Genomic DNA, 55,815 nt, shown 5'->3' with positions numbered 1-55,815 from the left:
CAAAGAGCAGGCGATAACGCTCATCCTCCGGCTCCAGGTATGCGGCTCCGAAATCCTTGCCGTAGCGGGAGAACAAAAGCAGATAGTCGTCGGCGTCAGGGTTTTGCATGACGTTCGTGATAGCTGGCTTCACAGGTACGGAGGTTAATCCAGCAAGTAGCGCGGTCAACAGTATGCCTCGGCCGTGCGCCGATGACAGCCATGTGTGATTGATACAGCATTGCATCGATTATGGCCGATTATCGGCCCAGGCGGCCGTAGGATTTGGCGCAAGTTCCCATGAGGAAATATTTTCCTATCCATCTAGGTAGTCGCCTGAATTCTTGACTTAACATTCAATAATGACTATCCTCTTCCCTCATTCGATACAGGACAAGAATTGTGGCGAGACCTCGCGAATTCGATTATGAACAGGTTATGGACAAGGCGGTGGAGACATTCTGGCGCAAGGGTTACGAAGCCACATCCATTCAAGACCTGGTGGACGCCACCGGCCTCCACCGCGGCAGTCTGTATGCCGCGTTTGGCAGCAAACAGGAGTTGTTCCTGACCGTCCTGGACCGTTACAACCACGTCGTGGTCACGCGCCTCCTGGAACTGCTTGAAAATGAGCCGACGGGAAAAAATGGTATACGGCTGTTTTTCGCTACGGTGATCGAGCATGTCCTGACAGCAGGGCCGTTACGTGGCTGCCTGGTTACCAACTCCGCGGTCGAGCGCGGGCTTTCCTGTCAGGAAACCGCGGCCAAGGTCGGCGCTTGCCTGGAACGCCTGGAAGCCGGCTTCCTGCGTTCCCTGGACAGGATGTCCGCAGCAGGTGAACTCAGAAATACCTCGGACCGCCGCGCACTCTCCCGGCATTTGACGAGTTTGCTGCAAGGGCTGTTGGTTGTGGGAAAAATACGGCCCGAAGCAGAGGTTCTCAACGACATCGTTTCAGTCGGGCTGTCCGTGCTCGATTGATTTTTTTGCCCATTTATTGACCGATCATTCATTAACCAAGAAGGAGGCTGTCGAACACCGACCCAGAATCCGGAATCGATCAACAATACCCAACTCCCAGCAACCCGAAGTGAGGCTTGTAATGTCCGAAGTCAAATTTACAGTGATCTACCCGACCCCGACCGATATCGAAACTTTCGAGAAACTCTACCAGGAGGAACATGTGCCCATGGCCATCGAAAAACTGGCAGGCAAATCCCGGTTCGTGGCAAGCAAAGTGGTGGGTTCACCGCAAGGCAAAGCACCCTTCTATCGCATCGCCGAAATTTACTTTCCATCCATGGCGGCACTGGAGGCCTGTGCCGCATCCGAGGGCGGACGGGAAACCGTGGCGCATGCCGTTAAAATTTCCAGCGGGGGCGCCCCTCTTTTCCTGATCTCAGAAAGCGAAACCTTTCAATTCAACCCCGCCTGACCCCTGGTCCGGGCGCCGCACGCCGGCGCCCTCCCCGGGTTCAAACAGGTTACACCCCATCCTCACCTTCGACGGCCCCCTTCCGGCACATTACCCGTGTCCGAAACAAGGCTGCGAGAGCGATGCCCACCGCCGCGGACACGACGTCCATGGTCAGGCCCATGGCAAAACTATGTGATCCCGCACTTACCTTGAGCAGCGGCCTTAACACGAGATACATGCTGGCCGCAAAGCCAGCATAGTAGACCAGCATCCCTCCCAGCACCCACTGAAAGATGGGAAGTTTCAGTCGATCTGCGGTCTTGAAATACCAGAAGGCAATGATGGAACTGGCGATGACTCCGATCATGGCAAAACCTCAAGAGGAAGTACGAAAGGAAAAACAGGCACATCATCGCAGGTGGCCCCATACTGGCCAAGACGAAAAAAGGGCCGCACATGCAGCCCTTCATCGCACCCGCCCACCGGACTCAGTTCAAGTCACTGATGCGGGATTAATTACAAATGGTGCCCTTGGCTCACTCTTCGCTCGCCAATCCCATGCACCGCGGACACCGTTGGTCTTGTACCTGGAAGCCCATGCCTCTAGTGAACAACGGCGCGCTCACCCGGAGAACGGGAGGCGAGGCCCTGATTCCCATGCTCCAGCCGCGCCGCATCGCTCAGTATCTGCGCCGCTTCGCGCAGCAAGGGGTCATCAGCCTTCTTGTCTGCCTTCCCGGCGCCTTGCACCAATTTAGTCTGTTCATCCGTATCGTCTTCGGACTTGCCTGATTCCTTGCCTCGTGACTTCAGCTTGGCGTCCTGCGCGTCGCGCTCGGCGCGCCGTTTGACTTCATTCAAGGAAATCAGGTTCTGTTTGCGGCGCTGGTCATACTCGGCAATGTCTTCCATCAATTCCTGGTATTCCTTCTCTTTGACGACCCGCTGACTGTGGCGGAGCTTCAACTCGGGAAGAATATCGTGCCAGTTTTTGGCAATTTCCCGATAATCGGCGGGCTTGACCCGCATCCAGGGGAGACCGTTGCCATAACTGGCTTCGCCGCTTTCTTCGGCATCTGCGGTAGACGGTAGCTGGATGTCCGGCGTCACGCCTTTCAACTGGGTCGTACCACCGTTGATACGGAAAAATTGCGCGATAGTCAGCTTCAGGTCACCCAGTTGCGCCCCCTGGCCCGGAGCAAACTGGTCGAGGTCGACCATGGTCTGAACCGTACCCTTGCCAAAGCTGGTTTCGCCAATCACCAAACCGCGGCCATAGTCCTGAATGGCCGCCGCAAAGATCTCCGACGCGGAGGCGGATGCACGGTTGATCATCACCGCCATGGGACCACTCCAGACCGGACCCGGCGCAGCGCCCCTGGCCACGGATACATCACCGCGCGCATCACGCTGCTGAACCACCGGCCCGGAACCGGTGAAAAGACCGGTCAACTCGATTGCTTCGCTCAGCGACCCGCCCCCGTTGTTACGCAGATCGATGAGCACCGCGTCAACCTTCTCGGCCTTCAACTCACCCAACAAGCGGGAAACATCGCGCGTCGCGCTGCGATAATCCTTCTCTCCTGACTGCCGGGCCTGAAAGTCCTCGTAAAAGGTCGGCAACGCAATCACGCCAATCCGCCGCACGGTGCCGTTGTCATTCAGCGACAGGACCGATTTCTTGGCCGCCTGGTCTTCCAGGCTGATCTTCTTGCGCACCAGCGGCACCACCTTGTGTTCCGAATCCGGTCCGCCTTCGGCCGGAATGACATCGAGCAGTACCACCGAATCGGGTGCGCCGCGGATCAGAGCCACGGTATCGTCCAGACGCCAGCCGACGACATCGGTCATCGCGCCCTTGTTACCTTGTGCGACACCGACGATCCTGTCGCCCGGCTTGAGCTTTTCCGACAAAGCGGCGGGGCTGCCGGGCACCAGTTCCTTTATCGTCGCATAATCATCCTTCTCCTCGAGCACGGCACCGATACCCACCAGGGATAGCTTCATCGCAATGCCGAAATCTTCGGTAGCGCGGGGACCGAGGTAATTCGTATGCGGATCCACGGACATCGTGTAGGCATTCATGAAGATCTGGAAGGCGTCTTCACTTTTCAGCCGCGCCATGCGCTTGAGGAAATTTTCGTAGCGTTTGTCCAGCAGAGCGACAATGGCCTTGTCGTCCTTGCCCGCCAACTTGAGTTGCAGCCAGTCGTTCTTCACCCGCTTGCGCCACAGATCGTTCGCTTCCGCCTGGGATTTGGGCCAGGGCTCCTTCTCGCGGTTGAACTGGTAGTCTTCCTCCACGCTGAAATCGAAGCCGGACTTGAGCAAGGATCGGGCATAGCCGAATCGTTCCACGGCGCGCTTGACGTAGAGGTTGAACATATCGAAGGGTACGCTCAAGTCGTTCCTGAGCACCGCGTCATCCAAGCGTGTACGGGCTGCTTGTAGCTGCTCGATGTCGGCCTGGGTGAACAGCATGCGGTCGGGATCCAGCGACTTGAGGTAACCGTCGAAGATTTTTCCCGACAGGCTGTCATCCAGCGTCAAGGGTCGGTAATGGTGTTCGCCGATGATCCTTGCCGTCAACTGGGCGGCCATCGCTTGTTGCTGCAGCGGCCGCAATGTCGGGTAGCGCTGCGCAGCAACCTCAGGCGTGTTCGCCTGGACGCCGAACGCAACCGCAAGCAACAGGCAAATCAGTATCCGGTACATTGAAACTCCCATGTTAAAAGGGTTGCGGACGTGAACGAGCGGGCGGGTTATCGAGAGAATTCCAGACACTTGGTCTCCATCATGGCCAGTGTTTATCATGTCGGGGTAGCGGCAACGAGGCGGAAAAGTGAGGCATGCCATTATGGCAAGATTGTGGGAACGTCTGTCGATTCTTTATCATGCAGCCTGCATAAGCCATCTTCAAGCCATAGGGAAGAGTGACATAACGTGAATACCCATTCCAATACCCAGCCCGCAGAAGGCAAGACGCTAAAAACACTGCGCGAGCTGATCGAGTCGGGTCGCCCCCTCATCTACATCCACTCCCCGGAGGAGCGGCGCGTATCCGAGCTGCTCGGCGAGGCCGCGCAAACATTTTTTGCAAGTCCCGTGCCTGTTTGGGCCTGGAGCCTTACCGAAGGCATGCGCAGCGGTACCGAGCGCGCCGGTGACGATGCGCTCGATGCACGCGAAGCGCTGGATTTCATCGCCGCACATCAAGGCCCGGCACTCTTCCACCTCAAAGACTTTCACGAGCCCCTGAGCGAGTCCCCAGAAGTGCGGCGGCGCCTCAGGGACCTCTACGAGCTCTGCTTCGACCGCGGCAAGTTCATTTTCATCTCTTCCCCGTTGCGCGTCATTCCGGAAGAGCTCAGCCGCAGCCTGATCTACCTGGAGCTCGGCCTGCCCGACCAGAACGAGCTAAGCCAATTCGTACGCGACGAAAGCCGCGCCTTGGCGGAGAACGGGGTCAAGGTGGATACCAGCGATGCCACATTCACTCAGATTTGCCACGCCCTCCGCGGCCTCACACTGGATGAGGCACGCCATGCGATTCGCAGGGCCATCGCCGCAAACAAAACGCTGGACAGCAATTCCCTACCAGCCCTGTTCGAGGAAAAGCGGTTGCTGGTGAACCGCACCGGCATGATCGAATACGTAGCCGATGGCACACGCATCGACCGGGTAGGCGGTCTGGAAGTCCTCAAGCAATGGCTGGACGAGCGGCGAGAACTCTTCCAAATGCGAGACAGCGTCAGCGCTGAAATAGTTCCCAAAGGCGTACTTATCATGGGTATCTCCGGATGCGGCAAAAGCCTCTCGGTGAAAGCCATCGCCTCGGCTTTCGAATTACCCCTTTACCGCATCGACATGACGGAAATCTTTTCGGGCCGCCACGGCAGTGCCGAAGGCGCCTTCGTCAAAGCCTGCCACATGCTCGAAGAAATCGCGCCGGCGGTGGTCTGGTTCGATGAAATCGAAATGGGCATCACCTCTTCCGCCACATCGGGGGAACAGGGCCGCATTTTCGCCTTCTTTCTGACCTGGATGCAGGAAAAGGCCAGTGGCCTGTTCGTGGCCGCCACCGCCAACCGCATTGATCTCTTGCCTGCCGAGATGATCCGCAAGGGCCGCTTCGACGAGGTCTTCTTCGTCGACCTGCCGATCGACGAGGAGCGCGTGGACATCTTCCGCATCCACCTAAAACGCCGCGGCATCGATCCCGATGCCCTTGGCGTGGAGCGACTGGTCCGCCTTACCAAAGGCTGGACCGGCGCCGAGGTGGAGCAGTGTGTGGTCGCGGCGGTCACCGCGGCACACCTGGAGAACCGTAACGTGACCCTGGACGATCTGCTCCACGCCGGCGGCAAGATCGTTCCCTTGTCCAAGACCATGCGCGAGCAGTGCGACCACATCCGCAGTTGGGCGCGCGACCGCGCGGTGCGCGCCTCGCCGAGCGAATACGCCTACTGACGAATAAGCGGCTCGACCGCCCGGTCAACTCTCATCCGGTGACTCGGGTAGTCGCTGCAGCCCTGCCGTTGCCGCGCGCTTCAGGCCTGCTCCAGACTATCCAGGTAACGCTCAGCGTCCAATGCGGCCATGCAGCCGGAGCCGGCCGACGTCACCGCCTGACGATACACCGAATCGGCCACGTCACCCGCCGCAAACACGCCCTCCACGCTGGTGGCCGTGGCATTGCCTTCGATGCCGCTCTTGACCACGATGTAGCCGCCGCGCATGTCCAACTGGCCATTGAATATCTCGGTGTTGGGCGAGTGACCGATGGCCACGAACACACCGTCCAGGGCAATATCCTTGGTGCTTCCGTCCTGCACATGTTTAATGCGCATGCCGGTGACGCCCATGTTGTCACCCAGCACCTCGTCAAGGACATGGTTCCACTCGATTTCCACATTGCCGGTCTTCGAGCGCTCGATGAGCTTGTCGGACAGGATCTTCTCCGAACGGAACTTGTCTCGGCGATGCACGACCGTCACCTTCGAAGCGATATTTGCCAGGTACAGCGCTTCCTCGACAGCGGTATTGCCACCGCCGATAACCGCCACCGGTTTACCACGGTAGAAGAAACCGTCGCAGGTGGCGCAGGCAGACACGCCGCGCCCCTTGAATGCCTCCTCGGAATCCAGCCCCAGGTAGCGTGCCGACGCGCCAGTGGCGATGATCAGGGCGTCGCAGGTGTAGGTGCCGGAATCACCGACGAGGCGGAAAGGCCGCACTGAAAGGTCCGCCGTGTGGATGTGGTCGAAGATCACCTCGGTGTCGAAGCGCTGCGCGTGCTTGAGCATCCTTTCCATCAGTTCCGGGCCTTGTACGCCCTCGGCATCACCCGGCCAGTTATCCACATCCGTCGTGGTGGTGAGCTGCCCCCCCTGCTGAATGCCGGTAATCATCACCGGTTTCAGGTTGGCCCTGGCCGCATAGACTGCCGCCGTGTAACCGGCAGGGCCTGAGCCCAGAATCAGAAGGCGGCAATGTTTGGTATCGCTCATGTACTCCCTCGTCGAAGTGGTGAGTTTGAAAAATGGGCATGTAAGGCTGTCCGTTCCCAGGTGGCGGAATCGCTTTCATCGCGGCACGCTTCCCGCGACACAGCTTTTGTCCATGGCTACCTGGCTCAAGGCACGTTCGGTGCCAGAGGATGTAAACTGAAGGCCGCCACCGGGCAGATGCTGGCCAGTCTCCTGAAATCTAAAGGCTAGTATGACGACGGGGTTTTCGTCCGTAAAGTGCGGCCATGCTAAAATGGCGTTACTCTGAAAAAACACTGTGTAAGCATATTTCCTTGATTTGGGGCGAATTTTGTCGCACGTAGAGAAGAAGATCGTAGCTGCCACGGATATTGGTGCCACGCTAAGCCGGGGACTTCGCGAAACAGGTTTCATGGCGTATGTGGCGGTCGCCTTGTTTTTCCTGATTTCCCTCATCACCTTCGCACCGTCGGATGCCGGCTGGTCTCACTCCGGCACGGGCAAGGCCATTGTCAATGGCGGCGGCGCCGTGGGTGCCTGGATTTCAGACCTTTCGCTATCCCTGCTGGGCATTACCGCCTTCTTGATACCGCTGCTCCTGGCGGGTTATGGGCATTCGATCTACAAGGGCCGACATACGGCGACGCCGGCTACGTTTCTAACCCAAGTCCTGCGCTGGTTCGGACTGGTCCTGGCCCTGATTGCAGGGGCCGGCCTGGCTGATTTGCACATTCTGCGTGTCCCGCTTCCCTTGCCGGGCACCACCGGTGGCATTCTGGGTCAGGAAATGGCCGACCTGCTGATGGACGACTTTGGCAGGACGGGTGCGTCGGTGCTGATGGCCGCGGCCTTCCTGGCCGGGGTTTCCTTGTACACCGGCTGGTCCTGGCTCGTACTGGTAGACGCCGTGGGCAAGTATGCTCTGCTGGTGGTGGGGGGCTTCCTTTCGGTCTTCACCGGCATCCGCCACAGCCATCCGGAACCAGCGGCGCCAGAAGCCACAGAGCCAGTTTCAACCCGCGAAAAGGTTCGCGCGCCCCGTCCGGAACCCGCGGCACGGCGGCAAGCCGCTGCCGCGCCTGAACGGCCGGAAGCGGCCAGACCCGCTCCCAGCATCAGCCAGAAGGCGAACTTCACCGGTGCGCCCCCGATCCGCTATGTGTCCGGAGAACTGCCTCCCCTCGATCTGCTGAATCAGAAGGCCGCCAAGGTTCGCGCTTACAGCGAGGAAATGCTGGAAGAGATGTCGCGGCTGGTCGAGTCCATCCTGGATGATTTCGGCGTGACCGTGGACGTGGTGGACGTGCATCCCGGCCCCGTCATCACCCGCTTCGAACTGCAGCCCGCCGCGGGGGTCAAGGTCAGCCGGATTACCGGCCTGTCCAAAGACCTGGCCCGCGCCCTGTCGGTCACCAGCGTCCGCGTGGTGGAAGTGATTCCGGGCAAGTCGGTCATCGGCCTGGAGATCCCCAACGAGGAGCGGGAAATTGTCCTGCTGCACTCGGTCCTGTGCTCCGAACCTTACCAGCACGCACAATCGCCCTTGACCCTGATCCTGGGCAAGGACATCGGCGGCGCGCCGGTGGTCGCCAACCTGGCAAAGATGCCGCACCTGCTGGTCGCCGGCACCACCGGGTCCGGCAAATCGGTGGCCGTCAACGTCATGATCCTGAGCATGCTGTTCAAGGCACGGCCCGACGAAGTGCGCATGATCATGATCGACCCCAAGATGCTAGAGTTGTCCATCTACGAAGGCATTCCCCATTTGCTGACGCCGGTCGTCACCGACATGAAAGAGGCCGCCAACGCCCTGCGCTGGAGTGTGGCGGAGATGGAACGGCGCTACAAGCTGATGTCCATGCTCGGCGTGCGAAACCTGGCTGGCTACAACCAGAAGGTCAATGAAGCCATCGCCGCCGGAGAACCCCTGCTCGATCCGACCTGGTCGCCCAATCTCACGGTGTCCGACGACGACGGCCCGCCGACCCTGGCCCACCTGCCCTTCATCGTGATCGTCATCGACGAGTTGGCGGACATGATGATGATCGTCGGCAAGAAGGTCGAGGAACTCATCGCGCGTCTGGCGCAGAAAGCCCGCGCCGCCGGCATCCACCTGATCCTGGCCACGCAGCGGCCTTCGGTTGACGTGCTCACCGGCCTGATCAAGGCCAATATCCCCACTCGCATCGCCTTCCAGGTGTCCTCGCGCATCGACTCCCGCACCATCATCGACCAGGGCGGCGCGGAAGCCCTGCTGGGCAACGGCGACATGCTGTTCCTGCCGCCGGGCACCGGCATACCCATGCGCGCGCACGGCGCCTTCGTCTCCGATCAGGAAGTCCACGACGTGGTCGAATTCCTCAAGCAGACCGGACCCGCCAACTACCTGGAGGAGATCACCCGGTTCTCCGAGGACGGAGGTGACTTCTCGGTCTACAAGGGTACCGTGGAGAGCAGCGAAGAGTCCGATCCACTCTACGACGAGGCGGTGCGCTTCGTCACCGAGAGCCGCAAAGCCTCCATCTCCAGCGTGCAGCGCCGCTTCAAGGTGGGTTACAACAGGGCCGCGCGCATGATCGAGGACATGGAAAGCGCCGGCATCGTCGGCGCCGCCGAGACCAACGGCTCCCGTGAAGTGCTGGCGCCGCCGCCGGACGTCTGACCCGGTCAGCTTCCCGCTTTGCTGCTCAACCGGTTATGGGTCGGATTTCTGCTGACGGCGATCGTGTTTGGCACCGGCAAGTCGCTGCTCAGCGGCGACGCCGCGCCGCTCGCGGCGATGACCGACGCCCTTTTCTCCAGCAGCCGGCAGGCCTTCGAAATCGCCCTGGGCTTGACCGGCACCTTGGCCTTCTGGCTCGGAATGCTGCGCATTGGCGAGCAGAGCGGGATGATTGGCGCCCTGACCCGGGCGCTCCGCCCCTTGTTGCGGCGGCTGATGCCGGCCGTGCCCGACGGCCATCCGGCCCTGAATGCCGTGGTGATGAACCTCTCGGCCAATATGCTGGGTTTGGACAATGCAGCGACGCCCCTGGGCATCAAGGCCATGCAGGAACTGCAGTCGCTGAATCCGCAACCGGACACCGCCAGCGACGCGCAGATCCTGTTCTACGTGCTGAACGCCTCCTCGGTGACCCTGTTCCCCCTGACCATCCTGACCTTCCGCGCCCAGATGGGAGCCCCCTACCCGGCCGACGTGTTGGTGCCCATCCTGCTGGCGACCTTCTGTTCCACCTTCGCCGGACTGCTCAGCGTCGCGCGGATGCAAGGCTTGCGGCTGGCGGACCCGGTCGCGCTGGGCTATCTGTTGGGCATCGTGCTGTTGCTCGCGGGCCTTGTGGTCTTGCTGTTCCAGCAAGGACAATCCGGCCTGCAGGCACGCTCGGCGCTGGTCAGCCAGGTAGCGCTGCTGGGGCTGGTGGCCGTGTTCCTGACAGGTGCCCTGCGCACGGGCGTCAACGCTTACGAGTCATTTCTGGAGGGAGCGAAGGAAGGATTCACGACCGCCATCAGCATCGTGCCCTATCTGGTCGCCATGTTGGTCGCCCTGGCGTTGCTGCGCGCCAGCGGCCTACTGGAGACTTTAAGCGCCGGCCTGCGCCAAGCGGCGGCCTATGTGGCGCTGGATGGCCGCTTCGTCGATGCATTGCCGACGGCGCTGATCAAGCCATTCAGCGGCAGCGGGGCCCGGGCCATGATGCTCGACACCATGCGCAGCTTTGGCGTGGATTCCTTTGCCGCCCGCCTGGCTGCCGTCATCCAGGGCAGCACCGAGACCACCTTTTATGTGCTGGCCGTGTATTTCGGCGCGGTGGGCATCAGGAATGTCCGCCACGCCGTGGGCTGCGCACTGTTGGCGGATGGGGCCGGGGTGCTGGCCGCCATCTTCATTACCTACCGCTTTTTTGGCTGAGAGAGTCATGCGCGTCAATCTGAAGACCCTGGGCTGCCGCCTCAACGAGGCGGAACTGGAAACCTGGGCGCAGCAGTTGCTGGCCGAGGGTCATAGCCTCGTTGCCGACGCCCGGGACGCTGACCTGGTGGTCCTGAATTCCTGCGCCGTCACCCAGGACGCCGTGCGTAAATCGCGGCAACTGGTCCGTCGCAGCCACCGTGAGAACCCCAGTGCCAAACTGGTGGTCAGTGGTTGCTATGCCACGCTGAACCGGGACGAAGCGGCGCAATCCCTGGGCGTCGATCTGGTGGTGGACAATCGTGACAAAGCGCGGCTGCTGGAAATCGTCAAGGAAAACCTGGACATCCACGCCATGCCCGCGTTCTCCTCCGAGCCGGGCGAGTCCGCCCTGTTCATGCGAGGGCGGCAGCGGGCCTTCGTCAAGGTCCAGGATGGCTGCCGCTACCGCTGCACCTTTTGCATCGTCACCGTAGCCCGTGGCGAAGAGCGCAGCCGCGCGGTGCCGGACGTGGTTGAGGAAGTCCGGCGCCTGCATGAGCAGGGAATACAGGAAGTTATCCTGACCGGGGTACACTTGGGCGGTTGGGGCAGCGACCTGGGCATGCGTCTGGACCAACTGATCGCCGCGGTGCTGGAACAGACCGAGATCCCCAGGCTGCGCCTGGGCTCGCTGGAACCCTGGGAGTTGTCGGAGGACTTCTTTGCCCTGTTGGGCAATCCCCGCTTCATGCCGCACCTGCATCTGCCGCTGCAAAGCGGCGCCGATTCGGTGCTGCGGCGCATGGCGCGGCGCTGCAAGACCGCCGAGTTTGAAGCACTGGTTCGGATGGCGCGGCAGGCCGCGCCGGATTTGAACATCACCACCGACATCATTGTCGGCTTCCCCGGCGAAAGCGAATCCGAATGGCAGGAGAGTCTGAGCTTCATCGAGCGCATGGGGTTTGGACACATCCACGTATTCAGCTATTCACCCCGGGAGGGCACCAAGGCAGCGACCTTACCCGACCCGATCGCCAGCCAAGTGAAAAAAGCCCGAAGCCAAGCGCTCCATGCGCTCGCGCAACGACAGAAGCAGGAGACGCTGTCGCGTCATTTGGGCCGCCGCATGGCGGTGCTGTGGGAGGAAAGCCGGGGGAGCGACAGCGAAGGCAGGCACCGGTACTTCGGTTACACGCCCAACTACCTGCGGGTGGAAACCACGGTGCCCGAAGGCAGCGAACTGAGCAACACCATTGCCGAGGCGCGCCTTATCGCCCTGGCGCCGGGCGGCGAGCATGTATGCGCGGTAGCACTGCCAGAATCAGCCTGACGCCGGCTTACAACGCCTCGCCTCGACGCTCCGCCTCCAGGATGTAGAGCGTGGCACCGATCACCGCGGCGGGCGGAATGAAGATGTTCAGCAATGGTATGGCCAGGCCCAGCATGACCGCGCCGCCGAACGCCAGCATATCCAGGCGTCGCTTTCTGACGACATCACGCTGCTCTTTGAACAGCAGCCCCCGTGCTTCCAAGGGATAGGCCATGTAGTCCAGGGAGAGACTCCAGGCACCGAACAGCATCCAAAGGAAGGGTGCAATGACGTTGATCAGTGGAATCAGGAACAGCGCCAACAAAGGCAGCGCGCGCAACGCAAAATAACCCAGCCGCCGCGACTCGGAAAACAGACTGGCGAGCGCACTATGCTCGGAGCCCGGAGCCGCTATCTGGCCGCTGGCCTGTAGTCGGCGCACCTGCTCGGTCAAGCGTCCATAAAGGGGCGAACCGAGGAGATTGGTCATCAACGTGAACGTAAAGAAGGCAGTGGCCAGGAGCAGAAGCGCGAACAACGGCCACAGCAACCACCGCAGCCAGTCCAGCCAGGCTGGAACCAACCAGTGCATGGCCGCCGTGAAATAACGGGAGGCGAGCCAGAAACCCGCCGAGTACAACACGACGTTGATCAGGATCGGAAACCACACGTAGCGCCGCAATCCCGGCGCATTCAAGAGCTTCAGGCCCTGAACCAGGAAAAGAAATGCGGCGGCGGGACCCACCGACCGGATAGGAATCTGCATGGAAGCGCGCAATGGGAAGAGAATAAGGGGCGGCAAGCACAAGTCTGGTTTTGGTCAGTAGAGGACCAGCCGCCGTGTAAGCGAGATTGAAGTTCGGCTCAGGTCACCTTGGGCGGCGGTTCACCCGCCCCTTTGAACAGGGAAGGGTTCATGCCGTGGCGGCTGAGCAACCGGTAAAATTCCGTTCGATTGCGTTTGGCGAGCTTGGCTGCCTGGGTAACGTTGCCATTGGTCATCTGTAGCAAGCGAACCAGGTAATTGCGCTCGAACTGGTCGCGCGCATCCTGAAGGGATTGAAACGAAGTGGGCTCCTCCTTCAGGGCACGCTGCACCAGTGTCACCGGAATCAGAGGGGTGGTCGCCAGGGCGATGCACTGTTCGACCACATTGCGTAACTGCCTGACATTGCCCGGCCAATCCGAGTTCACCAGGCATTCAATGGCTTCCGGCGAAAAGCCCTTGACCCGGTCACCGTAGGTCTCGGACAGATCCCTGAGAAAGTGCATCGCGAGCAGGGAGATGTCTTCACGGCGGCCCGCCAGGGAAGGCAGTTCGAATGTCACCACATTGAGGCGGTAATAGAGATCCTCGCGGAAATTGCCGTCCGCCATCGCCTGCTCCAGGTCGATATGGGTGGCGGAGATAATCCGTACATCCACCGGCTCGTCGCGCGTGCCGCCCACCGGGCGCACGACCATTTCCTGCAGGGCCCTCAGCAGCTTGACCTGTATGGCCTTGGGCATGTCGCCGATTTCGTCCAGAAACAGGGTACCGCCGTCCGCCGCTCGAAACAGGCCCAGGTGATCCCGGGTGGCGCCGGTGAACGCTCCCTTCTTGTGACCGAACAATTCCGATTCGAACAGGTTCTCCGGTATCGCGCTGCAATTGACCGCGACGAAGGGTCCCTCGGCACGCAGGCTGGCATCATGGATGGCACGCGCCAGCATTTCCTTGCCGCAGCCGCTCTCGCCGCGGATGAGAATACTCGCCTTGTTCTGCGCGACCCGGTGCGCCTGGCTGAGCAGTTCTTCCATGACCGCACTCTGGGTCACGATGCCGCACCGCCATTCGTCCGATACCGAGGACGCGGTATTGGTCAGGCCGATACGCATGGCTGCGTTCACCTGATTTACCAGTTCGTTCTTCTCGACTGGCTTGGAAATGAAGCCGAACACGCCACGCCGGGTCGCATCCACCGCGTCGCTGATGGTACCGTGGGCAGTCATGATGATAATCGGCAAGGTGGGATACTGCTCATGCAAGGCATCAAACAGGGCCAGTCCGTCCATGCCCTCCATGCGCAGGTCGGTCACCACCACATGGGGCCGGAAAATGGCGACACGTGACAGCGCCGCTGTCCCGCTAGGCACGGTTTCCAGTTCGAAGCCCGCGGACGTCAGGCGCAGGGCCAGAAGCCGCAGAAGGTCCGGGTCGTCATCGACCAACAAGACCCGTTTTCTATTTTCATTCATAGGCTTAGTTTCCATCTTGGGAACCGCCCAGGTTTTGTTCAATGGACTTGAGAGCATCGATCTTATCCTGTAATGACTTGATCTCGCTTTCGCGAGTCTTCATCTGCCGGCTCGTCGACTGCACCCGTTGATTCGTGACCCGTAGCTGCCGTTCCAGACTCTTACGTTGATCCATCTCGCGATCAAGGCGGCTCAGGATCTGCTCGATAAAGTCGAACAGACCGCGCGCGCGCTCATCGCTGATCTCCGTGCGCCTGGCCTTGATGCCCTCCATGGTCTTGGAGATGTCTCCACAATTCTTTAGCAATACCTGGGCCAAAAATAAATGGAGCTGTATGCCGATCCCTGGCTTGGACTTCTGCATTTCCAGCAAGCGCTCACACTCTTCCAGGCGCCGGGTTGGCGTCACCCGGGCCAGGGAAGCCGTGAAGTCCAACAAGGTCTCGCCATCGGCGCGCTCGTATAGATCAACCGGCGAGGGCGGCGGAGGCGGCGGCGGGGCGGGCTTCTTGACCAGGGTGCAAGCCGGGGCGGTGAACAGGAAAAGCACAAAAATCCAGGCAAACTGTCTCATCTAGGTGTCAAACTGAAGCGGAATTAATATTCGGATCCGGGCGCCGGTCTTTCTGCCCCGGGGTTCTAAGGCTTCCACCCTGCCTCGGTGGCTGGCGACACATTCGCTAACGATGGCCAGCCCGAACCCCGTGCCCTTGACGCCAACTTCCCTGGCCGCGCGGCCCTGGAAAAAGGGCTCGAACACATGGGCCCGCTCGTCCGGGTCGATTCCCGGACCGTCATCCTCGACCTCCAGCATCATGCTCTTGCCGTTCTTACCATTGCGGCTGAGGGTGATGGCAATTTCCCCTTCGGGAGGCGAGTATTTAACGGCATTGGACAGGAGATTGTCGACGATGGTCCGCAGTTGCTCCGCCTTACCCTGCACTTTCATCGATTCCAGTCGCTCTTTCACGACAATGTTTTTCGCGCGAAACTGGATCTGGTACTCGTTGAGCTGGTCCCGGATCAGTTCGGTCATGTCGACTTCCGCATATCCGGTCTGGTTGATACGCGCATTGAGCTGGCTGTAATTGAGCAGTTTGGCCAAAAGACCGTCGAGCCGCTGCGTGTTGCTGACCATGATCTGGGCAATTTCCCGCTGTTCGGGATTAAGTTCCCCCACCACCTCGTCGGCCAGCAACTCCGTCCCTTCGTGAATGGTGGCCAGAGGCGTCTTGATCTCGTGGGAGACATTGCGCATGAAGAGTTGCTTGGCTTCCTCCAGACTGCTCAAGCGGTTGCGCAACCACTCCAGCCGTTCACCCAGATATTCCAGGTCGCGGGGCCCCACAACGCGGATAGGATGGGAGAAATCGCCGCTCCCAAGGCTGCGGATGGCCTGGTCCATGCGCCGGATTGGCCGCACGATGAGGTAGACAAAGAACGAGATGAGGCCGAAAGATACCGGCAGCAAGAGCGAGGATTGCATGAACAGGCGCCGCTGGACTTCCCGCGAGCGATTGTCCAGATCGTGCGCTTCCTGGTCGACAAACTCCTGATAGCCGCTGGAAATCTGTCGCGCCTGCGCTGCCAGGGCGAGGAAGCTGTCGCCCACGGCCTTGCTGAGCGCATCCTGCTTGCCCTTGCGTTTCTCCTCCTTGACCCCGGCGGTGGGCCCGACCGCCGTAATCCGTTGAAAAACCGCGTGCTCCTGTTCACTCAACGCCCCCACCGCCGCGACCAGGGCATCGGTGGAGGGCAACTTGAGCAGGCTTGCGATAACCTCCTGGAAGCCCTGGTGGCTGTCCTCGTAGCCCTCGCGTGAGGTGTCGTCCTGCAGCACCAGGTATTGCTTGCCCTTGCGCTCGGTTTCGGTGAGACGTTCGATCAACATCCGGCTCTTCTGCGTCTGCTGAGCCACCTGGTAAACGGACTTCTGGGACATGACAGCCAGTTCCTCGACCGCGGAGGCAGCCGAGACGATCGCCATGATCAAGGGCAGCACCGCCAGCGCAAACCCGAGCAACACCAGGCGGCGCAGGGACAGGGAACGTAGAAATATGACCAGAAAAGACATAGGTGGAAACATTGCCATTGCATGGCGGGCGCCGCTGGAGCCGGACGGCGAACTGGCGCGACCGGCACCCCGTTCAGGCCATCCGCCCTGTCGCTCTGTCACGACAACGTTCAGCTCGCGCGACACCTGAGGGCAACAAAGGTGGAGCACGCGGGCTTCAACGCCTTAAAATAGCACGGCGGGGTGAAATAGTCGCCACCGCATACACCGACGGCGCAGCCGCACACATGACCTGAGCCATGGCCAACAATCTGATGCTACGCAGCCTCTCTATTCTCCTCTTCGTGGGAATTTGGGAGATTGCGGCCAGAGCGGCGCACTCGCCCGCTCTTCCGACACCCTTTGACGTGTTGACGGTGTTCGGCCAGGAAGTGCGGAGCGGTGAATTGCCCTACCACCTGGGCATGACCTTGGGCCGGCTAGCAGCCAGCTTCCTCCTGGCCATGTCGCTGGGCAGCGGCATTGGCCTGCTGCTCGGCCGTCACGAGGCCTACAACCGGTTCTTCGACAGCTGGTTGCTGATCTTCCTCAATATACCGGCGTTGGTCAGCATCATTCTGTGCTATGTCTGGTTCGGACTGTCTGAAGCGGCCGCCATCACCGCCGTGGTGATCAACAAGTTGCCCACCGTGGTGGTCACCCTGCGGGAAGGAGCCCGGAGCCTGGACCGTGATCTCATGGAAATGGCGCAGGCTTATCGCTTCGGCCGTCTCAAGACCTTACGCCACGTGACCTTGCCGCAGTTGTTCCCTTTTTTCCTGGCCGCTGGGCGCAATGGCCTCGCCCTGATCTGGAAGATCATCCTGGTGGTTGAACTGCTCGGCCTGAGCAACGGCATGGGCTATCAGCTCCACCTGTTCTTCCAGATGTTCAATGTATCGGCCATTCTGGCCTACACCCTGGCCTTCATCATCGTCATGCAGGTGATCGAGACCGCGATGATGAAGCCCCTGGAACGGCGCGCGGCGCAGTGGAAGCGATGAAGTCCATCCAGATACGCATCGATCGCAAAACCTACAGCAACGGAGCGCACTCGGTCGACCCAGTGATCATCCGCGATCTGCGGATCAGCCTGTCGGACGGGGAGTTTGTCTGCCTGGTCGGACCATCCGGATGCGGTAAAACTACTCTGCTGAATATTCTCGCCGGCCTCGACCCTGATTTCGAAGGCACGATCCGATCCACGCCCGATAACCATCGTCCGCGGATGGCCTACGTGTTCCAGAACCCGCGCCTGCTGCCGTGGCGCACGGTCCGCCAGAATGTCGAACTGGCGCTTTCCGAACCGGTTGACCCTGACCTAATCGAGCATCTCCTGCAAGCCATGGACGTGGCCCAGGTGCAGCATCAGTACCCGCAGCGCCTCTCCGTGGGTATGAGCCGCCGCGTGGCTCTGGTGCGCGCCTTCGCCACCCAGCCCGAACTGCTGCTCATGGACGAGCCTTTCGTCTCCCTGGACGCCCCCACGGCCCGTCGGGTGCGGCAATTGCTGGTGCGGGTCTGGCGCGAAAGACCGCACACCGTGTTGTTCGTCACCCATGACCTGCGGGAGGCGATCTCACTGGCCGACCGCCTGATCTTCCTCAGCAGCCACCCCATGATGACGGCGGCGGAGGTGCCGGTCACTCTGGAACCTGAGGCACGCCAGGATCTCGTCCGCATCGATGGCTTTCATCAGGAACTGCTCGCCGCACATCCGGCCCTCGCGCACCTGTTATGATTCTGCCCGATACCACGTCGCACAGCATCGGCCCGGTCATCCCCGCGGCTGCACACCGACGCAGGCCGGCTTCTGCCGATGCAAGCCTTACGGACTGGGTTGAAATCGTCCCGGGTCGGCGGCATATTAGAGTTTGATTAAATTGAAGCGGGAGCCTCCCATGACCACCCATCGCATCGTTCGCATCGTCGCTGGATTTTTCGTCCTGCTGTCCCTGAGCCTCGGCGTGGAGGCCAGCCCTGTCTATGTCAGTTCCTACTGGCTGTGGTTCACCGCCTTCGTCGGCGCCAACCTGTTCCAGAGCGGATTCACCCAGTTCTGTCCCCTCGACATGATCCTGAAGAAACTCGGCGTCCCGGAAACCTGCGGGCAAGCACCGGCCAAGTCCTGAGACCACCCATGAACAAAGTCGTGATGTACAGCACGGCCATCTGCCCCTTCTGCCTGATGGCCGAGCGCCTTCTGCGCAGCAAGGGTGTAGAGGACATCGAGAAAATCCGCGTGGACCTCGATCCCCAATTACGCGTGGAAATGATGGAGAAAACCCGCCGGCGCACGGTGCCTCAGATTTATATCGGCGACACCCATGTGGGCGGATTCGATGATCTGGCGGCCCTGGACCGTGCCGGAAAACTGGACGCCCTGCTGCATCCTGCCGACTGATCTTCGGAGTGCGACATGATCCTTGTCTGCCCGCGTTGTGGAGTGACCAATCGGCTTCCCGAGGCCCGTCTCAGTGACCAGCCCGTGTGCGGCAAGTGTCGCACGCGCCTGCTTCCGGGCGCGCCGATCGAGTTGACCGAAACCCGCTTTGCAAACTACGTGGGCAAGAGCGAACTGCCTGTCATAGTGGACTTCTGGGCGGCCTGGTGCGGCCCGTGCAAGATGATGGCCCCGATATTCACTGCGACCGCCGCGGAGTTCGCTGCTCAGGTCCTGTTCGCCAAAGTGGATACCGAAGCCGAACCGGGCCTGGCCCAGCAGTTTGGCATACGCAGCATACCGACGCTGGTGCTGTTCCGCGGGGGACGGGAAGCCAAGCGCGTCAGCGGCGCGATGAATGGCAGTCAGCTTCGCGCCTGGCTTGCCGGTGAAGCCAAGGCGTGAACACAGGCCTCAGCCGTTTTTAAAGAGGGCGCGAAAGTTGCGGTTGCTGACTTCCGCAACGGCCTCTTCCGAGCTTTCCCGCAACTCAGCCACAAAGCGCGCCACGTGCCGCACATACTGGGGATAGTTGGGCTTTCCGCGGTGCGGAATGGGTGCCAGGTAAGGCGAGTCCGTTTCGATGAGGAAGCGCTCCTCCGGCACCTTGCGCGCAACCTCCTGGATTTGAGCGGCGTTGCGGAAGGTGACGATGCCGGAGAAGGAAATATGGAAGTTCAGGTCCAAAGCCTGCCGGGCAGTCTCCCAATCCTCGGTGAAGCAATGGAACACGCCACCCACCTCGGCGGCATTCTCCTCCCTCAATATCCTCAAGGTGTCCGCCCGCGCCTCGCGGGTATGCACGATCAGGGGCTTTCCACAGGCCCGGGCGGCCCGGACATGGGTGCGCAAACGCTCATGCTGCCACCCTAGGTCGCCCTCGCTGCGAAAGTAATCCAGGCCGGTCTCGCCGATCGCCACCACTTTGGCATGGGCGGCCAGCTTCACCAACTCTTCCGCGTCAGGCTCGCGGCAGTCCTGCTCGTTGGGATGCACGCCGACGGATACGGAAATGCAGTCATACGCTTCCACCTGGCTCAGCATGGCCGGATAGACCTCCAGGCTGATGGATACGCAGAGCATGTGCTCGATGCCCTGTTCTTTGGCGTCTTCAACGAAGGCGGCGAAATCGTTCTTGAAGGGACCCAGATCGAGGCGGTCCAGGTGGCAGTGGGAGTCGATCAGCATGCTGGAGAGTGTGCGCTTGGTTGGCCCGCAGGTGCGCGCCGCGCAGGCCATTCGGGCGGATGTCTACATGGTGTGGGTCGGACGGTCGCTTTCCACGGCGCCGGCCAGATAGTTCTCGATGCGGCTGCGGGTGGTGCCCCCATCCTGTTCGCTGAATTGTACCCCGATGCCGGTGGAGCGGTAACCCTCGGAACCCTTGGGCGTGATCCAGATGATCTTGCCGGCCACCGGAATACGGTCGGTTTCCTCCATCAGGTTGAGCAGCATGAACACTTCATCCCCCAACTGATAGGGCTTGTTGGTGGGTATGAACAAGCCCCCATTTTTGACGAAGGGCATATAAGCCGCATAGAGCGCATTCTTGTCGCGGATGGTCAGAGACAGGATGCCTTGGCGCGCCGGTGTCTGGGCTTCACTCATGATGTCGTGTCCGTTGTCAGCCCTTGGTCGCCAGTCGCGACCAGTGGATCAGTATTTCTTCCAGAACCATTTGTCGGTTAGCCTGGCCCGCCAGCCGCCTGCGGCCCTGGCCAATGATATCCCGCAAGCGGAATAGCTGCCTTAATTCTAGCCGCGACGCCAGGCCCTGCAAGCCCTCGCGCAGATCGGAATTGTCAAGGTAGCCGCAGTCCGGCGCGGCGCGCAGCCGGACCAGATCGCAGGTCCAGCTGTTCAGCCAGTCAACCAGTTGTTCGCCGGGATGCTTCTGCCAGGCCTCCGCGGCGAGCACCGGATCCGACTGACCGGCCGCGACCTCGCTCCAGAGGCGAAAGAAACCTGCACGTGACCGGATCAAATCGTCCGCCTTGAACGCCAGCGCCTTGAACGGCCCGCCTTGGGCCAGGGACAAGAGGACCTGGGCATCCTCGCCGCAGCCGTTGACCGTGAGCCATCGCAATGCCTCCGCGCGTCCCGGCGTGGCGATATCCAGACGCTGACAGCGGCTGCGAATGGTTGCCGGCAGTTGGTCCTGCACCTCGCTGATCAAAAGCAGACTTGTGTGCTCATCGGGCTCTTCCAGAGTCTTCAGCAGACTGTTGGCCGCCGCCACTGTCATCTGCTCCGCCGGGCTCAGGATCACCACTCGCCGTCCGCTATACTGCGGCGTCAGGGCCAGCAGCCCGATCAGTCCGCGAATACCGTCCACCGTAATGGGTTTACCGGGCTCAGCCGGTTCAATCCGCAGGTAGTCGGGATGATTGCCCGCCTCGACCAACTGGCAGGCCGGACAGTGCCCGCAGGCGTATGCGCCCACGGGGTCGCGGCACAACAGCCGGCGCGCATAGGCATCCGCCATACGGCCTTTGCCCAGGCCTTCCTTACCTGAAAGCAGCAGCGCCTGCGGCACGCGTCCTGCATCGACGTAGGACGCGAGCAGAGACCATGGCGTAGCCAGCCAGGGACAGTTCTCGAAGCGCAACCCGTTCACAAGGCCTCGATGCAGCGCAGGATCTGATCCTGCACGGCTGGTAGGGCCTGGCTGGCGTCGATCAGTCGGATACGCTGCGGTACGCTGCGCGCGCGCGCCAGATACGCCTCGCGGATGCGACGGAAGAAGTCCAGGTCTTCCGATTCAAAACGGTCCGCAGCGCCGCGGCGCTTTGCCCGGGCCAGCCCGACTTCGACCGGCGCATCGAACAACAGGGTCAGATCCGGCTCCAGTTCCTGTTGCACATAGCGCTCCAGGCTGGCGATGACGGCCGCGTCGATGCCACGCCCGCCACCCTGGTAGGCATAACTGGCATCGGTGAAGCGGTCGCTCACCACCCAGTCGCCGTTTTCAAGCGCTGGCCGAATCACGTCCTGCACATGCTGGGCGCGGGCCGCAAAAACCAGCAGCAGTTCCGTCGGCGGAGACACCTGTCCGTCTCCCAGCAGGATGGCCCGCACCTGCTCTCCCAGCGGCGTGCCGCCCGGCTCCCGCGTCACGATGACCCGCCTGCCACGCCGTTCCAGGCATTCCTTGACGAAGGCCAGGTTGGTACTCTTGCCCAGGCCCTCGCCGCCCTCCAGGGTGATGAACTTTCCTTTACTCATGCTTGCGCGCCTTCTGGAACTGCTCCACGAAGTGCCGGTGCTCGTCCAGGGACCTGGAGAACACATGGGTGCCATCGCCGCGAGAAACAAAATACAGGCTGTCACCCGGCTCGGGGTGCAGCGCGGCATGGATGGCCTGGGCGCCGGGACAGGCGATGGGCGTGGGCGGCAGCCCCGGACGCACATAGGTGTTATAGGGCGTGTCCTGAACCAGGTCTGCGCGCCGGATGTCGCCCATGAAACTGTCCCCCATCCCGTAGATGACGGTTGGGTCGGTCTGCAAGAGCATGCCCTGAGCCAGCCTGCGCGTGAACACCCCTGCAATGCGCGCCCGTTCCTCGGGACGTCCTGTCTCCTTCTCGACGATGGATGCCATGATCAAGGCCTGGTAAGGCGTCAGCCAGGGCAAACCCTCGGCTCGGCCCCGCCATTCCTCGTCCAACACCGTTTGCATTCTGCGATAGGCGCGCCCCAGGATGGCCAGGTCCGACATGCCCTTGGTATAGAAATAGGTGTCGGGGTAGAACAGACCCTCCGGGTGCTGGCCGGGCGCCCCCAGCAGGGTCATGACCTCAGCGTCCGATTTGCCGGCTAATTGCTGTTCGAGACCCGGCTCCTGCTGCAGCCGTTCGCGCATCTGCCGGAAACGCCAGCCTTCGACGAAGGTCACCGCATGCTGGCGGACCTTGCCGGCAACCAGCATGGACACCAGATCTCGGACAGTGATCGCGGGCGGGACCTCATACTCACCGTACTTGATCCGTGCCGCCGCACCGGAAGACACCAGGTAATAGCGGAACCAGCGCGGTTTGCGCACCAGGCCCAGGCCTGCCAACTGATCGGCGACCGCACTGTACCCCTGCCCTTTGCCGACCTCGAACACCACCGGGGAAGCGTTTCCCAACAGCGTGTCCGGGTAATCACGGTAGTCCATCCACAACCAGCCAATTAGGAAGCTGGCCGAGATAAAGACAAGACCGATCAGGCGGGACACGTCGCTTCCTCCAGCAGGGTATCCGCGATTCGGGCAGCCATCCAGCGCGTGAGCCGGCCCACGGCAAATGCACGACCGTCCAGTTCGCGGATCGGCCAAAGGCCGATGACGCTGTTGGTGAGGAACAGTTCATCCGCCGCCAAAATCGACTCAGGCCTGAATCGCCCCTCGTCCACGATCAGCCCCTCCGCCGCAGCCAGCCGCAACACATGGGTGCGCATCACGCCACGCACGCCGCAACGGTCGAGCTTGGGCGTCAACAGCCTTCCGCCCATGCGCAGAAACAGGTTGCTCATGACGCCCTCGACCACGAAGCCTTCGCTGTCGCATAGCAGGCCTTCACGGATATCCTCCTCGTCCCATTCCATCCTGGCAAGCACCTGCTCCAAACGGTTGAGGTGCTTGATGCCTGCCAGCGCGGGATTGATGCCGAGGGTGGCGCTGCAGAATCGCGCCCGGATGCCAAGCACGGCGGCGTCTTCCGGATAGTCGGGTAAGGCGTGCCAGCGCAGGACGCGGGTAGCATGCGCCTCGGCCGGGATACGGTAACCGCGGCCGCCGCTGCCACGCGTCAGCATGATCTTGAGCACCCCATCGCCGTTGGCCTCGGCCAACAGCTTACTTTCGGCCGCAAGAACCGTGTTTCCGGGAAAGGGAATTCTGAGGCGCTCGGCATCGGACGCCAAACGGTCCAGATGCAGCGGTAGCAGCAGGGGACGCCGGCCGGCGATGCGCAAAGTCGTGAACACCCCGTCGCCGTACTGGAATCCGCGGTCAGTCAGATCGACTGAAACAGCTTCCGAGCCATTGATCAGGGCTGTCTCGCTAGAGCGCATCGCTTGCCGCCGCAGGATGGTTCACACAACTTCGCTTGAACGCTGAGCGCTCGCGGGAGGCGCGGGCGCACGATAAGCTTTCCATGCCTTGAGGCATGAAGGCCCGGAGCCTCGAACGGCTCCGGGTGGAACTCCGCCGGATCAGGCGAAACGGCGGAAGATCAGGGTACCGTTGGTGCCGCCAAAGCCGAACGAATTGGACATCACCACGTCCAGTTTGGCCTGGCGGGCCGTATGCGGCACATAATCCAGATCACACTCCGGATCCTGGTCGTCCAGGTTGATAGTCGCGGGAATCACCTGGTCGCGCAGGGCCAGCACGGAAAATATGGCTTCCACGCCGCCAGCGGCGCCCAGCATGTGACCCGTCATGGACTTGGTGGAACTCACCGGCGTGTGGTATGCCGCTTCGCCCAAAACCGCCTTGATCGCCTTGGTTTCCGCCAAATCACCAGCGGGTGTGGACGTGCCGTGCGCGTTGATGTAATCCAGCTGATCGCCGTTCAGACCCGCATCCCGCAGGGCGTGGCGCATGCAGCGCGCGGCACCCTCGCCACTCTCCGGGGGCTGCGTCATGTGGTAGGCATCACCGCTCAGTCCGTAACCGATGAGCTCGGCATAGATGCGGGCACCGCGCCGGGTAGCGTGTTCCAGTTCTTCCAGCACCAGCACGCCCGCGCCGTCGCTGAGCACGAAACCGTCACGGTTCCGATCCCAGGGCCGGCTGGCTTTCTGGGGATCATCATTGCGGCGCGAGAGGGCGCGCGCCGAGGCGAATCCGCCAAGGGCCGTCGGAGACGTGGCCATCTCCGCGCCACCCGCCACCATAACGTCGGCATCACCGTAGCTGATGAGGCGAAAAGCGTCGCCGATGGAATGGGTCGCTGTGGCGCAGGCCGTGACAATAGCGAAGTTCGGCCCCTTCAGCCCATACTTGATGGACAAATTCCCCGAGATCATGTTGATGATGTTGCTGGGAACGAAGAACGGCGAGATCTTGCGCGGCCCGCCCTTGAGGAAGGCACTGTGCCCGTTCTCGATGCCGGTGATACCACCGATGCCCGAGCCGATCACCACGCCGATGCGATCCGCATTGGCTTCTGTCACCTCAAGGCCGGCGTCATCGAAGGCCTGACTACCGGCTGCCATTCCGTAATGGATGAAGGTATCCATCTTCTTGGCGTCCTTGTCCGGGATATAGGCCATCACGTCAAAGTTTCTCACCGAACCGCCGAAGCGGGTGGAAAAATCGCTGACATCAAAATGTTCGATGGGTCCTATACCGCTCTTGCCATTGAGCACATTCTCCCAGGACTCCGCCACGTTCAACCCGACCGGGCATACCATCCCCATACCGGTCACTACAACACGTCTCTTGTTCAACGAAATTCCTCAGGAAGGAAAAACCACGGCTGCAAAAAACAACGCCCCACGGGGACCTGCGTCCCCATGGGGCGTCAGCCGCGAAATCAAAGGTGGGATTCGATGTAATCGATCGCCTGCTGGACGGTGGTGATCTTCTCGGCATCCTCGTCCGGGATTTCGCATTCGAATTCTTCCTCCAGAGCCATCACGAGTTCAACCGTGTCCAAGGAATCGGCTCCGAGATCGTCGACGAAAGAAGCCTCGTTGGAGACTTCCTCTTTCACGCCCAACTGCTCGGCTACGATCTTTTTAACACGCTCTGCAACGTCACTCATTGTCTTATATCCTCGATGTTTCTCTTGAATTTAGCGTTTGGGAAATTGTAATTTGAAATCCGGTCAAAACAAACTTTGCGCGAAACCGGCCATTTAATTCTTGTATTTCCGCCCATCGGGTCCGGGCTCCCCAAAAGCGGCGTAACAATAGCACGATCGAGGATGATAGTGAACGTTTTGCACAAATTGCCACTCATCCCCGACACTTGACCGTCTAGGCCATATACATGCCGCCGTTGACGTGCAGGGTCTCCCCGGTGATGTAGCCCGCCTGATCGGAGCACAGAAAAGCGACAGCCGCGGCAATTTCCTCCGACTCACCCAGGCGCGCCAGCGGAATGGACGAAAGCAGGGCCTTCTTGTGCTCCTCCGGCAACGAACGGGTCATGTCGGTATCGATGAACCCCGGCGCCACGGCGTTGACCGTGACATTGCGGGAGCCCAATTCACGCGCCAGCGACTTGGTAAAACCGATGACGCCAGCCTTGGCCGCCGCATAGTTGGCCTGACCCGCGTTGCCCATGGCGCCGACCACCGAGGTGATACTGACGATGCGCCCATGGCGGGCCTTGACCATGCCACGCAGACAGGCCTTGCTCATGCGGTAGACCGAGGTGAGATTGGTCTGGATGATGGCATCCCACTCCTCGTCCTTCATCCGCATCATCAGGTTGTCCCGGGTAATGCCGGCGTTGTTGACCAGGATGGTGGGAGCCCCGAATTCCTCTGACACCGCCTTGACGAAGGCCTCCACGGCCTCGCTGTCGGCCACGTCCAGCACCATGCCCTTGCCTTTCAGGCCGGCATTGGCCAACGCCTCCGAGATGCTATCGGCGCCACCCTGCGTGGTCGCCGTGCCCACCACCGTATGTCCATCGGCCGCCAGGCGCATGGCGATGGCCCGACCGATACCCCGGCTGGCGCCGGTCACTATTGCTACTTGAGCACTCATTTCACAAGCTCCACGGATTTAGCCAGGGAATCGGGGCTGAACAGCGCCTCGAAGCGCGGCCCCTCCACGATGCGCTTGCCCAGTCCCATCAGCACTTTGCCAGGCCCGCATTCCACGAAACGGTGAGCGCCCTGCTCATGCATGAATCGAACCGAATCGGACCAACGCACGGAGCCACACAACTGTTTCGCCAGCACTGCTCGGATCACCTCCGGGGCGGCATGGCTGACCACGTCCACATTGTGCACGACCGGAATCTTGGGGGTCTCGACCGCCACCGCCTCCAGCGCCGCACGGAAACGTTCGGACGCTTCCTCCATCAGAGGACAGTGCGAGGGCACGCTCACCGGCAACAAGACCGCGCGCTTGGCGCCTTGCTCCTTGGCGGCTTCGATCAGGCGGTTCACCGCGGCAGCATGCCCCGCCACCACGATCTGGCCAGGCGAATTGAAGTTGGCCGGCGCAACCAGCTCCGCGTCGGACGATATCTGGCTGCACAGCCCGACCACTTGCGGATCGTCCAGGCCCAGGATGGCCGCCATGGCGCCTACCCCGGCCGGAACGGCCGACTGCATCAGTCGGGCGCGCTCACGCACCAGGCCGATGGCGGCGGCGAACTCGATGGATTCGGCGCACACCAGGGCCGTGTATTCGCCCAGGCTGTGGCCGGCCATCCACCCGGGCAGCACCGGTGAGCATTTTCGCCACACCCGCCAGGCCGCAACCCCCGCCGCCAGCATGGCGGGCTGGGTGTTCTCGGTGAGATTGAGTTGTTCCGCCGGGCCTTCACTGGTCATTTTCCAGAGGTCGATCCCCAGCACCTGCGAAGCCTCGGCAAAAGTCGCCTGCACTTCCGGGTGCTCGGCCGCCAGTTCCTTGAGCATGCCCACGCTTTGGGAACCCTGCCCCGGAAACAGGAAGGCCAGGCCGTTGTCTAGCACTGTTGTCATTGTTTTTCTCCCTTCAGAAGCGGATCAGGGCGGAACCCCACGCGAAACCGCCGCCAAATGCTTCCACCAGAACATTGTGTCCGCGCTGGATGCGGCCGTCGCGCACGGCCTCATTCAAGGCCAGGGGGACCGAAGCGGACGATGTGTTGCCTTGATCCTCGATGGTCACCACCACCTGCTCCATGGACATGCGCAGTTTCTTGGCCGTGGCGGCGATGATGCGGATATTTGCCTGATGGGGCACCAGCCAGTCCACATCGGCTTTGGTGAGACCGTTGGCATCCAGGGTCTCGTCGACGATGCGGCCGAGGGTATTGACGGCGATCTTGAAAACCTCGTTGCCCTGCATCTTGATGAATCGCTCGCCTTCATCCCCCTCCAACCCCCAGTTGGGCAGGTAGAGCAGGTCCTGGTACTGGCCATCGGAACAGATATGGGTGCTGAGAATGCCCGGTTCATCCGAGCCCTCCAGCACCACCGCGCCGGCGCCGTCGCCGAACAGGATGCAGGTGGCGCGGTCGCTCCAGTCCACCAGGCGCGAATTGATCTCGCTGCCCACCACCAAGGCACGTTTGGCGAACCCCGTACGGATGTATTGATCGGCGATGCTCAGGGCGAAAATAAAGCCGGAACACGCCGCCTGGATGTCGAAGGCGGCACACTGCCGGATGCCGAGGCGTTGCTGCAGCAAACAAGCGGTGCTGGGAAACACCCGATCGGGCGAACTGGTGGCCAGGATGATGAGATCCACGTCTTGGGGCTGCAGTCCAGCGGCCTCGATGGCCTGGCGGGCCGCGATTTCACCCATGCTGGAGGCGGTTTCGTCGTCGCCGGCGATATGGCGGCAGCGGATGCCGGTGCGCTCCATGATCCACTCGTCCGATGTGTCAACCATGCGCGCGATGTCATCATTGGTCCTGACGTTCTCCGGAAGATAGCCGCCGGTGCCGGTGATGCGCGAGAACCGACTCACGCGCTCTGCCTCTGGTCTTCGGCAAAGATCTCCGCGACCCGTTCCCCGATGCGCGCCGGCACCGCCTTCTCGATCTCCAGCACCGCAATCTCGATGGCACGGGCGAAAGCCGTGCGATCCGCATTGCCGTGGCTCTTCACGACGATGCCGCGCAGGCCCACCAGGCTGGCACCGTTGTACTGGCGCGGATCGAACCGCTTGCGGAAGGAGCGCAACACCGGCAGGGCGATGAGACCGGCCAGTTTGGTCAGTACGTTGGCCGAGAACGCTTCCTTCATGGTGTGACTGATCAGCTTGGCCACGCCTTCGCTGGTCTTCAGCGAAACATTACCCACGAAGCCGTCCGTCACCACGATATCCACGGTACCCGTGAATAGGTCATTGCCTTCCACATAGCCAATGAAATTGATGTGGGAGCCTGCTATCAGACGCGCCGCCTGCTTCACCTGTTCATTGCCCTTGATCTCTTCCTCGCCGATGTTGAGCAGGCCGACGGTGGGATTGGGAATATCCTCGACCGCCCGCACCAGCTCGTAACCCATCACCGCGAACTGCCGCAGGTGCTCAGCGCTGCAATCCACGTTGGCGCCCAGATCCAAGACATGGGTATGCCCCTTGAGCGAGGGGACGGTTGCGATGATGGCAGGCCGGTCGATGCCAGGAATCGTCTTGAGCACGAACTTGGCTATCGCCATCAAGGCGCCGGTGTTGCCGGCGCTGACGCAGGCCCCGGCGACGCCCTCTTTCACCAGATTGATGGCGACGCGCATGGAGGAGTCTTTCTTTCCGCGCAAGGCCTTGGAAGGCGCCTCGTGCATTTCCACCTGCTCCGAGGCGTGATGCACGGTGAGACGGTTGCCGAAGCCGGTCTCGGCCCCCTTCAGGTGATCCTTCAGCTTTGCCTCGTCACCCACCAAAATCAGGCGCAATGCCGGATAACGGCCCAGAATGTCGAGTGCCGCCGGCACCACAACCTGTGGACCGTGGTCCCCACCCATCGCATCCAGCGCAATGGTCATCGCACTCATGGCTGAACAACCCTATGAACTAGCGTACAGAAATTTGGCATCTCGAATTCGCAAAGTACGGTGCGCCGGCCGCCATCCGTCAAAGCCGGCCAACGGGAAAGGGCAAAAGGGGACGCGAGTGGAGCGATTTATTCTTCGACTTCAGCCACGTCTTCCTTGCCGGCAACCACCTTACGACCGCGGTAGTAACCATCGGGGCTGACGTGATGACGCAGATGGGTTTCGCCGGTCGAAGGCTCGATGGACAGCGCGTTGGCCGTCAGGGCATCGTGGGAACGGCGCATGCCGCGCTTGGAACGGGTCTTTCGGTTCTGTTGTACTGCCATGGAATTACTCCGGTTAACGTTATGGGTTGGTTGTCAATTCAGCTTCTTCCAGTCCGCGAGCTGGGCGAAAGGGCTTTTGGCGCCGCTTGTTGCCGGCGCCTCCTCGCGCTGCTTCTTGCCGCCACAGTGCGCGTGCTGCGGTATGGGCGGCACCGCCAGGATCAGTTCATGCTGAGCGAGGTCGATGAGCTCAACCTCATCACTCTCCAGCAGCAGGGGCTCCAGGTCATCCGGCAACAGATTGGCCTCGTCGATGGAGCGCACCACGGCAAGCGTGACCTCGGTTTCCACCGGCCAGATCATGGGTTCCAGGCAGCACTGGCACTGCAGCGTCAGCTCCGCCACCACCTTGACGCGCACCACGGCGCGTCGGCCCTGCCGATCGAACTGCAGGTCCACCCTCGCCTCACCAGCATCATTCATGAGAAGATCAGCCAGTTGGCTCATGCGCGCCAGACTGATGGTGCCAGCCAGTCGCCGCCGCTTCTCCGCAAAGGCTAGAGGGTCGACGAAATCGGGTAGGTGCTCGGACATAATCGCGGAATAATACCGAGAACCGCCCAAAACTGTCAAAATTATCTGCCTTTTAGACCGCATCCCCCATCCAAGGAATCGCACTTCACATGCAGACTCCCCTCCCCCGCTCCCTGGTGCTCGCTTCCAGTTCGCCGCATCGCCGCCAGGTGTTGGCAAAACTGGGGCTGCCGTTCGAGACGGCAGTTCCCCATGTCGACGAAAGCACCCTTGCTGGCGAAACACCGGAACGCCTGGCCCTTCGACTTGGCCTGCAGAAGGCCCAAGCCCTTCAAGAGCAATTCCCGGATGCCCTGATCATCGGTTCGGACCAGGTGGCGCTCCTGAATGGCCGACAGCTGTGCAAACCGGGAGGCGCCGATGCTGCATTCGAGCAACTGAGGCGTGCTTCGGGCCAATGCGCGGAGTTTCTGACCAGTATCTGTGTGCTGGATACCGCAAGCGGTCAGTCTCGACACGATCTCGACCGCACCCGAGTCTATTTCCGCCGTCTCGATGATGCTCTAATCCGCCGCTATGTGGAACGCGAGCAGCCCTACGACTGCGCCGGCAGCTTCAAGTCGGAAGGCCTGGGCATTGCACTATTTCAGCGCCTGGAGACGGAAGACCCCAATGCCCTGGTCGGCCTGCCCCTCATCCGACTGGTGCGGATACTCGAGCAATTCGAGGTTTCCGTCCTGTGACCGGAAGGGCCGCTTAAAAACACGGCATCAAGGCCAAACCGTGGTGGGCCTTCGTTCTCTATCCGCCGTAATGTTGCCTTAAGCAAACCCTGCGATTCTGCACTCCCCGCAAGCGACGGAGAGTTCCATGAATCGAGTAGCCTATCCTTTATTGATGAGGCCCCAAAATACCCTCCTGGTATTTCGGGCCGACGCCAAGGTCGTAACACGGCCGACCTTGGCTGACGCGGCCTCTGGCCGCGCCGGGGCATCCCTGCCCCGCATTAACCCGGCCAATTTGAGGGCCGGGATAATAATCCTACTTCTGATGGCCGGTAACGGCTCAGCGGCACAGCAGCCGGACGACATCCTGGACAGATACGCAAACGAATCCAAGGCGAGCGCTACGGGATTCGTCGGCTTCGACGCTCAGACCGGAGAGCGCTTCTTCCAGGAGCCCCACGGGGACTGGAGCTGCGCCACCTGCCACACCAAAAATCCGATGGGTCCTGGCAGGCATGCGGTGACCAGCAAGGCGATAGCCCCCCTGGCGCCATCGGCCAACCCCGAGCGCTTCACGGATGCCCGCAAGACCGAAAAATGGTTCAGGCGCAATTGCAATGATGTGCTCAAGCGGGCTTGCACGCCCCGCGAAAAAGGCGATGTTCTAACCTATCTGCTAAGCCTTCAACAGGTGAAGCCATGAAACTCCCACTCAGCGTCCTGATGACTGTTCTATTGTTTGCTGCTGTCGAGGCTGCAGCCAGCGGCGGTAAGCAGCTCCCGCCGGATCCACGATACACGGAGGAATGCGGAACCTGTCATGTTCCCTACCCTGCGCGCTTGCTCCCTGCATCCTCGTGGCGCGCCTTGCTTGCAGGCCTGGACCGCCACTTCGATTCCGATGCCAGCCTGGAGCCTGACGTGCAGCGCCAGATCCAGGCCTATCTGGAGCAGGGCGCGCGGCGCGAACCGAATCCGCCCCCGGCGCAGCCGCTACTCCGCATTACCGAATCGCGCTGGTTTCTCCACGAGCACGACGAAGTGCCAAAGCGCGTCTGGGACGCCGTGAAGAAGCCTTCCAATTGCGGTGCCTGCCACCTCGGAGCCGGAAACGGCCGCTTTTCCGAACATGATGTTCAACTCCCTACACCCTGAGGAGTAAATTTCCATGAATACCGTCATAGTCTGGGACTTTCCCACCCGTATATTCCACTGGTCCCTGGTTGCCAGCTTCACCGGACTGTTCATCACGGGCGACAGCGAGCGCTGGCGCGATCTGCATGTCCTGCTGGGCTACATGGTGGCAGGGCTGCTCTGCTTCCGGATCGCGTGGGGCTTCCTGGGTTCCCGCTATGCGCGCTTCGGTGATTTCCTGAAGGGGCCCGCTGCCATCAAGGAATATCTAAAATCACTTCTTTCCGGACGGCCGCAACGGCACTTGGGCCACAACCCGGCCGGCGCCCTCGCCATCATCCTGCTGATCGGACTGGGCCTCATCAGTTCCCTGACTGGCTGGCTGGTGTACGAGGAACTGGGCCCCGAGTGGCTGGAGGAAGTGCACGAAGTGGCCGCAAACGCCATGCTGGCCGTCGTTATCGTGCATGTGCTCGGCGTGCTGGCGAGCAGTTGGATACATCAGGAGAACCTGATCAAGGCAATGATCACCGGACGCAAGCCAGGCGAAGCCGGGAACGGCATCGGCCGCACCTATCCGATAGTCGGCGCGCTGTTGATCGCCGCCATGGCGGCACTGTGGACCTGGGCGCCGGTGGACCAAATCGGACCGGGCGGACTGCTTCAAGGCAGCATGTCCGACCAAGTCGATTCCGGCGATGACGATGACGATTGACCCCGCCGACCGGCCTGTCTGATGAGAATCCTCCTGGTGGAAGATGACACCCTGCTGGGCGATGGCTTGCAGGCCGGCTTGAAACAGGCGGCTTTCGCTGTCGACTGGGTTCGGGACGGAATCGCGGCGCGCCTCGCCCTGGAGGCCGAGCCCTTTGCGGCGGTGGTGCTGGATCTAGGATTACCCCGGCTTTCCGGGCTGGATCTGCTGCGCCACCTGCGGAGCGCCGGAAACGCCGTGCCGGTGCTGATCCTGACCGCCCGCGACGCCGTGGAAGACCGCATTGCCGGGCTGGATGCGGGCGCGGACGATTACCTGGTCAAACCCTGCGACCTCGGTGAACTGGCGGCGCGCCTCAGGGCATTGCTCAGGCGCGCCGTCGGGCAGGCGTCGCCGGAAATTCGGGTCGGAACCCTCTGCCTGAACCCGCAGACACATGCCGTCGAGTTCCGCGGCCAAGCCGTGGAACTGTCGGCCCGTGAATTCGCCCTGCTGCATGAGTTGGCCCGCGAGCCCGGCCGGGTCCTGTCCCGAGAGCAGCTCAGCACCCGGCTCTATGCCTGGGGCGAAGAGATCGAATCCAACGCCATCGAGGTCCATATCCACCACTTGCGGCGCAAGCTGGCTCCCGAGCTCATTGTCACCCTGCGCGGCATCGGATACATGCTGCCCAAGGACCAGGCGTGAAGGCAGGTCTCTCGCTCAGAGCGCGGCTCCTCGCAGGCGTCCTCTTCGCCACGGCGTTGGTCTGGAGCGCGCTGGCCGCTAGCGGCTACTTCGAGTCGCGCCGCCAGCTGGAGGAACTGATGGACGCCAATCTGGAGCAGACGGCGGAACTGCTCGCCGCACAGCTCACGGAGGAAGATGACAGGGATGAAATCGAACTGGAACATGTACGGCAGTTGCACCGCTACGGCCGCCGCGTGGCCTTTCAGGTCTGGGAACGCGGCACCCGCCTGCGCGTGCGGTCTTCATCAGCCCCGAACCGGCGCCTGTCACCCGCCACGTCGGGATTCACGACCAACCCGGTGGACGGTCAGGATTGGCGGGTCTTCAGCACCTGGGCTGGGGCAAACCAAGCCCTGGTGCAGGTGGGTGAACCAGTGTCGGCGCGGCAGCGGGTGAGCTTGGAAATCACCGAGCGTCTTCTGGCCCCCGTGGCGATAGCGTTGCCCCTTCTGGCCATGGCCCTTTTGATGGCGATTCGCAACGGGCTCAAGCCCCTTGACCTGCTTGCAAAACAGGTTGCCGACATGGACCCGATCCGGCTGCAGCCAGTCAGGGCGGCATCTGCACCGCGCGAGGTGCGCCCACTGGTGGTGCAGCTCAACCAGCTTTTTGAGCGCATCGGGCAATCCCTGGAAAAGGAGCGCCGCTTCACGGCGGACGCCGCCCATGAACTGCGGACTCCGATGGCAGCCATCACCGTGCAGGCGCAGGTGGCCCAAGGCGCCACCGCTCCGGCTGAACGGGAGCACGCTATAAACAAGGTGCTGGAAGCCTGCCGGCGCGGCACCCATCTGGTCGATCAGTTGCTGACCCTGGCCCGGGCCGATAGCGCCAGCCGCATCGAGTCCGAGGCGCCCTGCGATCTGGTACGGCTGGCCAGCGAAGTTCTCGCCGACATGGTCCCTGTGAGCCACGAGCGCGGCGTGCAATTGGAACTTGAAGGCCCGCCGTCCCTGATGGTGAGCGGAAATGAAACCTGGCTGCGCATCCTCATCCGCAACCTGGTGGACAACGCCATCCGTTACGGCCATTCTGGGGGACATGTCCTGGTCAGGCTGAGCAGCGGCGCCGATGGAACCCTTCTCGAGGTCTGCGATGACGGCCCCGGCATTCCCGACGAAGATCGGGCACGGGCGCTCGAACGCTTCTACCGAATAGCTGGTAGCGGCGAAATCGGCTCCGGCCTGGGCTTGTCCATCGTCAGCCGAATCGCGCAGACCTGCGGCGCGCAGCTCGCTTTGGACGAGGGGGAAGGCGGCAAAGGCCTGCGCGTCCGCTTATTCTTTCCCAAAGCTCTCCCTCCGGACATGACCTGACCCCTGAGATACGGCTGGCGCCCGATGCTTTACCGGCGTAATCTCGCGCCGTCACAGACCGCAACATTGCGCAGCGACTGCGCGGGGAGGCTCGTATGACTACAAGCTTGATCAGCGCGCTGCTCGTCATTGCAGCGATAGTGATGGGCTGTTCAGACAAGGAAGCGGAGACCAAGGCCAAACATCGGGAACTTTACGAGAGCGCCAATGCATCGATCGAAAAAGCCAAGGGTGTGGAGGCCGACCTTGGACGGGCTGCGGAACAACAACAGCAGGAAATAGACCGGCAGGCGGATGAGTAATCAGACCGAGCGTACTGACACCGAAGGCACCCCAGATCCCCGGGGGTTGCGCAGCATCTGCGTTTTCTGCGGTTCACGCAAAGGCAACCGGACCGATTATCCAGCCATGGCAGAACAGCTCGGGCGCCTGCTGGCTGAAAGGGGTTTGCAGCTGGTGTATGGCGGGGGCAACATCGGCCTCATGGGCATCGTAGCGGATGCCTGCCTGAATGCCGGCGGCCGTGTGGTCGGCGTGATTCCGGAGTCATTGGTGGGCCGCGAGGTCGACGGCCAGGCCGTGGAGCATTCCGGCCTTAACCGCCTCGAAATCGTGGCGTCCATGCACGCCCGCAAGGCACGCATGGCGGAACTGGCCGATGGTTTCATCGCACTCCCCGGCGGACTGGGCACCTTCGAGGAATTGTTCGAAATTCTGACTTGGGCGCAACTCGGCTTCCACCAGAAACCCATCGGGCTGCTGAATGTGGCCGGCTATTTTCATCCCCTGCTAGCCCTTTGCGACCGCGCGGTCAGCGAGGGCTTTCTGTCGAAGGAGAACTACAACCTGCTGTTGGCGCACAGCGAACCAGCCGCTTTGCTGGATGTTTTGGCCGCATCTCAACCCCAATCCAATCAGGCCTGGATCAGCCAGAAATCGCAGTTGTAGGCGCTTGCAAAAGCGCGGCCGCCATCTTGCCATAAGGGTCCGCGCCATCGGCATGGCTCCTTTCACCGAAGGCCTGTCCCGATTGGGAAACACACTACTGCCCCGCAAATGGCCCGATTTCCGGCCTTGAGCCCTATCATTCAGCCGCGGCGGCAGGTCATAATCCCTTCCAGATCACGCGGAATTGAATGCAACAGCACTCCAACCACGCAGAAGTCCCTTGAACTACGTCGAAACCTTGATACGTCTGATCGACCAGAAGGTCCCCACTCAGGTCATGCTCCGTGACGGCAGCGTGATCCGAGGCTTCTGGCCCCATGACATCATCGCGCGCGGTGATTTGGCTGCGGGCGTCATCGTGGTGCGCGGCCTGGTAGCCGCGAGTCCCGAGGCTCACGAAGACCGAGTCATTCCGCTGTGCGACATTGGGGGTGTTTTCGCTGAAAAAGCGCCTATTACCACACGGCCGGAAACCGCCGCCCTCAGCGGAAAACCGATCCCGCGGGGCTGGACTCGACTCAGCCACTTGTCCTAATGGGTAATCTCAAGCCGACTTACTTGACTAACATATCCTCGCCCGGCACATGACGCGGGCGTGCCCTTTCAACCCGGCCCTGGCGCGCTGCGCGCTTCGCCCCACAGACGATGATATGCCATGACCAGCCTGATCAAGAGCGTCGCAACAATCGCACTGGCGCCCGCCAAGACCACCGGACTCAATCCTCTCGGCGCGCCACTGGACGCCGAGACCCAAGTAAAAAAAGGCAAGCTGCAGGAGTTCATGCAAACTCTGGACACAGGGGCCATTGCCCGCCGCTACCAGAATATCAGGGCCACGGCGATCAAGACGGCGGAAGCAGGACGCGCCTTTTCAAAACTGATCGTGCAATTCGAGGCATTCGGCGACGATTGGAGCAGCATCGGCGTCAATACCGGTGTCGGCTATGCCTTGTACGCCGGCGACAAGCTATTGCTTGAACTGCAGCATGGTCCCTTGTTCCTGCCCTACAGCCGGTTCTGGTACGAAAACCAGTTCGAGCAAACCATACCCAACGAGGTGTTCGCCGAGCTTACGAGCTTGGAGTTCATCGCCAACCCGGACGAGATGCAGCCCGCCTGAGGTCACGGCGCCAGGTCCTTACCCGCCTCGCCAGACAGAAGTGCTTCGAGTTCGTCCGCCGCCGCCGTGACGGTCGCGGCGCGCTGTCGCATAAGGGCAAGCATCTCCTGCAGGAGCACCAGGGGATCATCCTCTTGCACCGCCTCGCCTACCAGCCAGCATGCCAGGTTGGCTTCGTCGCGCCCCAAGGCGCGCGCGGTATCGCGCTGCCAGTCGGTACCGTAAAGCAATCGGGCCGAATCGCGAAACAGGTCGCGCGCTGAAGCGTTCGCCTGCCACTCCGCCTCGGCGCCTGCCGAAAATTGGGTTTTCAGAGGTGCCAACCCAGTCGAACCGTACCCGTCCTGACCAGCGCGGGATTCAATGCTCTCCTCATGAGTGGCCTCGGCAAGGCGACTGATCTCCGGCAGCACGGAGCGGATCAACTCCGCGCCGGCCAAAGGCACCTGCCAGTGACGTTTTTGCGGCACCCACTCGACTTTTGGCACCCAGCGCAGCATGCGGTGCAGCGCGTCGCTGTAGCCGGCCTTGATGATGATACCCTCCTCCGTCACCCTCACCCAGGGGCTCTCCGGAAACGGATTGGCCGCAAGCCTGGCGCGGTGTTCTTCATCTCGCATGTGCAATTCCCCCAGTGTTCATGGTCTCACAGCCCGATACCGGCGTCTGGCCCGCAGGACGCGGTGCTGGCCTGGTCAGATCATCCCGCAACGTAAGCCTTTTTTTGCGTCCCGATCCATCCCTTACCCCGAATCGGGTAGTAAAGCTTGGATAACACGGGAATCCGTTGAATGAGTTCACCCAGCAGAACACTTCCCAGAATGCAGGCCACGAGGGCACAGAGAGGCTCAGCCCAACCCAGATCAAACCGATTCAGGACCGCAACGGACCTAAGGTACAGACATGAATGGAAGATCAGCACAAAGAGGCTCTTCTCCCCGATTTTAGAGAATGTCCGTGCGACCCACTCCGTGCGGTCAAACAGGTAGGCGATGCAAACGGCCAGATAGATGCCCGCGAGCGAAGTCAGCCCGGTCAGGATCGGCTGTTCGATCAACCGCAGATTCAGGTTCAATTTGGGATGGGCGTAATCACCCGCCATGAAGACAACTGCCGTGCATAGAACGACAGCGCTGACACGAGGCCGGAACCTTCCAACAAGGCCGCGAGCACCCACGCCTAAAAGAAAATAGGCCGCGCTAACCGGCACCAGGTCTAGGCTGAAAGGCAGGCCCGGCGTGAACAGACTGTCATCTCTAACTTCAATCTTGATGAAGCGGAATTCGGGTAGCAGGAAAACGCCCGCCGCATAGAGAAGGCACACCATTCCTGCCTGGAAGAACGGCGACCGATTTGGGTAGTCGGTGCACCGCGCCATCGACCATGCCGACAGGAACAAGAGCCAGAGGTGCGGCAAATACCACAAGGGAATCCAGGGAGGCGGAATCGTCCTGCCTACGCCGTAAAGCGCTCCGACAATCTCTGCGGACACATTCGCCCCGTTAATCCACCAATGCCAGGTCAGCGCCAGACACAGCGTGACAAAGTAAGGCTTGAGCAACTGGTCGGTCTTCTGAACCAGCGTGGTGAGGAAGCCGCGCGAGAAATTGAAGAACAAACCGGAAAGGAAAAAGAAGAACGGCATCCTGACCGTCCCCAGCATGCGGTTGACGGTATCCACATCCACATCGTCGATGATTGTGCTGTGGCCCAAGGCCACCAGGGTGATGCTCATTCCTTTGGCAATATCGACATAGCGGACGCGTTGTTTCATGATCACTTCTTAATCAGAAGGTTCGGGACGGGCTTCGAAGCGTTCGGAGTTTAAAGCCAAGCGTCGCTTACGTCACAGCAAGCAATTCGCCGGCCAGATTGGCTTCACCCTGACGGGAACGCTCTGATGGCGCTGAAGCGCGTATCGATCGCACCAGTTTAGAGACCATGAGGAATAGGAGGTGTTGACTTCATTCGGCATCCCATCACCACATCACCCAGAAGACCCATGAATCTCGTGTTCGAAAAGGCGCACCGAGCGCGTCCGATAAGTAACAATATGAGCTGCAATACCCCTCCCTTGTCAGACATGCACCACGCTCGCCCGCCTGTCGCCTGCCCTATGCCCTGAGGCGACGGCGTCAACTGAATTTGTAACACACTGTAATTGAGTACAGGCCCCGTCGGACGGAGCACTTGGCCAAACGCGTCTAGGGGCCACTGACGCGACCAGGCATCAATGCTGCTTGTCTGCTTCCAGATTTCCGCGGCCTGGCGGCCGTTTCATTCGGGTGACAAACCATGACCGTCATTGAACGAGATTTCGGAAAGAAACCGCGCGAGACCGTCAGACGATTTCGTGAACTCCTGGCGCTGGACGCCCAGCATGAGCACAACATCAAGGAAAATCCGCTTCCCTATCTTGAACGTGCCAGCGAGCGGATCTTCCAACTCGAACGGGCCGTGTTCGATGCGGTACAAGCCTTGAGCCCCAAGGCGGCGCCCTGCGCGGAGAACGAAACCTTGACCCTGCGCAAACAAGATTACCTTGGCCTCCTGCGTTGCAGCGAGATCGTGCAGCAGGCGCTCAAGGAATACGGAATCGACGAGGAGCCTTGAGACAGTCGCGCAGACCCTCGGCGGCATCGCTCAAGGCGCTTTCAATTTCGCAAATCTAGCCACCATCGGAAACGGATCATGCAAAAGATCGGCATCTTTTTTGGGACGGAGACCGGCACAACCCGTCTGGTCGCCAAGAAAATTCACAAATTGCTCGGCGATGAAATCGCTGACAAGCCCGTTAACGTCAACCGCATCACACTGCCTGAGATGCTGCGCTATGACGCGCTGATCCTCGGAACACCGAGCTACGGAGTCGGCGACATTCCGGGCCGTAGCGCCGGGTGTCTGGAAGCAAACTGGGAGGAGTTTCTGGCCGGCGCTGGGTCCGCGGATTTCTCGGGCAAGCGTGTCGCGCTGTTTGGCTTGGGCGCCCAGGAGCGTTATTCCGAGCGATTCGCCGCGTCTTTGATCCGAGTTTACGAAACCTTCCAAGGCATGGGCGCCGAAATGGTGGGGAGTTGGAGCACCGAGGGCTATGCCTTCGAACATTCCCCGTCCATAGTGGACGGCCGTTTCGTGGGCCTGGTAATAGACCAACGCACGCAAGGGATGCTCACCGACGGCCGTATCGAAACCTGGCTAGCACAAATCAAGCCCTCGCTGATGGAACGCATCGCACTGCCGGCTTGAGAACGCCGCGAGCGCGCGTCAGCTCCATCGATACCATCGCCAACCAAGGGGACGCTACGCGCGCTGCTTACTGCAGTGAGATTCACATCGCTGCTGATGACGCGCCGGCTAAGGCTTTGCTATTGTCGTAGCCCCGTTTTGCTCGACAGGTGCCTGCGGTGGTTCGCGGATTGTGGTGTGCTAGCCTGACTCCTCTGTCTTCTTCTGGGCAAATCGATTGCCCAGCCTTCGAGTCGCATATTCGCGACCTGCTGGCGCGGGGTGTTCAGGGCGTTACGCTCTTTGGCACCACCGGCGAAGGTCCGTCGTTCTCCGTGCGAGCACGTGCTCAAGCTCTCGAGCAGCTTTTATCGGCCGGCCTGGAACCATCCCGCATCGTCGTGGCCACCGGCTGCACCGCTCTGGAGGACACCGTTGCGCTGACACGCCACGCTCTGGAATGCGGCTGTTCACGCTGTCTTGTGATTCCTGCATTTTTCTGGAAAGCATGGTCGGACGATGCGGTGTTTCGCTACTACGCGAGCTTGATTGAGACAGTGAACGATCAGCGGCTGCGCCTCTATCTGTATCATATTCCGCAGCTTTCGGGCGTACCGATCCCGTTGCGCGCCGCGGCCCGCCTTGCCGGAGCATTTCAGCCAGTCATCGCGGGCGTGAAGGACAGCGGCGCCGATCTGGAACACACACTGGAACTGATCAAGACATTCCCAGATCTCGCGATACTGGCCGGGCATGAGCCACATCTGCCGGAACTGATGAAGCGAGGATGCGCGGGCACGATCTGCGGCATGGCCAACCTTTGGCCTGAACTGATTGCCCGGCTTCTGGCGCCAGAGGTCGACCCGGCGGACCGGACAGCGATATGCCGACTGATGGAACTTTTGCAGCCGTATGCGTTCGTATCGGTTATGAAAGCTTTGTTGGCCTCACAGCCCGGAGCAGACAGTTGGCAGAGCGTGCGACCGCCGCTCCTTCCACTCGATCAGGGCGAGTGCGCCGGTCTCGTAAGGGACTTGGCCAGGCTCGGATTATCGCCAGAAATACCGTAGTCATCCGTTTCGTGCATCCCAAACCAGCTTTGCCGGTCGGTGAACAGGGGTGGACGCGCGCCGCGGCCCCACTGCTTTACGGCTAGAACAAACCGCACTAACGAGGCACCAGGCATGTCAAAAACCGTCACTGAAGACCAAAGGTCTGACACCCGGAAGCAGGCAGCGATTCACCAGTTGAAAGGCAAAATTCAAGCAACGGGTACCGTTTTGAGCGCGATCAGCCTCATTGCTTTGCTGTCTGGCGCTTGGTGGGGCGCGGCCACCCTTTTCCCCAGCGTCATCATATTGCTGGCCGGTTGGATGCTGTGAGGCAGGCTCACGTTCGACGCTGCCCGCTCGGTTAATCGTCCCGAAGCGGTCTGCCTTAAAAACAGACGACAAAAAGGGGCCGGCTCCCAAATAGGGGAAATTTGGTCCCCGGCCAAGACGCTTGGTTTAACCACGCACAGTCAGTGTGCCGTATGGGTAAAGCAAAATGCGCGCCACGGCCGCGACTTCTACAGCCTATTGATTTCAAAAAAACAACTGAGCTCGAAAGGCCCGGATTTGCTTGCCTCAGGTTGAAATAAGCCACTCGCGTGTTGAAATGAACTGCTTTCATCACACAAGGGTCCAGCGATTCCGCAATTTGGAACCTGAGACAGAGCTCTGCATCTAAGCCGGTTGCACGGCACTGTCCACGTAATCGGCCCAGCCAAGTGCAAAAAAGGCCTGCATCGCTGCAAGCCTTTGAATTTATGGAGCCCCGGACAGGAATTGAACCCGCAACCTTCTCATTACAAATGAGCCGCTCTACCGATTGAGCTACCAGGGCGTTGCATCAAGAATGGGGGAAATCACCCAGACGGCATGGAGCCACGCCACGCCGTTGAGCCATGAATCTCGCGAAATGACACCACAGCTGTGCGCATGCCGTCAACGGCCCAAGGCTTCATCCATCGCCGCATGTGCAAAGCCACGACTCACGATGGGGATTCCATCCGCCAGAAACAGCGTCCCCCGCTCGCTTTGTCGATAGCGTCGAGGCGTCTTTCATGTGCCTCCAGCTCATGCGCCTGACAATGATGGACAGGTAGCGGAAGCCGCGCAGCTCTCCGAGCCGGGCGGACCAACCCGGCTCCTGTCGAAAGCCGTGCATCGCCGGGATTGTCGGCATCACCTTCCAGCAGCAGGACCGCCTGTCCGCCCGTCATGGCGAGATAGACGTCTGCGAGAATCTCGGCGTCCAACAAGGCACCATGCAGTTCGCGCTGACTGTTATCCACCCCGTAGCGCTTACATAAGGCATCCAGGGAATTGCGCTGACCCGGATGCTTCTTGCGCGCCAGCGCCAGGGTGTCCAACACGTCGCAATGATCGGTCACCGGCTTCAGGTCGGGCAGACGCCCCAGTTCCGCATTTAGGAATCCGACGTCGAACGGGGCGTTGTGAATGATCAGCTCCGTGCCGTCTACAAAAGCGATAAAGTCCTGCGCGATATCCGCGAACCTTGGCTTGTCCGCCAGGAAGGCGTTATCCAATCCATGGACTTCCACCGCGCCAGGGTCGATTTCTCGCTCCGGGTTGATGTAGACGTGAAAGCGGTTGCCGGTCAGCCTGCGATTCAGTATCTCCACGCAGCCGATTTCAATGACGCGATGTCCTTCTTCCGGATTCAGGCCGGTGGTTTCCGTATCCAGAACGATCTGTCTCATCCGCCCGCGCCCCTCTGGGCCGCCAGCACTTCGCTGACGCCACGGTTAGCCAGTACGTCAGCCCGCTCGTTACCCGGATGTCCTGCGTGACCTTTAACCCACTGCCACTCTATCCTGTGTCGCGTCCGGGCACCATTGAGGCGCTGCCACAAATCGGCGTTCTTCACAGGCTCGTTGCCGGCGGTTTTCCACCCGCGCCTGATCCAGTTGGGCAACCATTCGGAAATACCCTTGGACAGATAGACCGAATCCGTGACCAGGCAGATTTCACAGGGCCGCGTCAAAGTTTCCAAGGCGCGGATCGCCGCCATCAGTTCCATACGGTTGTTGGTGGTTATGGCCTCCCCGCCATAAATCTCTTTTGACTTGTCCCCATAGGTCAGCAAAACGCCCCAGCCCCCCGGACCAGGATTGCCCTTGCAGGCGCCGTCGGTGTAACAGATCACTTTGGAAGACATGGACTATTTACGCATCAACGGGGTGTCTATGACTTGTCCCGGCAAGATACCGGCGGGCCTGACCCAGACCGATCTGATCGGGATCAAGGTGTAGGTCCGCTTGGTCGCCTTGACAGCATAGGAGGTTGCCAGGTGAGCCAACGAACGCGTAAGCATCGAGTCGGGACGGAATACGGTCTGGCTGGAAGACAGGCCGAAACCGGCGGAAAACTCGGACTCCAATTTCAGCAGGGTCAACCAGTCCATCAGCCGGTAGCACCCGATGCGGTTTTTCAATGTGAAATCGCTGCGAAAGATCAGGTACTTGGCCATTGACTTGGGACTCCACGGGTTGATGCCCAAGACGATCATCAGCCCTTCCGGCTTGAGCACACGAACGGCCTCGCTCAGTACCTGGTGCGGATTATCCTCGAATTCCAGAACGTGCGGAAGCACGAGCACGTCGATGCTCTCGGTCGCCACGGGCAGGGCCTCTGCATCCCCCCGCATGACCGACTCGGCAGTTGGGGAGGCAGTCCCGTCGATGTCCACGATGGCGAGATTTGCCCGAAGATCGTGATCGATATAGTGCTTTTCCGTACCCATCCAGCCAACTTGTAATATTTTTTGATTGTACGTAAGCTTGGTAGCCGTAAGGAGATAGCTCGCTTCAATAGTCCGCAGCAACTGTCCTGGGCCTTGGGCGTGATACCACGCGAGAAACTGCTGTCGTGAACGGGCGGGGGTTGCGAGGGTTTGCTTTAGGTTCATTGTGTTGTAGGATCAATTAATGCAATGTCTCATCGGATGAAAGTCCTGAGGAACACACCATTGAGTCGGCGAAAATCTCTCCCCCGCATCATCTGTTGCGCATCGATTGTGGCGCTTTCTCTCTCCGGCTGTTCCAGCAATCCAAACAAGCTCAAGGGTGAGACAAATTTAACGGATAATGTTCCGCCGGAGTCAACTCAGTCGGGCAAATTCACCGACAATCTCCACTTCAAGAAGAAATCCTCGCGGAGCACCAAGACCGGCGGTTCGTCCAAGTACGAAAACCTTTGGGAGCGCCTGTTCGACCACTACGACCTGCCCGCCGTCAATCATCCGGACATCGACCGCGAATTGGCCTGGTTTGTCGACCATCCGGATTACATCGAACGGGTGCAGAGCCGCGCCGAGCCGTTTCTGTACTCTATCGTAAGGCAGGTTGAGAAGCATGAGGTGCCCGGGGAACTTGCGCTTTTGCCTGTGATTGAAAGCGCTTTCAAACCGCACGCCATCTCCCCGGCTCACGCCGCCGGCATCTGGCAGTTCATACCTTCAACCGGACGGCTCTATGGGCTCAAGAAGAGCCGCTCCTATGACGGGCGCAGAGACGTTTACGCATCGACGCGGGCCGCCATCAAGTACCTGAAGAAACTCCACATGGATTTCGGCGGCGACTGGCTGCTCGCGATTGCCGCCTACAACTGTGGCGAAGGCGCCGTATCCAGAGCCATCCAGCGCAACGAAGCGCGCGGTTTGCCCACGGATTTCTGGTCGCTCAACCTCCCCAGGGAGACACGCACCTACGTGCCGCGCCTGCTGGCCGTGTCCAGAGTCTTCGCCAACGCGGACCGCTACGGGATCGACCTACGGGAAATTCCCAACAAGGCGCTGTTCAAGACCGTGGTGGTGAAGTCGCAACTGGATCTGGCCCTGGCTGCCGACGAGGCCGGCCTGTCGCTGGATCAGATGATGGAATTGAACCCCGGCTTCAAGCACAAGGTGGCCGATGTGCACGGGTCCTATCGCTTGTACGTTCCCGCGCACAAGTACCGCAGCTTCAAGGAGGCGCTGCCGCGACTGGTGGAGGCTGGCATTGGCCACGGCCGCCACAGCGATGTCGAGGACTCGCTGTATCAGGACGATTTGATTACTGCCGCCACCGAGCCGTCAGCGGATGATTCCGGCCGGATCGAGGCGGGAATCGACAGCCATGCGCGCGGCGGTTCAAAAAGTTACCGGAGTTATCGGGAGACCACGCAGGAAGAAACCGCAACGAGCTACCGCGGGAGAATCCACGACCGTTTGCCCATTGCCTCAAAAGGCAACGCCGTCGAGGCGCCGCACAGGAATGTGAACTACACGGTGCAGAAAGGCGATACCCTGTTCTCCATTGCGCGCAAGAACGGCGTTGGCGTGGACGAATTGCGCGAGATGAATCACATGTCCGCCAAGACCCCCGTCAAGTGGGGGCAGCAGTTGGTAATCGGCAAGGAAGTGCCCTCACGCAAAACTGCCAAGGCAAGTCTGGCCGCGAAGGAAGCGCCGTCGCTACGCTACAAAGTCAAGCGGGGCGATTCCCTGTCCGCTATCTCCAAGAAGTTCAATGTCACCCTGGCCGATCTGAGGAAATGGAACGGCGCAGGCGTCGTCAAACAGTTCCGACCGGGTATGGATCTTACCGTGTCCGAGGGCGACTGAACCGCTCCGCCCGGCCGGACTCAGTCCGCAGAGAGTATTTCAAACTGCCGGGGCATCGCCACATGGCTGACCACGTAGCGATGCTTGCCGGAAGCCTCCGGCTCAATGGACTCCACAGACACGACACGAACCCGCGCAGCCTCGCCCACCCGAGCCTGAATTCCCTGGGTAATCGCCACCCGACTGGCCGCATCCCATCCTTCGCCGGGCCGGACCAATACCTCGAAATCTTCCAGCGCGTGCTGAATGATCTTGAACTCGGCAACGCCCAGGGTTTCGCGCAAGACATAGATGAGTGCCAGGCCGTGCAACAATGAACCATCCGGCCGAACCACGAAATCCGTACGACGCCCCATGACATCGCCGAGCACATGCAGGCCACGCCCGCTGGCACAGCCGGCATCCGATCGGCGCACCAGATCACCCGTGCGATAACGGATGAAGGGCTGCACATCCGAGTAGAGATTGGTGATGACTGCCTCACCGTCCTCACCGACCGCCACCTCGCGACCCTCCGCGTCCAGAATCTCCAGAATCACCGACTCACTGCTGAGCAGCATCTGTCCGTCCGGTGACTCCATGGCGATGAGCCCCCCATCGCGGCAGCCATATTCGTTGGCAACCGGCGCGGCAAAGATCTCGCGGATCAACTGCCGCTGGTGCGGGTACAGCGTTTCGCCCGTCGTGTAGACCACCTTGAGCGATGGCAGGCGCAGGATTCTCCGACGGCTGCGCACATGGGCCGCCAACAGGCTCAAGCTGCTGGCGTAACCGTAGATGCAGGAGGGACGCCAGGCCTCGATGGCATCCAGATAGCCGTCCATGCTAGCCGCATTCATGGCGAATGCGTTGAGCATCAATTGATTCAAACTGCGGTCACGCAACGCGCGTACCGCGTCGCTGCGGCTCAGTTCGATGGGTGCTCCCCACAAGAGCAACTCCGGCTCGCCAAAGCGGTGACCCCACCATTCACGTGCGCGGAAGCGGCTTGCCATGTCCGCCGCCTGCCGCCGCTTGCCAAAATAGAAGCGCAATGGCGTTCCGCTTGAGCCGCCAGTGCTGTAGGGAATTGCGCCGCCCGGAGCCTGGTGCCACACCATGGCGTCGCGGTGGGCCGCCGCCTCGGCCTTGTCCATCGTCGGCAGGCGCCGTAACTCCGCGAGCAAATTCCGCGCTTCCAGATCGATTCCGGACGCCTGGATGCGGCCCGCATGCCACGGACTGTGATGGAGGGCGGACTGCAGCAGTGACCTGAGACGATCGGCCTGCAGTGCTTCGATTGCGTTGCGCGACAGCCATTGGCTTGCGCGCATCTGGCTAAGGAATGCAAGCGTAGGCCGGCGGAGCAGGCGCTCGTGCAAAGGCAACAGGATGTGGCGCGCGAGGGCGGACTGCACCTCAGCAGGCCCGTTCCGAAGGCATACGCTTCATCCCTCGCGCGTGTGGCAATTTGTCAGTTCGTGTCGAAGCCTTCCCGCCTGACCCGATCGAGAAAGCCCCGCGAGGCCTGTTCAATCATGTCCAGCACCCGCTCAAAGCCCTGGGGACCACCGTAATAGGGATCGGGAACCTCGCGTGTCTGCAGGGCCGGCGCGTAATCCAGGAAAAACTGCAACTTATGCGTGTGCGGCTTGGGACACATGAATCGAAGTGCGTCATAGTTTTCCTGATCCATCACCAGGATGTGATGAAACCTTGAAAAATCCCCCACAGCGACCTGGCGCGCACGCAGAGGACTGATGTCGATTCCCCGCGCCAGAGCTGCTTTCTGGGCGCGGTGGTCCGGTGGGTTGTTAACGTGGTAAGCGTGAGTGCCTGCGGAATCGATATGAAAAAAATCGGCAACACCTTCATCTTCGACCAGCTTGCGGAAAACGCCTTCCGCCGTGGGCGAGCGGCAGATATTGCCCATGCATACGAACAGTACCTTGATTTGCTCCATAAAGAGATCCGAATGAGATCAGTAGAAATGGTGCGATTGGGAGAAAGCAATTAGATCGTCCCAGGAATCGTGCCGTCAAGCCAGACGCTTGACACCCTTCCAAAGTCGCAGAAAGGCCCTGCTTGCGGTTCATTCTATAACTAAGTCACTCCCTTATCGCGCGCACCGGAAATACAACGCGGCAACAACCCTCAGGGCGCCAGCATTCTGAGCCAGATCCCACAGACTAAGTGATTTCCCACACTTTCGTCCAGTAATAGACTCATAAGCCATTGTTAAACCAGTAGCTGAATATGGCATAGCACATGCTTATGTAGCACCATGTCGTAAGCTGTTGCTCTCAGTTCCTCACTTATGACATTAGGCGTCACGACGCTGCGCTTCGGGAAAGCACAAGGACATAAAGGCTTATAGCCATGGATGGAAGTTGGACCGTCAGCAGGCAGGATGCCAATGCCACACTCGCCGCGAGGCGGGGCCGGAAAGCCACGGGACTTGGGCACCAAGCCAGCCGGGCTGCCTTCCATGTGATGGGGAGGACCGCGACACCACACCTTAGCGGGAGCGGGGCGCCGCGGACATCACTGCCTATGAAAAAAACCAACCACTCATAGCACAGTGACAAGGTAACTATACATGAACAAAAATAGAACTAAACTGGCCAAGGCCATCAGCATGGCTCTCGCCGGCTCCGCGTTATCCGTCGCGGCCATCTCCGATGCTTCGGCGGCCTCCACCACCATGTACAACACTTTCACCACAGCCGCGACGACCGCCACTGATGGCTGGACCCGAGTTTATGACGGAGCAGATGTGGACACTATCGCGACCGGTCCAGAGAGCCAGGGCAACAAAGGCACAGTCCTTCCTTGGCTCGGTACGACAGGCGGCGCTCTTCCGTTCGGGTACGGCGGATCATCGCACCTGAACTGGGCAGTTTCACTTGGAAGTGCAGGCGACTCCGCGGAAATTTCGGCTGCCGATTCCACCAAGTACAACTCCTCGCCTTACTACACCACTGCCGCCGAGATCGACACCGGCGGCGGTGCATGGCGTGACAACGTGACCCCAACCGGTTGGAAACACCAGACCGATATCGGTCTGCTGCAGTCCAATGTGACCCAGTTCGTCCACCTGAACCCGTCAACCTTGGGCGCCCAGAGCCCCACCTTCAGCCGGTTCGGAATCACCGTTTTCGAGGGTATGGACACCAATACCGGCAACTACAGCCACCATGGCGCCTGGAATAATCCCGCAGCGGGACGTCCGTATAACCAGGATAACCCGTTCGGCACAACGGGCCTCACCAACCTGAAATATTCGGATAACGTTGACGCCGTCAACGACTTCGTATTCCTGGCTGAAGCCGGCAAAATCTACTCCATCTATTTGGGCGGCGTCGACTTCTCCAAATGGAATACCGGGGTGGACAACTACAAGCTAGGCATCACCACCTCGGCCGTGCCGGTGCCCGCCGCTGTCTGGCTGTTCGGCAGCGCCCTGGCCGGCATGGGCATCGTCGGCCGCCGCAAGGAAAAGGCCGGCGTGACGGCCTGATTCCCCAACAGCAGGCCTCGTCCTTTGGAACCCGCCACCTTCAGGTCGGCGGGTTTTTCTTTCTCCCGCCCCGCTCAGACCAACCGCGGGGTCAGGTCCCGGTAAGCTCTACCCGGCACGCTGCGCTCAGGGCGAGGAACCCTATGGTTACTGACGCTTCCGCAGCAGAAACACATCCCGCGCCGGCCGCTCCAGCAACAGCCCATACTGCCGGGCGATCCAGTCGAAGCTCGCCTCCGCGTGGAAGCTCACATGGGTGGGATCGTTCTTGTATTGCCAGTTGACGAAGCGCTCGCGGCTGATCACCGGTTGCGTCATGATGCCCAGCCAACCGCCCGGCCGGACCAGCGCCAACATCTTTGCCCATTCGGCCGCCGGTTCGCGAAAATGCTCCACCACTTCCGTGCAGGTCAAAAAGTCGTACTGCCGCGACAAATGGCTTGAATCAGGCGCATAGATCGGATCGTAGGCGGCCACACGCATCCTCGCCTCCTGCAGCATCAGTCCCAAGACCGGGCCCGGACCACAGCCATAATCGAGGCCTTCCATGCCAGGCTTCAAGCGATCGATCAAAGGCTCAGCCAGCCGTGACAGGAATCGCCGGTAGCCTGCATCCTCGGGATGATTCCGATGCAGATCGTATTCCGTCTTCTCCCGCTCGAGCGATACATGGCTGGCCGGGTCCGCGAAGATCAGACGGCACTCGGGACACTCATGAAAGACGCGGTCGCGTTGCTGGAAGAATGCCGGCGCGCTAGTCGAACAGAGCGGACAGGGCAACTGGCTGAACGCTCCGCTCACGGCCCGGTCTCCTCACTATGGCCGGTCGAGCCTGGCATTGATCGCCGTGGCCGGGCCCTGGATCTCACTCAAGGCCGCCTCGAATCGGGCCGGCTGCGCATTGGCCGCCTTCGCGCTGGCCTCGTAGTCTCCATTGGCCTCCTGCACCACGCAGGTGATGTAGGCCTGGGCCCTTTGCTCGAATTTCCGCACCCGCTTGAGACTGGCGTTACAAGCCTCAGCGCCGCTCGATTCGATGGCGGACGGGACTGGCTCCTGGTCGCAGGCCGCGGCGCTCCAATGACCGCCCGACAGGATTCCGGCGTCTACCGACCAGGGCAGCGGCATAATTCCAAACAAGGGCACAAGATAAACAATCATGGTCTTGATCATGCTGAACTCCTCGCTGTTGCTAACCCGGCCCTTAGTGGCCGGGTTAACGCGGGGCCCGGATGCCCCGGCGCGGCCACAGGCCGTGTCAGCCAAGGTCGGGCGCTTACCGACATCGGCGTCGGCCCAAAATACCTGGAGGGTACATTTGGGCCTGATCAATAGTCATGGAGGCACTTTACGGCCTCCTCCCAGGATAAGACGTTCGAGCAGCATAAAATCCCCCTTGTGAGCGGGGACTACTCATCATCAGGAACAGACAAACCGTCGGTCTCAAGGCCGATGTTCCGGAGAGTTCAAGTCGGCCTGCTTGGCTCGGCCGGCGGCGCCCGGTATTCTTGCGGCCAAATCACGATTAGGAGGCTTTCACTTGGAACCCAGGACAGTGCTCATCACGGGCTGCTCGTCGGGCATCGGGCGCTGCGCTGCGGAAATGCTGAAGGCCCGCGGTTACCGGGTCTTCGCCACGGCGCGGCGGACAGAGGATGTGCAAGCTCTGCGCGACGCGGGCTTCGAGGCGATTCAGTTGGACCTGAACGACTCCGCCTCCATCGAAGCGGCCCTGGAGGCCGTGCTGGCAGCCAGCGACGGCAAGCTCTACGCCTTGTTCAACAACGGCGCCTACGGCCAACCTGGCGCCGTCGAAGACCTCTCGCGCGAGTCCCTGCGCGCCCAATTCGAAACCAATGTGTTCGGCACCCACGAACTCACTGCCAGGGTAATTGCTGTCATGCGCCGTCAGGGCGAGGGCCGCATCGTGCAGAACAGCTCCGTGCTGGGCTTCGTCGCCATGAAATACCGCGGCGCCTACAATGCCAGCAAATATGCGCTCGAAGGCCTGACCGACACCTTGCGCCTGGAACTGGCCGGCAGTGGCGTGCATATCAGCCTGATCGAACCGGGCCCCATCCTCACCCGATTTCGGGACAACGCCTTGCGCATGTACCGGCAGCACATCGACGTGGAGGCAAGCGTGCACCGGGAAACCTACCGCGCCATGGAACAACGGCTGCAGACGGAAGGAGCCGCGGTGCCCTTTACCCTGGGCCCCGAAGCCGTCGTCGCCAAGCTCATCAATGCACTGGAGGCCAAGCGCCCCCGCGCGCGCTACTACGTGACCTTCCCCACCTACCTGTTTGCTTTCCTGCGCCATGTGCTGCCGCAGCGGGCGCTCGACGCGATTTTGAGCAGAACCTGAAAGCGGCCAGCGTTCATTCTGTCTCTGACCAACCGGGTTCCGGCGGAGGTGGCGCCGCCTTTTCCGGACGCGCGCGCCACAAACCGCCCGCGGTGAAACAGGCCCATCCCCAGCGCAGCCAGTTGAGCAGGGAATACGCCAGCCACAAGGCCCATAGCAACATGAGCACCCGATAGACCCACAGCGGCGCCGTCAACACCCAGGGCTGCGGCAAGCTGGCCTCGCTCTGATCCTGATACCAATTGAGGGTGTAGGCGTCGGAGTTGTTGCCCGCCACCTGCATGTCCGGCAGGCCGAGCAGCCCCTGCTGCACGGCGTAGAACAGGAACAGCAACGCCACCAGGGTCAGCAGCCCCAGGAGCAGTTGCAGCACGTTGAAGCGCGAGTCGTCCAGCGCCGCCGCCGTTCGTCCCCGCCAGCCCAGCAGCACCAGCCAGGCGATCACGCACGCGGTCCCCGGCAAGGGCACCTGGCTCAGGCCCAACAGGAGCAGGGCCCACTGCCAGGACTTGAGCGGGGTCACGCTTATCCGGCCCAAGCCCAGGGCCACCATGCCGATGACCAGCAGCACGCCCCAGAACAGCACCGCGGGCCCCAGGCGCGGCCCTCCGGCCAACAGCATCCAGCGATCCTGGGGCAGATGCACCGTGATGAAACTGTTGACGCTGGGTAGCCCCAGATTCACTGCGGCCACCGTAAAGCGCTCTCCCAATCCGACTTCTTCTCGCCAGACTAATGCCGCGCTCTGCCGGCCCGGATGGATGGGCAGGGTGACTGACCCGTCCTGCAGCCTGATCGGACGCGGCTGCCCATCAAGCGTGACAGACTGCAACAGGGCTCCCTCTGGCAGCCGGATCACGTGCTGGCCGCCCTGGGAACTACGCAGATCGAGGCTGAGGCTGCTATCGCTGGCGCGTTTACCGGGACTGAGCTGCAATCGGCTGCTCTCGATGGTCAGGCTCTTTCCGGCCACAGCTTCCGGGCGGCTCACGTTCAGGCTGATCGACTCACCCGGCCAGGGCCGCCATTCCGGCAACCAGTTGCCCGCGTTATCAAGCTGATGAACGACCGCAATGCCTTCGCTCTGCACATGCCAGATGGGGCTGAGATCCAGCTTCCAGACCTCGGTCCATTGCGTGGTCTCGGGTGCACGCAGGATGATCTGCGGCCGCTTTTCCAGCATGGACTCCCATTGCAATTCCTGCTGGCCCGGAACCAGGCTGACAGCAATCACGCCATTGCGGACCTGCAAGCCTTGGCTAAGGACTGACTCGCCCTCCAACAAGGGGATTGCGGCCACCGCCGGTGCATCGGCGGGCGTCAAGCGCTGCACGCGCGTGGTGACGCGCCAGTCCAGGCCGATGCGCAGGGTGCGCTGAACCTCCAGGAAGGCCGGCAGCGGCAAAGGCTCCAAGGCAGCGGCTGGCGTCCCCGCCGTCTTGCGGACCCTGGAAAGCTGCAATTGGGCTTCGGGAACGCCGTGTGGGCCCAGGCCCGAGACGGTCCAGCCATTCATCCCCAGCTCGACGCGGTGCGGCCGTAGCGGCAGCGGGATTTGTACCTGCTCGCGAGCTGGCAGTTCGCCCGACAGGGCCACCAGGTGGCGGCCCGGCGCAAGATACAGCCACAACCCACCCTCGGCGGTGCGCCGCACACCCTCGGCGGGGGCGCCATCAACGTTGATCCGAGCAGGAAGCCACTGGCCCTCCTGCGCCGGTAGCGGCACCGCCACGCCCTGCTGCGCATGGACCTCCAACTCCTGCTGCAGGCTTTCGCCATCCGCCCGGAGCTTCAACAGCGGAATCTGGGCGCAGTCCGGCAGACAATCGGGCGCTTGCGTCAAATTCGCCTTCAACTCGTCCAGCAGGGCCTGCGGCGGGAAATCCGCCCGCGCGGGCGGCGTATGCCCGCCTGCCAGCAGCGCAGCCCCAAGGAAGAGGCTGAGCCTGGCGCCGGGGCGTGTCACACGGAACCTCTGGGCCGGGAATCCAGGCAGCACCTCGGTCAGCAGAAGCAAAGCAAGTCCCGACAACGCGGCGACCCGCAGGAACTTGAGGAGCAGTTCCAGCGCCGGCGAAATCAGCCAAAGCCCCACCTCTTGCTCCTGCGTCACTGGCCCGTTCCAGCTCAAGGACACGGTCTTCCAGCGCCATTGCGGCAGGCCGGGACCTGTCTGTGTCACCGCCGACGGATCGATCTCGTTGAAACGTTCCGAGGCGTAATCGGAGCCGTACTCCGACAGCAGGCCGCGCTTGCGCGCCAGTGGCGGGGGAGCTGGCGCCATGACCGGCGCCACCGCATCCGCCGCTTCTTCCAGACTGGCGCCGCCGGCCGCATCGGCCGGTTCGGCTTGCGGGGCCGTCACGCTTGTCCAGGGCAGTTCCAGTTGGGGATAGAGGGCGGTGCGAATCTGCTCGGTCATGAAAGGCAGGCTGATGAACACCAGCCCGAGCAAGGCCAGCACGGCATAGCCTTTACAAAACGCCGCCAGCTTGCCTTCCGGCAGGACCCGCAGCAAGGCGATGGCCGCCAGCAGATTGAGCCAGACAAGTCTCGGCGCCTCCGGCTCGTGCCACAACAGGGTCAGGGTGGCGAGTGCCAACAGCCCCAGCCACCCGTTCCACAGGCGCGCGACCGCCAGGGAAGCGATCAGGACGAGGAACAGGTCCAGCAAGGTCCAGCGGTTCACCCAAGCGTCCGGTACATTGTCGACGCCAGTGGCGGTGAACAGCCGCCAGCCCGGCGGCAGATGCAATTGCGCAGCCACGGAGCTGAAATCCTTGTCCCATCCCGTGGCCGGAAAGCGCCACACGTCCCCTTGCATGCGGCTGTCGGCGGCAAGGCGCAGGTTGCCGCGGCGGACCTCCACGCCGGGTGGACCCTTTTCACTGAGGCGGGTGATGAGTTGAGGGGTACCGTCGATGGCCACCCGTCCCAGTTGCAGGCCGCCCAATACGCTGAGCCGCCAGTCCCGCGTCATGCGGCCATTGATCTCGTCACTCACGGTGAAACCGCGGCCATCGAAATCCAGCCAGAGACTGCGCTGCAGATTCAACGCATCCGGCTCGGGCTCCGGGTCGCCGCGCTGAATCAGGCGGAAGTTCACGGTATCCCCGGCCGCGACCCGATACGCTGGCAAGATCCTCCACGCCTCGGGCAGGTTGGTCTGGTTCGGGTCCAGGGACGTCACCCCCTCCAGTTCGACCACGCGCAGCTGCGGCCGGGCCTGAAACGACCAAATCTCTTCAGGCGGCCACGGCGCGCTGGACTGGGGTAAGGCCAATGCATCCACGGGGCCGGCATGCCGGGCGGTCAGTTCGACCTCCCAGCGCCCGGGGCGCAACTGCAGCCTCAGTCGCCCATCGTTCTCCAAGCGCGTCGGCAGTGCGCTGCGCAGGGACATGCCGACGAAGTTCGCCGGCAAGGCGCCGCTGAGCAGCACTTCCCGGGATTCGCCGGACACATCCAGGTCGAGATGTGTCACCAGCTGGAAAGGAATGTCGTCGAGCAACTGCCGGAATACCTGCACCTCCAATCGATCGACCACGTCCGTACCCTGTCCGCTGCGGGCGCCGGCACCCTCCAGCCACAGCTGTCCCTGCTCGTTGAAGGTGGGCGTAGCGACGGCACGACCCTGGATCGACAAGGCGATCAGACCGCTGCTGCGCGGCACCGGCAGGCTTTCCGGAATCCGGTCCCAAGGCAACTGGCCGCTGATGATGTGATTGCCCGGCGCCAGCAGAATGGCCGGGGCTCCCGCGCGGGCCATGACGCGGCCCGGCCTGCCGTCCACCCGCACCTCTTGCGGCCAGAGCACCGCATCGCCGGGCAAGGACACCCAGCTTTCCGCCTGCACAGACCACTGCATGCGGAACTCGCCGCGGCGCTCGTCGAGGGCAAGCTCCAGCCGCGCCGGCCAGGCGCAGATGCGTTCCTCGGCTGTGTTGTACAGGAAGGGGCAGATGCGGTTCTCGCTGCCGCGCAACACCCAGTCGACCCAGGGCCGCAACTCCGCCGGCAATTTCGCGGGATCCAGCGGTTCGGCACCGACGAACCCGCAGGTCAGCAGCAAAAACCAAAAA

General features: G+C 61.3%; 60 protein-coding genes, 1 tRNA gene and 1 riboswitch (2 of these 62 running past the window's edge). Of the genes, 28 read left to right on the top strand and 33 right to left on the bottom strand.

Annotated features, from left to right (window positions below; all coding sequences use genetic code 11):
- Positions 1-109, bottom strand: the 5' portion of a protein-coding gene (locus tag EK23_RS05340) for a hypothetical protein (RefSeq protein ID WP_045224254.1). Its footprint begins 203 nt before the window's first position; the window shows 109 of its 312 coding nt (coding positions 1-109); the start codon lies at positions 107-109; its stop codon lies off the left edge, out of view.
- Between the two features lie 272 nt (positions 110-381).
- Between EK23_RS05340 and EK23_RS05335 the strand changes: the two genes are divergently transcribed.
- Both EK23_RS05335 and EK23_RS05330 read left to right on the top strand, forming a co-directional pair.
- Positions 382-963 carry a TetR/AcrR family transcriptional regulator gene (locus EK23_RS05335; protein ID WP_045224253.1) on the top strand — a complete coding sequence of 194 codons (582 nt, stop codon included), beginning with the start codon at positions 382-384 and terminating at the stop codon, positions 961-963.
- A 121-nt stretch (positions 964-1,084) separates the two neighbouring features.
- A complete protein-coding gene (locus tag EK23_RS05330; RefSeq protein WP_045224252.1) occupies positions 1,085-1,417 on the top strand; it encodes an EthD family reductase in 333 nt (110 codons plus the stop codon).
- A gap of 49 nt (positions 1,418-1,466) precedes the next feature.
- Here the strand turns inward: EK23_RS05330 and EK23_RS05325 are convergent, their stop codons facing one another.
- Both EK23_RS05325 and EK23_RS05320 read right to left on the bottom strand, forming a co-directional pair.
- On the bottom strand, positions 1,467-1,766 hold the full coding sequence (locus tag EK23_RS05325) for a hypothetical protein (protein ID WP_045224251.1): 300 nt from the start codon (positions 1,764-1,766) through the stop codon (positions 1,467-1,469).
- Positions 1,767-2,002: 236 nt separating this feature from the next.
- Positions 2,003-4,114 carry a carboxy terminal-processing peptidase gene (locus tag EK23_RS05320; protein ID WP_045224250.1) on the bottom strand — a complete coding sequence of 704 codons (2,112 nt, stop codon included), beginning with the start codon at positions 4,112-4,114 and terminating at the stop codon, positions 2,003-2,005.
- A gap of 228 nt (positions 4,115-4,342) precedes the next feature.
- Here EK23_RS05320 and EK23_RS05315 point away from each other — a divergent pair, with 228 nt between their 5' ends.
- Entirely contained in the window at positions 4,343-5,869 is a 1,527-nt protein-coding gene (locus EK23_RS05315) for a Ycf46 family AAA ATPase (protein WP_235281915.1), read from the top strand.
- A gap of 80 nt (positions 5,870-5,949) precedes the next feature.
- Here the strand turns inward: EK23_RS05315 and trxB are convergent, their stop codons facing one another.
- Complete coding sequence (gene trxB, locus EK23_RS05310) at positions 5,950-6,909, bottom strand: thioredoxin-disulfide reductase (RefSeq protein ID WP_045224249.1); 960 nt, start codon at positions 6,907-6,909, stop codon at positions 5,950-5,952.
- A 310-nt stretch (positions 6,910-7,219) separates the two neighbouring features.
- Here trxB and EK23_RS05305 point away from each other — a divergent pair, with 310 nt between their 5' ends.
- From EK23_RS05305 to mtaB, 3 genes are read left to right on the top strand one after another with little or no spacing between them, the layout of a single operon-like run.
- Positions 7,220-9,550, top strand: coding sequence for a DNA translocase FtsK (locus EK23_RS05305; RefSeq protein WP_268748162.1), 2,331 nt, complete (start codon positions 7,220-7,222; stop codon positions 9,548-9,550).
- A gap of 18 nt (positions 9,551-9,568) precedes the next feature.
- Positions 9,569-10,801: a nucleoside recognition domain-containing protein gene (locus tag EK23_RS05300; protein WP_327037031.1), complete on the top strand. Its 1,233-nt coding sequence runs from the start codon at positions 9,569-9,571 to the stop codon at positions 10,799-10,801.
- Positions 10,802-10,808: 7 nt separating this feature from the next.
- A complete protein-coding gene (gene mtaB, locus EK23_RS05295) occupies positions 10,809-12,113 on the top strand; it encodes a tRNA (N(6)-L-threonylcarbamoyladenosine(37)-C(2))-methylthiotransferase MtaB (RefSeq protein WP_045224247.1) in 1,305 nt (434 codons plus the stop codon).
- A gap of 7 nt (positions 12,114-12,120) precedes the next feature.
- Here mtaB and cysZ read toward each other — a convergent pair whose 3' ends face one another.
- From cysZ to EK23_RS05275, 4 genes are all read right to left on the bottom strand, one after another.
- Positions 12,121-12,858, bottom strand: coding sequence for a sulfate transporter CysZ (cysZ, locus tag EK23_RS05290; RefSeq protein WP_045224246.1), 738 nt, complete (start codon positions 12,856-12,858; stop codon positions 12,121-12,123).
- 98 nt (positions 12,859-12,956) lie between these two features.
- A complete protein-coding gene (locus EK23_RS05285; protein WP_045224245.1) occupies positions 12,957-14,330 on the bottom strand; it encodes a sigma 54-interacting transcriptional regulator in 1,374 nt (457 codons plus the stop codon).
- A 4-nt stretch (positions 14,331-14,334) separates the two neighbouring features.
- Positions 14,335-14,904: a hypothetical protein gene (locus tag EK23_RS05280; protein WP_045224244.1), complete on the bottom strand. Its 570-nt coding sequence runs from the start codon at positions 14,902-14,904 to the stop codon at positions 14,335-14,337.
- Positions 14,905-16,404, bottom strand: a complete 1,500-nt coding sequence (locus EK23_RS05275) for a sensor histidine kinase (protein WP_045224243.1) — start codon at positions 16,402-16,404, stop codon at positions 14,905-14,907.
- 239 nt (positions 16,405-16,643) lie between these two features.
- On the opposite strand from EK23_RS05275, the gene EK23_RS05270 reads away from it, so the two are divergent.
- The 5 genes from EK23_RS05270 to trxC all read left to right on the top strand — a co-directional run bounded on the left by EK23_RS05270 (position 16,644) and on the right by trxC (position 19,231).
- A complete protein-coding gene (locus EK23_RS05270; protein ID WP_097990872.1) occupies positions 16,644-17,387 on the top strand; it encodes an ABC transporter permease in 744 nt (247 codons plus the stop codon).
- On the top strand, positions 17,384-18,124 hold the full coding sequence (locus EK23_RS05265) for an ABC transporter ATP-binding protein (protein WP_045224242.1): 741 nt from the start codon (positions 17,384-17,386) through the stop codon (positions 18,122-18,124). Before EK23_RS05270 ends, EK23_RS05265 begins: the two co-directional genes overlap by 4 nt.
- A gap of 160 nt (positions 18,125-18,284) precedes the next feature.
- Positions 18,285-18,515 (top strand): YgaP family membrane protein, encoded by a 231-nt coding sequence (locus tag EK23_RS05260; protein WP_045224241.1) that lies wholly within the window; start codon positions 18,285-18,287, stop codon positions 18,513-18,515.
- 8 nt (positions 18,516-18,523) lie between these two features.
- Positions 18,524-18,787: a glutaredoxin 3 gene (gene grxC, locus EK23_RS05255; RefSeq protein ID WP_045224240.1), complete on the top strand. Its 264-nt coding sequence runs from the start codon at positions 18,524-18,526 to the stop codon at positions 18,785-18,787.
- Between the two features lie 15 nt (positions 18,788-18,802).
- Positions 18,803-19,231: a thioredoxin TrxC gene (gene trxC, locus EK23_RS05250; protein WP_045224239.1), complete on the top strand. Its 429-nt coding sequence runs from the start codon at positions 18,803-18,805 to the stop codon at positions 19,229-19,231.
- Positions 19,232-19,240: 9 nt separating this feature from the next.
- Here trxC and EK23_RS05245 read toward each other — a convergent pair whose 3' ends face one another.
- The 14 genes from EK23_RS05245 to EK23_RS05180 all read right to left on the bottom strand — a co-directional run bounded on the left by EK23_RS05245 (position 19,241) and on the right by EK23_RS05180 (position 30,344).
- Positions 19,241-20,014 (bottom strand): TatD family hydrolase, encoded by a 774-nt coding sequence (locus tag EK23_RS05245; protein ID WP_045224442.1) that lies wholly within the window; start codon positions 20,012-20,014, stop codon positions 19,241-19,243.
- A gap of 63 nt (positions 20,015-20,077) precedes the next feature.
- Entirely contained in the window at positions 20,078-20,434 is a 357-nt protein-coding gene (locus EK23_RS05240) for a PilZ domain-containing protein (protein WP_045224238.1), read from the bottom strand.
- A 16-nt stretch (positions 20,435-20,450) separates the two neighbouring features.
- A complete protein-coding gene (locus EK23_RS05235) occupies positions 20,451-21,443 on the bottom strand; it encodes a DNA polymerase III subunit delta' (protein ID WP_235281914.1) in 993 nt (330 codons plus the stop codon).
- Complete coding sequence (gene tmk, locus EK23_RS05230) at positions 21,440-22,051, bottom strand: dTMP kinase (RefSeq protein ID WP_045224237.1); 612 nt, start codon at positions 22,049-22,051, stop codon at positions 21,440-21,442. Before tmk ends, EK23_RS05235 begins: the two co-directional genes overlap by 4 nt.
- Complete coding sequence (gene mltG / locus EK23_RS05225; RefSeq protein WP_045224236.1) at positions 22,044-23,045, bottom strand: endolytic transglycosylase MltG; 1,002 nt, start codon at positions 23,043-23,045, stop codon at positions 22,044-22,046. Before mltG ends, tmk begins: the two co-directional genes overlap by 8 nt.
- Positions 23,033-23,881 (bottom strand): aminodeoxychorismate lyase, encoded by an 849-nt coding sequence (gene pabC / locus EK23_RS05220; protein WP_045224235.1) that lies wholly within the window; start codon positions 23,879-23,881, stop codon positions 23,033-23,035. The genes mltG and pabC overlap by 13 nt, the downstream gene beginning before the upstream one ends.
- Before the next feature lie 141 nt (positions 23,882-24,022).
- Positions 24,023-25,264, bottom strand: a complete 1,242-nt coding sequence (gene fabF / locus EK23_RS05215) for a beta-ketoacyl-ACP synthase II (RefSeq protein WP_045224234.1) — start codon at positions 25,262-25,264, stop codon at positions 24,023-24,025.
- 86 nt (positions 25,265-25,350) lie between these two features.
- Complete coding sequence (acpP, locus tag EK23_RS05210; RefSeq protein ID WP_045224233.1) at positions 25,351-25,581, bottom strand: acyl carrier protein; 231 nt, start codon at positions 25,579-25,581, stop codon at positions 25,351-25,353.
- 214 nt (positions 25,582-25,795) lie between these two features.
- Entirely contained in the window at positions 25,796-26,533 is a 738-nt protein-coding gene (fabG, locus tag EK23_RS05205) for a 3-oxoacyl-ACP reductase FabG (RefSeq protein WP_045224232.1), read from the bottom strand.
- Positions 26,530-27,483: an ACP S-malonyltransferase gene (gene fabD / locus EK23_RS05200; RefSeq protein ID WP_045224231.1), complete on the bottom strand. Its 954-nt coding sequence runs from the start codon at positions 27,481-27,483 to the stop codon at positions 26,530-26,532. Before fabD ends, fabG begins: the two co-directional genes overlap by 4 nt.
- 13 nt (positions 27,484-27,496) lie before the next feature.
- Positions 27,497-28,456, bottom strand: a complete 960-nt coding sequence (locus tag EK23_RS05195; protein WP_045224230.1) for a beta-ketoacyl-ACP synthase III — start codon at positions 28,454-28,456, stop codon at positions 27,497-27,499.
- Entirely contained in the window at positions 28,453-29,475 is a 1,023-nt protein-coding gene (gene plsX / locus EK23_RS05190) for a phosphate acyltransferase PlsX (RefSeq protein ID WP_200892100.1), read from the bottom strand. The genes EK23_RS05195 and plsX overlap by 4 nt, the downstream gene beginning before the upstream one ends.
- Before the next feature lie 137 nt (positions 29,476-29,612).
- On the bottom strand, positions 29,613-29,810 hold the full coding sequence (gene rpmF, locus EK23_RS05185) for a 50S ribosomal protein L32 (protein WP_045224228.1): 198 nt from the start codon (positions 29,808-29,810) through the stop codon (positions 29,613-29,615).
- Between the two features lie 33 nt (positions 29,811-29,843).
- Positions 29,844-30,344 carry a YceD family protein gene (locus EK23_RS05180; protein ID WP_045224227.1) on the bottom strand — a complete coding sequence of 167 codons (501 nt, stop codon included), beginning with the start codon at positions 30,342-30,344 and terminating at the stop codon, positions 29,844-29,846.
- An 89-nt stretch (positions 30,345-30,433) separates the two neighbouring features.
- On the opposite strand from EK23_RS05180, the gene EK23_RS05175 reads away from it, so the two are divergent.
- The 10 genes from EK23_RS05175 (at position 30,434) to EK23_RS05130 (ending at position 36,971) form a co-directional block, all read left to right on the top strand.
- On the top strand, positions 30,434-31,027 hold the full coding sequence (locus tag EK23_RS05175) for a Maf family protein (protein WP_045224226.1): 594 nt from the start codon (positions 30,434-30,436) through the stop codon (positions 31,025-31,027).
- A 127-nt stretch (positions 31,028-31,154) separates the two neighbouring features.
- Entirely contained in the window at positions 31,155-31,712 is a 558-nt protein-coding gene (locus tag EK23_RS05170; RefSeq protein ID WP_200892094.1) for a DUF1924 domain-containing protein, read from the top strand.
- Positions 31,709-32,164, top strand: coding sequence for a diheme cytochrome c (locus EK23_RS22380; RefSeq protein WP_045224225.1), 456 nt, complete (start codon positions 31,709-31,711; stop codon positions 32,162-32,164). Before EK23_RS05170 ends, EK23_RS22380 begins: the two co-directional genes overlap by 4 nt.
- Before the next feature lie 13 nt (positions 32,165-32,177).
- On the top strand, positions 32,178-32,858 hold the full coding sequence (locus EK23_RS05160) for a cytochrome b/b6 domain-containing protein (protein ID WP_045224224.1): 681 nt from the start codon (positions 32,178-32,180) through the stop codon (positions 32,856-32,858).
- 21 nt (positions 32,859-32,879) lie between these two features.
- On the top strand, positions 32,880-33,545 hold the full coding sequence (locus EK23_RS05155) for a response regulator (protein ID WP_045224223.1): 666 nt from the start codon (positions 32,880-32,882) through the stop codon (positions 33,543-33,545).
- On the top strand, positions 33,542-34,903 hold the full coding sequence (locus EK23_RS05150; RefSeq protein WP_045224222.1) for an ATP-binding protein: 1,362 nt from the start codon (positions 33,542-33,544) through the stop codon (positions 34,901-34,903). Before EK23_RS05155 ends, EK23_RS05150 begins: the two co-directional genes overlap by 4 nt.
- Before the next feature lie 107 nt (positions 34,904-35,010).
- Positions 35,011-35,205: a hypothetical protein gene (locus EK23_RS05145; RefSeq protein ID WP_145998561.1), complete on the top strand. Its 195-nt coding sequence runs from the start codon at positions 35,011-35,013 to the stop codon at positions 35,203-35,205.
- A complete protein-coding gene (locus tag EK23_RS05140; RefSeq protein WP_045224220.1) occupies positions 35,198-35,851 on the top strand; it encodes an LOG family protein in 654 nt (217 codons plus the stop codon). Before EK23_RS05145 ends, EK23_RS05140 begins: the two co-directional genes overlap by 8 nt.
- A gap of 220 nt (positions 35,852-36,071) precedes the next feature.
- A complete protein-coding gene (locus EK23_RS05135) occupies positions 36,072-36,386 on the top strand; it encodes a hypothetical protein (RefSeq protein ID WP_045224219.1) in 315 nt (104 codons plus the stop codon).
- 120 nt (positions 36,387-36,506) lie between these two features.
- Positions 36,507-36,971 (top strand): hypothetical protein, encoded by a 465-nt coding sequence (locus EK23_RS05130; RefSeq protein WP_045224218.1) that lies wholly within the window; start codon positions 36,507-36,509, stop codon positions 36,969-36,971.
- 2 nt (positions 36,972-36,973) lie between these two features.
- On the opposite strand, the gene EK23_RS05125 is transcribed toward EK23_RS05130, so the two are convergent.
- Positions 36,974-37,591, bottom strand: coding sequence for a hypothetical protein (locus EK23_RS05125; protein ID WP_045224217.1), 618 nt, complete (start codon positions 37,589-37,591; stop codon positions 36,974-36,976).
- Positions 37,592-37,671: 80 nt separating this feature from the next.
- Positions 37,672-38,745 carry an acyltransferase family protein gene (locus EK23_RS05120; RefSeq protein WP_145998560.1) on the bottom strand — a complete coding sequence of 358 codons (1,074 nt, stop codon included), beginning with the start codon at positions 38,743-38,745 and terminating at the stop codon, positions 37,672-37,674.
- A 521-nt stretch (positions 38,746-39,266) separates the two neighbouring features.
- Between EK23_RS05120 and EK23_RS05115 the strand changes: the two genes are divergently transcribed.
- From EK23_RS05115 to EK23_RS05100, 4 genes are all read left to right on the top strand, one after another.
- Positions 39,267-39,584, top strand: coding sequence for a hypothetical protein (locus EK23_RS05115; protein ID WP_045224215.1), 318 nt, complete (start codon positions 39,267-39,269; stop codon positions 39,582-39,584).
- A 78-nt stretch (positions 39,585-39,662) separates the two neighbouring features.
- Complete coding sequence (locus EK23_RS05110) at positions 39,663-40,217, top strand: flavodoxin (protein ID WP_045224214.1); 555 nt, start codon at positions 39,663-39,665, stop codon at positions 40,215-40,217.
- Between the two features lie 158 nt (positions 40,218-40,375).
- Positions 40,376-41,266, top strand: a complete 891-nt coding sequence (locus EK23_RS05105; RefSeq protein ID WP_158002447.1) for a dihydrodipicolinate synthase family protein — start codon at positions 40,376-40,378, stop codon at positions 41,264-41,266.
- A 114-nt stretch (positions 41,267-41,380) separates the two neighbouring features.
- Positions 41,381-41,578 (top strand): hypothetical protein, encoded by a 198-nt coding sequence (locus tag EK23_RS05100; protein WP_045224212.1) that lies wholly within the window; start codon positions 41,381-41,383, stop codon positions 41,576-41,578.
- 429 nt (positions 41,579-42,007) lie between these two features.
- On the opposite strand, the gene EK23_RS05095 is transcribed toward EK23_RS05100, so the two are convergent.
- From EK23_RS05095 to EK23_RS05080, 4 genes are all read right to left on the bottom strand, one after another.
- Positions 42,008-42,083, bottom strand: a tRNA-Thr gene (locus EK23_RS05095).
- Positions 42,084-42,231: 148 nt separating this feature from the next.
- Positions 42,232-42,963: a DNA polymerase III subunit epsilon gene (dnaQ, locus tag EK23_RS05090; protein WP_045224211.1), complete on the bottom strand. Its 732-nt coding sequence runs from the start codon at positions 42,961-42,963 to the stop codon at positions 42,232-42,234.
- Positions 42,960-43,421 (bottom strand): ribonuclease HI, encoded by a 462-nt coding sequence (rnhA, locus tag EK23_RS05085; protein WP_045224210.1) that lies wholly within the window; start codon positions 43,419-43,421, stop codon positions 42,960-42,962. The genes dnaQ and rnhA overlap by 4 nt, the downstream gene beginning before the upstream one ends.
- Positions 43,422-43,424: 3 nt before the next feature.
- Positions 43,425-44,171, bottom strand: a complete 747-nt coding sequence (locus EK23_RS05080; RefSeq protein WP_082053953.1) for a class I SAM-dependent methyltransferase — start codon at positions 44,169-44,171, stop codon at positions 43,425-43,427.
- 108 nt (positions 44,172-44,279) lie between these two features.
- Between EK23_RS05080 and EK23_RS05075 the strand changes: the two genes are divergently transcribed.
- Entirely contained in the window at positions 44,280-45,866 is a 1,587-nt protein-coding gene (locus EK23_RS05075; RefSeq protein ID WP_052807940.1) for a transglycosylase SLT domain-containing protein, read from the top strand.
- Between the two features lie 20 nt (positions 45,867-45,886).
- Here the strand turns inward: EK23_RS05075 and EK23_RS05070 are convergent, their stop codons facing one another.
- Complete coding sequence (locus EK23_RS05070) at positions 45,887-47,263, bottom strand: phenylacetate--CoA ligase family protein (protein ID WP_045224207.1); 1,377 nt, start codon at positions 47,261-47,263, stop codon at positions 45,887-45,889.
- A 56-nt stretch (positions 47,264-47,319) separates the two neighbouring features.
- The gene (locus EK23_RS05065; protein ID WP_045224206.1) at positions 47,320-47,808 is read right to left on the bottom strand and encodes a low molecular weight protein-tyrosine-phosphatase; all 489 of its coding nucleotides are present in this window, start codon (positions 47,806-47,808) and stop codon (positions 47,320-47,322) included.
- Positions 47,809-48,253: 445 nt separating this feature from the next.
- Positions 48,254-48,332: riboswitch (cyclic di-GMP riboswitch) on the top strand.
- 112 nt (positions 48,333-48,444) lie between these two features.
- On the opposite strand from EK23_RS05065, the gene EK23_RS21505 reads away from it, so the two are divergent.
- Complete coding sequence (locus EK23_RS21505) at positions 48,445-49,365, top strand: VPLPA-CTERM sorting domain-containing protein (RefSeq protein ID WP_052807939.1); 921 nt, start codon at positions 48,445-48,447, stop codon at positions 49,363-49,365.
- 147 nt (positions 49,366-49,512) lie between these two features.
- Here EK23_RS21505 and EK23_RS05050 read toward each other — a convergent pair whose 3' ends face one another.
- Complete coding sequence (locus EK23_RS05050; RefSeq protein WP_200892093.1) at positions 49,513-50,166, bottom strand: class I SAM-dependent methyltransferase; 654 nt, start codon at positions 50,164-50,166, stop codon at positions 49,513-49,515.
- Positions 50,167-50,181: 15 nt separating this feature from the next.
- Positions 50,182-50,538: a hypothetical protein gene (locus EK23_RS05045; RefSeq protein ID WP_045224203.1), complete on the bottom strand. Its 357-nt coding sequence runs from the start codon at positions 50,536-50,538 to the stop codon at positions 50,182-50,184.
- A 367-nt stretch (positions 50,539-50,905) separates the two neighbouring features.
- Between EK23_RS05045 and EK23_RS05040 the strand changes: the two genes are divergently transcribed.
- The gene (locus EK23_RS05040; protein WP_200892092.1) at positions 50,906-51,733 is read left to right on the top strand and encodes an SDR family oxidoreductase; all 828 of its coding nucleotides are present in this window, start codon (positions 50,906-50,908) and stop codon (positions 51,731-51,733) included.
- Positions 51,734-51,746: 13 nt separating this feature from the next.
- On the opposite strand, the gene EK23_RS05035 is transcribed toward EK23_RS05040, so the two are convergent.
- Positions 51,747-55,815, bottom strand: partial view of a hypothetical protein gene (locus EK23_RS05035; protein ID WP_045224202.1) — the 3' portion only. 23 nt of this gene lie beyond the right edge of the window; 4,069 of the gene's 4,092 nt are visible here — the last part of the coding sequence; its start codon lies off the right edge, out of view — the gene reads right to left on this strand; it ends in the stop codon at positions 51,747-51,749.

It is taken from the genome of Methyloterricola oryzae (genome assembly GCF_000934725.1).
GTDB lineage: Bacteria > Pseudomonadota > Gammaproteobacteria > Methylococcales > Methylococcaceae > Methyloterricola > Methyloterricola oryzae.
Note: the sequence above shows the minus strand (reverse complement) of the source record. Positions and strands in the feature narration are given on the sequence as shown.

What these genes read in the sequence shown, in the direction of transcription:
- EK23_RS05320 (WP_045224250.1), bottom strand. Translation starts at nt 4,114, where the DNA reads ATGTACCGGATACTGATTTGCCTGTTGCTTGCGGTTGCGTTCGGCGTC.
- EK23_RS05140 (WP_045224220.1), top strand. Translation starts at nt 35,198, where the DNA reads ATGAGTAATCAGACCGAGCGTACTGACACCGAAGGCACCCCAGATCCC.
- pabC (WP_045224235.1), bottom strand. Translation starts at nt 23,881, where the DNA reads ATGCGCTCTAGCGAGACAGCCCTGATCAATGGCTCGGAAGCTGTTTCA.
- EK23_RS05125 (WP_045224217.1), bottom strand. Translation starts at nt 37,591, where the DNA reads ATGCGAGATGAAGAACACCGCGCCAGGCTTGCGGCCAATCCGTTTCCG.
- EK23_RS05100 (WP_045224212.1), top strand. Translation starts at nt 41,381, where the DNA reads ATGTCAAAAACCGTCACTGAAGACCAAAGGTCTGACACCCGGAAGCAG.
- plsX (WP_200892100.1), bottom strand. Translation starts at nt 29,475, where the DNA reads ATGACCATTGCGCTGGATGCGATGGGTGGGGACCACGGTCCACAGGTT.
- EK23_RS05285 (WP_045224245.1), bottom strand. Translation starts at nt 14,330, where the DNA reads ATGAATGAAAATAGAAAACGGGTCTTGTTGGTCGATGACGACCCGGAC.
- EK23_RS22380 (WP_045224225.1), top strand. Translation starts at nt 31,709, where the DNA reads ATGAAACTCCCACTCAGCGTCCTGATGACTGTTCTATTGTTTGCTGCT.
- grxC (WP_045224240.1), top strand. Translation starts at nt 18,524, where the DNA reads ATGAACAAAGTCGTGATGTACAGCACGGCCATCTGCCCCTTCTGCCTG.
- EK23_RS05065 (WP_045224206.1), bottom strand. Translation starts at nt 47,808, where the DNA reads ATGGAGCAAATCAAGGTACTGTTCGTATGCATGGGCAATATCTGCCGC.
- tmk (WP_045224237.1), bottom strand. Translation starts at nt 22,051, where the DNA reads ATGAGTAAAGGAAAGTTCATCACCCTGGAGGGCGGCGAGGGCCTGGGC.
- EK23_RS05120 (WP_145998560.1), bottom strand. Translation starts at nt 38,745, where the DNA reads ATGAAACAACGCGTCCGCTATGTCGATATTGCCAAAGGAATGAGCATC.
- trxC (WP_045224239.1), top strand. Translation starts at nt 18,803, where the DNA reads ATGATCCTTGTCTGCCCGCGTTGTGGAGTGACCAATCGGCTTCCCGAG.
- fabD (WP_045224231.1), bottom strand. Translation starts at nt 27,483, where the DNA reads ATGACAACAGTGCTAGACAACGGCCTGGCCTTCCTGTTTCCGGGGCAG.
- EK23_RS05260 (WP_045224241.1), top strand. Translation starts at nt 18,285, where the DNA reads ATGACCACCCATCGCATCGTTCGCATCGTCGCTGGATTTTTCGTCCTG.
- EK23_RS05280 (WP_045224244.1), bottom strand. Translation starts at nt 14,904, where the DNA reads ATGAGACAGTTTGCCTGGATTTTTGTGCTTTTCCTGTTCACCGCCCCG.
- EK23_RS05245 (WP_045224442.1), bottom strand. Translation starts at nt 20,014, where the DNA reads ATGCTGATCGACTCCCACTGCCACCTGGACCGCCTCGATCTGGGTCCC.
- EK23_RS05130 (WP_045224218.1), top strand. Translation starts at nt 36,507, where the DNA reads ATGACCAGCCTGATCAAGAGCGTCGCAACAATCGCACTGGCGCCCGCC.
- EK23_RS05115 (WP_045224215.1), top strand. Translation starts at nt 39,267, where the DNA reads ATGACCGTCATTGAACGAGATTTCGGAAAGAAACCGCGCGAGACCGTC.
- EK23_RS05160 (WP_045224224.1), top strand. Translation starts at nt 32,178, where the DNA reads ATGAATACCGTCATAGTCTGGGACTTTCCCACCCGTATATTCCACTGG.
- EK23_RS05265 (WP_045224242.1), top strand. Translation starts at nt 17,384, where the DNA reads ATGAAGTCCATCCAGATACGCATCGATCGCAAAACCTACAGCAACGGA.
- EK23_RS21505 (WP_052807939.1), top strand. Translation starts at nt 48,445, where the DNA reads ATGAACAAAAATAGAACTAAACTGGCCAAGGCCATCAGCATGGCTCTC.
- fabG (WP_045224232.1), bottom strand. Translation starts at nt 26,533, where the DNA reads ATGAGTGCTCAAGTAGCAATAGTGACCGGCGCCAGCCGGGGTATCGGT.
- EK23_RS05325 (WP_045224251.1), bottom strand. Translation starts at nt 1,766, where the DNA reads ATGATCGGAGTCATCGCCAGTTCCATCATTGCCTTCTGGTATTTCAAG.
- trxB (WP_045224249.1), bottom strand. Translation starts at nt 6,909, where the DNA reads ATGAGCGATACCAAACATTGCCGCCTTCTGATTCTGGGCTCAGGCCCT.
- EK23_RS05110 (WP_045224214.1), top strand. Translation starts at nt 39,663, where the DNA reads ATGCAAAAGATCGGCATCTTTTTTGGGACGGAGACCGGCACAACCCGT.
- cysZ (WP_045224246.1), bottom strand. Translation starts at nt 12,858, where the DNA reads ATGCAGATTCCTATCCGGTCGGTGGGTCCCGCCGCCGCATTTCTTTTC.
- mtaB (WP_045224247.1), top strand. Translation starts at nt 10,809, where the DNA reads ATGCGCGTCAATCTGAAGACCCTGGGCTGCCGCCTCAACGAGGCGGAA.
- EK23_RS05240 (WP_045224238.1), bottom strand. Translation starts at nt 20,434, where the DNA reads ATGAGTGAAGCCCAGACACCGGCGCGCCAAGGCATCCTGTCTCTGACC.
- EK23_RS05175 (WP_045224226.1), top strand. Translation starts at nt 30,434, where the DNA reads ATGCAGACTCCCCTCCCCCGCTCCCTGGTGCTCGCTTCCAGTTCGCCG.
- EK23_RS05170 (WP_200892094.1), top strand. Translation starts at nt 31,155, where the DNA reads ATGAATCGAGTAGCCTATCCTTTATTGATGAGGCCCCAAAATACCCTC.
- EK23_RS05330 (WP_045224252.1), top strand. Translation starts at nt 1,085, where the DNA reads ATGTCCGAAGTCAAATTTACAGTGATCTACCCGACCCCGACCGATATC.
- EK23_RS05270 (WP_097990872.1), top strand. Translation starts at nt 16,644, where the DNA reads ATGGCCAACAATCTGATGCTACGCAGCCTCTCTATTCTCCTCTTCGTG.
- dnaQ (WP_045224211.1), bottom strand. Translation starts at nt 42,963, where the DNA reads ATGAGACAGATCGTTCTGGATACGGAAACCACCGGCCTGAATCCGGAA.
- EK23_RS05155 (WP_045224223.1), top strand. Translation starts at nt 32,880, where the DNA reads ATGAGAATCCTCCTGGTGGAAGATGACACCCTGCTGGGCGATGGCTTG.
- EK23_RS05045 (WP_045224203.1), bottom strand. Translation starts at nt 50,538, where the DNA reads ATGATCAAGACCATGATTGTTTATCTTGTGCCCTTGTTTGGAATTATG.
- rpmF (WP_045224228.1), bottom strand. Translation starts at nt 29,810, where the DNA reads ATGGCAGTACAACAGAACCGAAAGACCCGTTCCAAGCGCGGCATGCGC.
- acpP (WP_045224233.1), bottom strand. Translation starts at nt 25,581, where the DNA reads ATGAGTGACGTTGCAGAGCGTGTTAAAAAGATCGTAGCCGAGCAGTTG.
- rnhA (WP_045224210.1), bottom strand. Translation starts at nt 43,421, where the DNA reads ATGTCTTCCAAAGTGATCTGTTACACCGACGGCGCCTGCAAGGGCAAT.
- EK23_RS05180 (WP_045224227.1), bottom strand. Translation starts at nt 30,344, where the DNA reads ATGTCCGAGCACCTACCCGATTTCGTCGACCCTCTAGCCTTTGCGGAG.
- EK23_RS05080 (WP_082053953.1), bottom strand. Translation starts at nt 44,171, where the DNA reads ATGAACCTAAAGCAAACCCTCGCAACCCCCGCCCGTTCACGACAGCAG.
- EK23_RS05275 (WP_045224243.1), bottom strand. Translation starts at nt 16,404, where the DNA reads ATGTCTTTTCTGGTCATATTTCTACGTTCCCTGTCCCTGCGCCGCCTG.